This window comes from Pseudomonas sp. H1_G08, assembly GCF_054681355.1.
Window position 1 is genome coordinate 397,358 of record NZ_CP162822.1, and the last position, 54,940, is coordinate 452,297.

The window sequence follows — 54,940 nt, forward strand, 5'->3', positions numbered from 1 at the left end:
TGTAGGTCACGCGCATCGGCTTGCTCAACAACTTCTGGTTGACCAGTGCGCTCTGCACCAGTTTGCAGGTCAGGTCGAAACCGCCGCCGGGGGAGGCGGGGGCGATGCATTCCGGACGTTTCGGCTCGGCCATGAGTTGGCCGGCAAACAGCATCGCGCCAGCGGCGAGAGCAACTTTACGCAGTGATACGTTCATTTGAGTCTCCAGAGGAGTTGTTGTTATGGATGGACCGAATGACCAAAGGGCAACGCGAAAACCTAGCGGCAGGCGCAGTTTTCTCGCGGCGCGCGCGCAACGACTGAAACAACGGAGGGGAAACAGGACTGCGGCGAGAAGCCGACGGTGCAACGGTGGAATCGAGCAAGGCGAGCAGGCATTACAGCCTCGGTGCGCATGGAGGGCATGCTGGGGTACTCCGTTATTGTTCTTATGAGTCGAAAACGCTTCATGGCGTTTTGCGTTGCGCTGTGTGGCGGCAGCGGCGACAGTCGAAACTGTCCGTGGGCCGACTCTAACCGGCTAACCTTTCAACAACCTTTCAATTGTCTTTCACGGTTTTTCGGGCTTCACAGCGGCGGTTGCGGCTGTAAACTCCGCGACAAAGCGTGGCGTCGGCCAACCCTGAACGAGGTAAAAATCCATGCGTGTCCTGCTCGTCGAAGACCATTTGCAACTGGCCGAAAGCGTGGCTCAGGCGCTCAAGAGCACCGGTCTGACGGTGGATGTGTTGCACGATGGCGTAGCTGCCGACCTGGCGTTGGGCAGCGAGGAATACGCCGTAGCGATCCTCGACGTAGGCCTGCCGCGCATGGACGGTTTCGAGGTGCTGGCGCGGCTGCGTGCACGCGGCAAAAACCTGCCGGTGTTGATGCTGACCGCGCGCAGTGACGTCAAGGATCGCGTGCATGGCCTCAATCTCGGTGCTGACGACTACTTGGCCAAGCCGTTCGAACTGACGGAACTGGAAGCGCGGGTCAAAGCCTTGCTGCGCCGCAGTGTGCTGGGCGGCGAGCGTCAGCAGCGCTGTGGCGTGCTGGCTTACGACCTCGATACGCGGCGCTTCACCCTCGGCGACGAACTGCTGACCCTGACCTCGCGCGAGCAAGCCGTTCTCGAAGCGTTGATCGCGCGGCCGGGGCGAGTGATGAGCAAGGAGCAACTGGCCGCGCAGGTGTTCGGCCTCGACGAAGAAGCCAGCCCCGACGCCATCGAAATCTACGTGCACCGCTTGCGCAAGAAACTCGATGGCCAGCCCGTGGCCATCGTCACCTTCCGTGGCCTCGGCTATCTGCTGGAAAGCCGCGATGCATAAGCCCAGCAGCCTGCGCTGGCGGTTGCTGTGGAACCTTGGATGGTTGCTGGTGGTGCTGATGCTCGCCAGCGGCTTGAGCGCTTACTGGAACGGTCGCGAAGCCGCCGACACCGCGTATGACCGCACGCTGCTGGCCTCGGCACGCACCATCGCTGCCGGGTTGTCGCAGCGCGATGGCAGCCTCAGCGCCGATGTGCCTTACGTGGCGCTGGACACCTTCGCCTACGACAGCGCCGGGCGCATCTATTACCAGGTCAACGACATTCACCAGAAGCTGATTTCCGGCTACGAAAATCTTCCCGGGCCACCGCCCGGCACGCCGCGCACCGACAGCTATCCGGCGCTGGCGCGCTTTTACAATGCGAAGTACAACGGCCAGAACGTGCGCGTGGTCAGCCTGCTCAAGGCCGTAAGCGAGCCGAACATGAACGGCATGGCGGAAATCCGCGTGGCTGAAACCGACGAAGCGCGGGTCAGCATGGCGCGCAGTCTGGCGGCCGATACGTTGCTGCGCCTGGGCATGCTGGCCGTGGGTGCATTGCTGCTGGTGTGGTTCGCGGTGAGTGCGGCGTTGCGCCCGCTGGAGCGGTTAAGAACCGCTGTTGAGGAACGCCAGCCCGACGACTTGCGGCCGCTGCCGTTGGTGGAAGTGCAGCATGAACTGGGACCCTTGGTCCGCGCGCTCAATCATTTCACCGAAAGGCTACGCGGCCAGTTCGAGCGGCAGGCGCAGTTCATCGCCGATGCCGCTCACGAGTTGCGCACGCCGTTGGCGGCACTCAAGGCACGCCTGGAATTGGGCCTGCGCTCAAACGAACCGGAAACCTGGCGCACCACCCTTGAGTCATCCGCACAAAGCACCGATCGCCTGACCCATCTGGCCAATCAGCTGTTGTCGCTGGCCCGGGTCGAAAACGGTGCGCGGGCGATTGCCGAGGGCGGCGCGCAGTTGCTCGATCTGAGTCAATTGGCCCGAGAGCTGGGCATGGCCATGGCGCCTTTGGCGCACAAACGGGGTGTGGCTTTGGCGCTGGAGGCGGATGAACCGGTGTGGCTGCGCGGTGAGCCGACGCTGCTCAATGAACTGTTGAGCAATCTGGTCGACAACGCGCTGGCGCATACGCCACCAGGCGGCAATGTGATTTTGCGGGTGACGGCGCCGGCGGTGCTTGAGGTTGAGGACGACGGGCCCGGGATCCCGCTGCATGAGCGCGATCGGGTGTTCGAGCGGTTTTACCGGCGTAATCAGCAGGTCGCCGGTTCAGGTCTGGGCTTGGCGATTGTCGGCGAGATCTGTCGCGCGCATCTGGCGCAGATCACCCTGCATGATGGCGAGCAGGCAGGGTTGAAGGTGCGGGTCAGTTTTATTGCCGGGTAGTACTTTTGTGACCAGGGGTTTTTGTGGCGAGGGGATTTATCCCCGCTCGGCTGCGCAGCAGTCGCGGTTCGGATCGCAGAGTCTAGGGTCGCTTCGCAACCCAACGGGGATAAATCCCCTCACTACAGGTCAGTAGAACATCGACCGCGATTCTTCCAGATCCGCGCAGAACTGCTTGTTCTCCGGGTCAATCCCCAGCTTCCTGAACGCCGGCACGCTAAACGGGTCAATCCGCGCAAACGGATGATCGGTGTCCTTGCGGCAATACAAATTGGCCACTTGCACGACATCGACGTAATCGATGCGCGTCGAGTCGCGGCTGAAGTCTTGATACAGCAACGGCAAATGCACCAGGCGCTCGGGAAACTCCCAGACCCGCAGCAATTTCTCGCCCAGCAATGGGTGAATCTGCTCGATCACATGGGTCAGGCTGACCGCATCGGAGAGCAGTTCATTGTGGTCTTCGGCGTAAGTCAGAATCGGCAACACGCCAATCTGATGCACCAGCCCGCCGAGTGCCGCCTGATCGGGTTTGAGCTGAGTGTGACGACGACACAGGGCATAGCTGACGCCAGCGATTTCCAGACTGCTGCGCCAGACTTCGCGCATCTTCTGTTCGACCACCTCGGAGCGGGCATTGAAGATCTGCTCCATCACCAGACCGATCGCCAGGTTGCTGCTGTAGTTGATGCCCAAACGGGTGATGGCGGTGTGCAGGTCGGTGACTTCCTGCGCGGCGCGCAGCAGCGGACTGTTGACCACTTTGATCAGGCGCGCCGACAGCGCGGTGTCGCGGCCGATGACTTTGCTCAGATCGCTGACGCTGATTTCCGGATCCTCGGCGGCCTTGCGAATCTGCAGGGCCACTTCCGGCAACGTTGGCAGAACCAGGTCATCGTTATCGATGGCCGCAACCAAATCCTGTTGGACCTTTTCCGCCAGTTCGCTCATTTGGACTCTCTAGGGTGTTGCAACAATGCTGCGATCAACGCTGGATTTCGCGGTCGCGATCCAGTTCGTAAGGCAGGTCGAGCACGTGCAACGCGGGGCCTTCGAGGGCGCCCAGACGCAAATCACCGGCTTCGGCAGCTTCGGCCTGCAACACGGCCAGGAGTTCAATGTTTCCCTCGGCATTGGCCGCCAGCACCACTTCGCCGATCGAGCTGTTGTGGCTGGGGGCGAACAACTGAGTGCCGGGCTCCGGCAACTCGGCCGCGTCCAGGCGCAGGCGGTACAGGCGCCGCTTGAGCTTGCCCAGGTACTGCATGCGCGCGACGATTTCCTGGCCGGTGTAGCAGCCTTTCTTGAAACTCACGCCGCCGACCGCCTGCAAATTGAGCATCTGCGGGATAAACAGCTCGCGGGTGGAAGGCATGACCTGGCCGATACCGGCGCGGATCTGGCCCAGCAGCCATTGATTCAGTTCGCCCTCAGCCAGCGTGGCGGACAGTCGGCTTTGAATGTTTGGCGCCTGAGCGGCAGGCACCCAGAGTTCGGCGCGCTCGGGCGAAACGCGAATTGCGATCAGGCCTTCATGGCGCACAACGCTGTCGGTTTCGGCGGGCAGTGCCAGACCGAGACTGGTCAGGGCTGCATCGCCATGTGCCACACCGAAGCGCACCCAGGCGGCGCTTTCATCGGTCAGCTTCGATTTGGAGAACACCGCGTACTTTTTCAGGTCGGCCAGTTGCGGTTCGAGCAGCTCGCTGGCCATCGCCATCACCACGCCGTCACCTTCAAGCAGGATGCGGAAGCTCGACTGCATCCGGCCTTTCTGCGTGCAGCGGGCGCCGAGGCTGGCGCGGGTGTCGCTCAGGTAATTGATGTTGCAGGTCAACTGGCCTTGCAGGAATTTTCCGGCGTCCGCACCGCGAACCGCGAGTACGCCTTCATGAGACAGGGTGCAGAAAAAAGCAGAATCGGCCATGGGTCATCGCAGGGTAAATAGACTGGGGCACATCATAAGGGGGCAGGGTTGAAATGGGTAGTTGATAAAGGATCAGAGGTCCCCGACCAAAGCCGACTGTGCGGCCCGCGCCGGGGCTGTATACTGCCCGGCAAATTCGAGGAGGGCTCCATGGTCGAACAAGTTGAACTGAATCGCCTCTTTTGGCACAGCCGTCGCGGCATGCTTGAGCTTGACGTGCTGCTGGTGCCGTTCGTGCAGGAGGTTTACGCGACGTTGAATCAAGTGGATCGCGATCTGTACGTGCGTTTGCTGACCTGTGAGGATCAGGACATGTTCGGCTGGTTCATGGAGCGCAGCGAGTCGGAAGATCCCGAGCTGCAACGCATGGTCCGGATGATTCTGGATCGTGTCCAGCCCAAGTAATACGTTCGAATGCCGCTGGCATGCCTCACGGCAGTTGCTGGCGGCGTATCTGTTGGCCCAGGCGTTCGCCATGGGCTCGTTGTTTCTTCTGTCGATTCCACTCTGGGCCAGTCTGCTCGGCGCTTGCGTCTGTGCGCTGCATGGTTTTTGGGTGCTGCCACGGCAGATTCTGCTGAACCACCCGAAAGCATTCTGCGGCTTGCGCCGCGATGGCGATGGCTGGCAGGTCTGGAATCAGGCTGATGGCTGGCAAGCGGTGCAACTGCGCCCGGACAGTCTGGCGCTGCCATTGATTGTGGTGTTGCGCTTTCGTTTGCGCGGAGAGTGGCGGGTCAGGTCGATCTGCGTACCACGTGACTCGCAGGCGGCGGATCTGCACCGACGCCTGCGAGTGCGGCTCAAGTTCAGCCGGCGTAGGTGGGCGGCACCAGAATAGTGTCGAGCGCTTCGGGCAGCAGATCCGGGTAGTCGAGGGTGTAATGCAGGCCACGACTTTCCTTGCGCTCCATGGCTGAGCTGATCATCAACTCGGCGACTTGTGCCAGATTGCGCAGCTCGATCAGGTCGCGGCTGACTTTATAGTTGCTGTAGAACTCATCGATCTCATCCAGCAGCAGACGCACCCGATGCTGCGCCCGTTGCAGGCGCTTGTTGGTGCGCACGATGCCGACGTAGTCCCACATGAATCGGCGCAACTCGTCCCAGTTGTGCGCAATGATCACGTCTTCATCCGAGTCGGTGACCTGGCTGGCGTCCCAAGCGGGCAGGGCGTTTGGCGCCCCGACCTCATCAAGTTGCGCGAGAATGTCCGCTGCTGCCGAACGGGCATAAACGAAGCATTCCAGAAGCGAATTGCTGGCCATGCGGTTGGCGCCGTGCAGGCCGGTGAAGCTGGTTTCGCCGATGGCGTAGAGGCCAGGCACGTCGGTGCGACCGTGCTGATCGACCATCACTCCGCCACAGGTGTAGTGCGCGGCGGGGACCACCGGGATCGGTTGTTTGGTGATGTCGATGCCGAAGCCCAGGCAGCGTTCATAAACAGTCGGGAAGTGAGTTTTTACGAACGGTTCAGGCTTGTGGCTGATGTCGAGATATACGCAGTCGACACCCAGACGCTTCATTTCATGGTCGATGGCCCGCGCGACAATGTCACGAGGCGCCAGCTCCGCGCGTTTATCGAAGCGATACATGAAGCGCTCGCCGTTGGGCAGCTTCAAATGCGCGCCTTCGCCACGCAACGCCTCAGTGATCAGGAAACTCTTGGCTTGCGGGTGATACAGGCAGGTCGGGTGGAACTGGTTGAATTCCAGGTTCGCCACCCGGCAACCGGAGCGCCAGGCCATGGCGATGCCGTCACCGCAGGCGCCGTCGGGGTTGCTGGTATAAAGGTAGACCTTGGCCGCGCCGCCCGAAGCCAGAATCACGAAACGTGCGCCGTAGGTGTCGACTTCGCCCGTGGCGCGGTTCAGCACGTAGGCGCCGAGGCAGCGATCGCCTTCCATGCCCAAGCGGCGCTCGGTGATGAGATCAACGGCCACCCGCTGTTCCAGCAGTTCGATGTTCTCGCGCTCTTTGGCCTGGGCCAGCAAGGTTTTGAAGATCGCGGCACCGGTGGCGTCTGCAGCATGGATGATGCGCCGATGACTGTGGCCGCCTTCGCGTGTCAGGTGAAATTCGAAACCACCATCTTCAGTGCCGGACTGTTCGTCGCGGGTGAACGGCACACCCTGGTCAATCAGCCATTGGATGGCTTCGCGGCTGTGCTCGACGGTAAAGCGTACGGCGTCTTCATGGCACAAGCCGCCGCCCGCATTGAGGGTGTCGTCGACGTGGGATTCGACAGTGTCGGTATCGTCGAGCACCGCGGCCACGCCGCCTTGGGCCCAGAAGGTCGAACCGTTGGCGAGATCGCCTTTGCTCAATACGGCAATGCGCAGATGACCGGGCAAGGTCAAAGCGAGAGTCAAACCGGCAGCACCGCTGCCAATCACCAGAACATCGTGTTGGAACTGTTGGCTCATTTCAGGATTCCGCTCAAAGCGACCCGGGTCGGGGTTGGCGCAAGACAGCTGGATCGGCGAGTCAAGACAGCCACACAGCCCACTAGTATATAGAGGGGTTGGGCGGCACAATAGCCAGGCCCAGATGGCATTGTGAGACTACTGCGCGGTAAAAAGCGCTGTGCTTCGTCGGAAGTTTTTTTGCCGGTTTGGGAAAAAGACACCTGTATCGGCGCTGAAACAGACTTTTCCGAGCAGGGTTGCGCAATGTCAGGTGGGTACGGCTATAAATAATTGGAACTTTTGCCAAAGGCCCAAGATCAATAGACGGTGCCAGAAACCAGGGACAGTGTCGGCTTCAGTGCGGAATCTGCGTTTGGATTCCTGCCGGCGAAACCGATAACAAGATTATTCGCGCAGCCGGTTTATCCCGCGCTGCGTTTTTCGTGCGTGCCAAATCAGAGCCCGCAGGAAACTTGCTTGGAGGGGGAGAACTTTTGCGAAAAGCCCGAGTCTATGTTTGCAAGTCTGGTCGTTTAGTAATGCAAGTCTCCTCCGGGCTTATCGAGGAGTGTTCATGCTAACCCAGGAAGAGGATCAGCAGCTGGTCGAACGCGTACAGCGTGGCGACAAGCGAGCTTTCGATCTGCTGGTGCTGAAATATCAGCACAAAATTCTCGGGTTGATCGTGCGTTTTGTGCACGACACCCATGAAGCCCAGGACGTTGCTCAGGAAGCCTTTATCAAGGCGTATCGGGCACTTGGAAATTTCCGCGGTGACAGTGCGTTTTATACGTGGCTGTACCGTATTGCCATTAACACGGCAAAGAACTACCTGGTTTCCCGCGGCCGTCGGCCGCCGGATAGCGATGTAAGTTCGGAGGATGCGGAGTTCTACGATGGCGATCACGGCCTCAAGGATCTCGAATCACCAGAACGTGCATTGCTGCGGGATGAGATCGAAGGCACCGTCCATCGGACCATCCAGCAACTGCCAGAGGATTTGCGTACGGCTTTAACTTTACGTGAATTCGATGGTCTGAGTTACGAGGACATTGCGAGCGTCATGCAGTGTCCGGTGGGTACCGTGCGCTCCCGGATTTTCCGCGCTCGGGAGGCCATCGACAAAGCCCTGCAACCGTTGTTGCAGGAAAACTGAGACAGCGGCGACAGCCAAGAGAGGAACGCCATGAGTCGTGAAGCCCTGCAGGAATCGCTGTCCGCAGTGATGGATAACGAAGCGGACGAACTGGAATTGCGTCGAGTGCTTAGCGCACTGGATGATGTTGATACCCGTGAGACCTGGGCTCGTTACCAGATCGCTCGGGCAGCCATGCACAAGGATCTGCTGCTTCCGCGTCTGGATATCGCTGCGGCAGTGTCCGCTGCGCTGGAAGACGAAACGGCTCCGGCCAAAGTATCCCGCAGCCCATGGCGCAACCTGGGTCGCCTCGCTGTTGCCGCTTCGGTAACCGTGGCCGTTCTGGCCGGTGTTCGCCTGTACAACCAGGACGAAATCGCTGGTGTTGAACTGGCCCAGCAGTCGAATCAGCCTACTCTGGCCACTCCACAGGTCAAAGGTCCGGCAGTTCTGGCTGGTTACAGCGAGAGCTCGGAAGCGACTGGTCCTATGGCTAACGGCGTTCTGCAAGGACAGCCAGGGTGGCATGATCAGCGTCTGCCAGGCTATCTGCGTCAGCACGCTCAGCAGGCTGCACTCAAAGGAACTGAAAGCGCGCTGCCATACGCACGTGCCGCAAGCCTGGAAAACCGTTAAGGAGGATCATGCGCGCCATCCCTCTACTTTCGCTTCTGCTCAGTGGCTGGTTCATCGTTCCAGCCCACGCTGACGAGGCCCAGGACTGGTTGACCCGTCTGGGCCAGGCCGAGCAGCAGCAAAGCTTTCACGGTACTTTCGTTTACGAGCGCAACGGCAGTTTTTCCACGCACAACATCTGGCATCGTGTCCAGAATGGCCAGGTCCGCGAGCGGTTATTGCAGCTCGACGGTTCGGCTCAGGAAGTCGTGCGCATTGATGGACGTACTCAATGCGTCAGCGGCACACTGATTGCGGGATTGGGTGACTCGCCCAACGCTGCCGCCCGTGCGCTGGATCCCAAAAAGCTGAAGAATTGGTATGACCTTGCTGTCATTGGCAAGTCGCGCGTGGCCGGTCGTGATGCAGTGATCGTGTCGCTGACCCCTCGTGATCAGCACCGATACGGTTTCGAGCTGCATCTGGACAAGAAAACCGGCCTGCCGCTCAAGTCGTTGCTGTTGAACGATAAAGGGCAATTGCTCGAGCGCTTTCAGTTCACCAGCCTCGACACCGATGAAGTCCCGTCGGACAAGGATTTGTTGGCAGACGCCGATTGCAAGCCGATCAACATCGCAAGCGACAAGGCTTCTGCGGCGAAGACCGTGCAAAACTGGCGTTCGGACTGGCTGCCGCCCGGCTTCGAGCTGACCAGCAGCAGTTCGCACAAGGATGCGCAGACCAATACCCAGGTCAGCAGCTTGATGTATGACGATGGCCTGGCGCGTTTCTCGGTGTTCCTTGAGCCATTGAACGGTGCCACCGTCACCGACACCCGCACTCAGTTGGGTCCGACCGTCGCGGTATCCCGTCGTTTGACTACACCGCAAGGTGAAATGATGGTGACGGTGGTTGGCGAAATCCCGATTGGCACCGCCGAACGAATCGCTCTATCGATGCGGAACAACGATGGCGCTGCGACCAGCAAGCAGTGAGCTGATTTCAGTCATTTCCACCTCGTCGTCGAGACGTCGAAATGTTTGCTGAGCATTTTCATTTGCAAAACCCCTGAAAATTTTTTATAGGTCAGAGCCTCACGGCTCTGGCCTTGTTTGTTGTTCCCGGAACAAAAATACCGGTCTGTGGTTTCCGGTGTTCCTTTGCTCCATATCGCTTAACCCTGCTCGTCGTAACGGGAGCTGTATGTCGATACCTAGTTTGAAGTCTTATCTTTCCATCTTCGCCACCGTGCTGTTGCTCGGTCAGGCGGTCCCTGCTGCGCAAGCGGCCGATCTGCCTGATTTCACCCAGTTGGTCGAACAAGCGTCGCCAGCGGTAGTGAATATCAGTACCACGCAGAAACTGCCGGACCGTCGCGTGAATCAGCAGATGCCGGATCTGGAAGGTCTGCCACCGATGCTGCGCGAATTCTTCGAGCGTGGCATGCCGCCTCAGCAGCGCTCGCCGCGTGGCGACGGGCGTCAGCGTGAAGCGCAATCGCTGGGTTCGGGGTTCATCATTTCGCCGGATGGCTACATCCTCACCAACAACCACGTGATCGCCGATGCTGACGAAATCCTCGTCCGTCTGGCTGACCGCAGTGAGATGAAAGCCAAGCTGGTCGGCACCGATCCACGTTCCGACGTGGCGTTGCTGAAAATCGAAGGCAAGGATCTGCCGGTGCTCAAGCTCGGCAAATCCCAGGATCTGAAGGCCGGCCAGTGGGTCGTCGCGATCGGTTCGCCATTCGGCTTTGACCACACCGTGACCCAAGGCATCGTCAGCGCTGTCGGCCGCAGCCTGCCGAACGAAAACTATGTGCCGTTCATTCAAACCGACGTGCCGATCAACCCGGGCAACTCCGGTGGCCCGCTGTTCAACCTGAACGGTGAAGTGGTCGGCATCAACTCGCAGATCTACACCCGCTCCGGTGGCTTCATGGGCGTGTCGTTTGCCATTCCGATCGACGTGGCGATGGATGTTTCCAACCAGCTCAAAAGCGGTGGCAAAGTCAGCCGCGGCTGGCTGGGCGTAGTCATCCAGGAAGTGAACAAGGACCTCGCCGAGTCATTTGGTCTGGACAAGCCAGCTGGCGCGCTGGTAGCGCAGATCCAGGATGACGGCCCTGCGGCCAAGGGCGGCCTGCAGGTTGGCGACGTGATCCTGAGCATGAACGGTCAGCCGATCGTCATGTCTGCCGATCTGCCGCATCTGGTCGGCGCACTGAAGGCTGGCGCCAAAGCCAATCTGGAAGTGATTCGTGAAGGCAAGCGCAAGAATGTCGAGTTGACTGTCGGCGCGATTCCGGACGAAGACAAAGAGCTGGACGCGCTGCCGAAATCCGGCGCTGAAAGCAGCAGCAACCGCCTCGGTGTTGCGGTCGGTGAATTGACCGCCGAGCAGAAGAAAACCTACGACCTCAAAGGTGGTGTGGTGATCAAGGAAGTGCAGGACGGTCCTGCGGCCCTGATCGGTCTGCAGCCGGGTGACGTGATCACCCACCTGAACAACCAGGCCATCGGTTCGGCCAAGGAGTTCACCGACATCGCCAAAGCGTTGCCGAAGAACCGTTCGGTGTCGATGCGCGTGCTGCGTCAGGGCCGTGCCAGCTTCATCACCTTCAAACTGGCTGAATAAGCCAGCAACAAGGTAAAAAAGAAACCGCCTCGAAAGAGGCGGTTTTTTTGTATCTGAAGTTTTTGTCTTGTCTGGAACGACTCAGCCCATCATGTCCTTGACCATACGCTCCTGTTCCATCAGCTCACGCTGGCGGGCATCGATGCGCGAGGACAGCGGGAAGTTGTTGCCAGCCTTGCGCTTGGCGAAGTCCAACTGCTGAATGGCCTGGCGGTAATCGCCGACCAGCGCAAAATACTCGGCTCGCGCCTGGTGCAGGCCGATGATGTTGCCCGACAAGCCACGGGTTTCAGCAACCTGATACCAGACGTCCGGATCATCCGGGCGGGACTTGAGCAGGCTGTCCAGCGCCTTCTCGGCATCGGCGGCGCGATTCTGTTTCAGCAGCAGATCGACGCGCACCTGATTCAGCGGATAGTTGCCCGGGAACTGCGTGAGCATGCGGTCGACCCGTGATTGCGCATCGGGCAAGCGATTGTTTGTGATGTCCAGATCGACCTGCGCGAGGTTGTAGATGATCTCGTTCGGCGACTTGGCCAACAATTGCTTGAGGTTCTCGCGGGCTTCGTTGAGCTGGCCACCCTTGATTTGCGCGATGGCGAGGCCGTAACGCGCGACATCGTTTTTCGGGTTCTCATCGAGCAGGGCGCGGAAACGCTTGGCGCCCAGCCCCGGGGTTTCCTCATAGATCAACTGCACCCGCGCGCGGATCAACTGGTAGCGCATGCTGTCTTCGATGCCGCCCGGTTTCGCCTGCTCGGCGCGGTTGCGGGTATCGGCGATACGCGATTCGGTGACCGGGTGAGTCAGGAGGAATTCCGGCGGCTTGGCGTCGAAGCGGTACTGGCGCATCAGGCGTTCGAACATGGTCGGCATCGAGCGCGGATCGTATCCGGCCTTTTCCAGGTTGAGAATGCCGATGCGGTCGGCTTCCTGTTCGTTCTGCCGCGAGAAGCGCCGTTGTTCCTGCAACGCCGCAGCCTGGGTGCCGGCGATGGTGGCGATGCCGGCATCACCGCCGCCCGCCGCCGCAATGACGATACCCGCCAGCAACGCGGCCATCATCGGCACCTGCATTCTTTGTGAAGCTTCCACCCCGCGAGCAAAGTGGCGTTGCGACAAGTGTGCCAATTCGTGAGCGAGCACCGAGGCGTACTCACCCTCGGTCTGGGCGTTGAGGAACAGGCCGCCGTTGACCCCGACCACGCCGCCAGGCGCTGCAAAGGCGTTGAGTTGCGGGCTGTTGATCAGGATGAATTCCAGGCGTCGGTCGGAAACCTGGCTGGTCTCGACCAGCTTGTACACGCTGGATTCGACGTAGTCCTTGAGCTGCGGATCGTTAAGCTGGGAAACCTGACTGCGCAGCATGGCCAGCCAGGCGCGGCCGAGCTGGTATTCCTGTTGCGGCGAGACAATGGCAGAGCTGGCGTCGCCGAGTGACGGCAGATCGTCGGCAAAGCCTGGTGAGGCGAGCAGGCAAGCGAGCGTCAGCAGGGTAGGGCGCAGAAAAGTCATGCACAAAGCCTTGGAGGACAAAGACCTTACTGTAGCCGGACACCGAAGCCGCGACCAGATATTCTAGGCAGCTCGACAACGAACCGGAGTGACGCAATGACTGACGCTGTAGCCCATGACGTGGAACTGGACGCCAGTGGCCTGAACTGTCCGTTGCCGTTGCTCAAGGCAAAAATGGAACTCAACAAACTGCACAGCGGCGCTGTGCTCAAGGTGATCGCTACCGATGCCGGCTCGCAACGCGACTTCCGTACCTTTGCCAAACTGGCCGGTCATGCGCTGTTGCGCGAAGAAGACGAGGCTGGCGTCTACCGTTACTGGTTGAAAAAAGCCTGACGCGAGCGCGTTAACGATCGAAGGGATTATTGATGTTCAAAGTGTTACGCGACTGGATTCAGCGCTACTTCTCCGATGAAGAAGCCGTGGTGCTGGCGGTGCTGCTGGTTCTCGCCTTCACCGCCGTGCTCACCCTCGGCGGCATGCTTGCGCCCGTATTGGCGGGGATGGTGCTGGCGTATCTGATGCAAGGCCTGGTGGTGACGCTCGAGCGACTGCGCGTGCCGGGCGGCGTGGCGGTGGGACTGGTCTTTGCGCTGTTCATGGGCGCGCTGATGCTTTTTATTGTCGTGGTGCTGCCGCTGCTGTGGCATCAGTTGATCACGCTGTTCAACGAGTTGCCGGGCATGCTCGCCAAGTGGCAGTCGCTGTTGCTTCTATTGCCCGAGCGCTATCCGCATCTGGTGTCCGACGAGCAAGTCTTGCAAGCGATCGAAGCGGCGCGGGGCGAGATTGGCAAGTTTGGTCAGTGGGCACTGACTTTCTCGTTGTCGAGTTTGCCGCTGCTGGTGAACATCATGATCTACCTGGTGCTGGTGCCGATTCTGGTGTTTTTCTTCCTCAAGGATCGGGCGATGATTGGCGAGTGGGTGCGTGGCTATCTGCCTCGCGAGCGCGCGCTGATCACCCGCGTCGCGCAGGAAATGAACCGGCAGATCGCCAATTACATACGTGGCAAAGGCATCGAGATCGTGATTTGCGGCGGCGTGACCTACATCGCCTTCATCGCGCTGGGCCTGAACTACGCGGCGCTGCTGGCGTTGCTGGTCGGCTTGTCGGTGGTGGTGCCATATGTCGGTGCGGTAGTGGTGACCGTGCCGGTGCTGCTGATTGCGCTGTTCCAGTGGGGCTGGAGCGATCAGTTCATCTACCTGATGGCGGTCTACGGAATCATTCAGACGCTGGACGGCAACGTGCTGGTGCCGTTGCTGTTTTCGGAAGCAGTGAACCTGCATCCGGTGGCGATCATCTGCGCGGTGTTGTTGTTTGGCGGATTGTGGGGATTCTGGGGTGTGTTCTTTGCGATCCCGCTGGCGACGCTGTTCAAGGCTGTGCTCGATGCGTGGCCGCGCAAGGAGCCGGTGGTGGCGCCGTTGCTTTAAATCGGGGTGAGGCTTTTGGCCTCATCGCTGGCAAGCCAGCTCCCACAGGTTTTGTATGTGCTGAACCCTGTGGGAGCTGGCTTGCCAGCGATGGCGTCGGTGACGACGCAGCAAAAACATCAGGCTTTATTCAGAGCCTCAGCCGCCGCCAGCACGGCATCAACATGCCCCGGCACTTTCACGCCACGCCATTCCTGACGCAGCACACCGTCCTTATCAATCAGGAAAGTGCTGCGATCAACGCCCAGGTATTCCTTGCCATACAGCTTTTTCAGCTTGATCACGTCGAACAGCTGGCAAACCGCCTCGTCCTTATCGCTGATCAGCTCGAAGGGGAATTCCTGTTTGCCTTTGAAGTTTTCGTGCGACTTCAAGCTGTCGCGGGAAATGCCGAAGACTTCGGTGTTGGCAGCCTTGAATGCCGCATATTGATCGCGAAAGCCCTGGCCTTGAGTGGTGCAGCCCGGGGTGCTGTCCTTTGGGTAGAAGTAGATCACCACTTGCTTGCCCTTGAGTTCGGACAGGCTGACGGTCTGCCCGCTGGTCGCAGGCGCGGTGAAATCCGCAACCGGTTGGTCGATGACAACGGCCATGAAAGCTTCCTTACATTGGGTTTTGTGGGCGCCAAGGCTCGATCAGGGCATCCAGGTTCATCGCGTCGGCGAAATCGAGGAACTGATCGCGCAGCCAGCTGATCTGCGTGTTGGCCGGCAGGGTCACGGTGAACGTGGCGTTGAGCATGGTGCCGCCGGTCTGCGGAGCCTGGTAAGTGTCGCAGGTGAGGTTTTCCAGTTCGACGTTATGGTCCATGAAGAACTGGCACAGCTCATTGATGATGTCCGGGCGATACGCCGAGCTGACGTAAGCCACGTAAGGCAGCGCTTGCGGACGATTTTCCAGAGCGGCGCTGCGCACCACGTTGACGGTGAAAGCGTGACGCTTGGCCAGCAATGGCAGGCTGCCTTCGAGGCGCGCGAGGGCGTCCCAGCTACCGGAAACTTCCAGCACCAGAGCGCTGCACTCGCCGTGGCGGGTCAGGCGAGAGGTGACGACGGCGCAGCGGTTTTCATGGCTGGCGCGGCACAGGACGTTGGTCAGCTCCATGGGGTTGGCGCCGAGGGCACTGATGACAAGGAATTGTTCGCGAACTGTGGGGGTGGACATGCAGCATTCCTAAAGCGATGAGCGGTCGGTAGGTTGACGGGCATTGGTGGCCGGGCGTGCCTGTTCTGGCGGTCCGTATAAAGAGCCCCGGCCAGCGTTCGCGGCTCGCTCCACTGTGCGGGAGCGCGTCGATGCGACGCAGGAACGGGGCCTGGGAGGCCGAAAGGGGAGGCTGAAACCCGGCGTACAAGCTGATCTGTACCGATCAAAGTCTGAAGGGTAGCGAAAAGCGGCGCCAAGGGGAATGGCGGCGGCGCAGTACTTCGCTTGTGCAAGCATCTTGGCGCCAGTACCATTACCGCTCTCTTTTTCCGGCAGGAGCGGTTTCATGATTGCGGGCAGTATGGTGGCACTGGTCACTCCCATGGATGCACAAGGGCGTCTTGACTGGGACAGCCTCAGCAAACTCGTGGACTTCCACCTCAAGAACGGCACCCATGCCATCGTCGCCGTCGGTACTACCGGCGAGTCGGCCACCCTTGATGTAGAAGAGCACATCGCCGTCATCAAAGCCGTGGTCAAACAGGTTGCCGGGCGCATTCCGGTCATCGCCGGCACCGGCGCCAATTCGACCCGCGAAGCCGTCGAGCTGACCCGCAACGCCAAGGCCGCCGGCGCCGATGCCTGCCTGCTGGTGGTTCCTTATTACAACAAGCCGACCCAGGAAGGCCTGTACCAGCACTTCAAGCACATCGCTGAAGCGGTCGACATTCCGCAGATTCTCTACAACGTTCCCGGCCGCACCTCCTGCGACATGCAGGCCGAGACGGTGATTCGCCTGTCCACCGTGCCGAACATCATCGGCATCAAGGAAGCCACCGGCGACCTCAAGCGCGCCAAAGCGATCATCGATGGCGTGAGCAAGGATTTCATCGTGCTGTCCGGCGATGATCCGACCGCTGTCGAGCTGATCCTGCTGGGCGGCAAAGGCAACATCTCGGTCACCGCCAACGTCGCCCCGCGCGAAATGGCTGACCTGTGCGAGGCCGCGCTGAAGGGCGACGCCGATACCGCACGCGCAATCAACGAAAAACTGATGCCGCTGCACAAGGACCTGTTCATCGAAGCCAACCCGATTCCGGTGAAGTGGGCTTTGGTCGAAATGGGCCTGATGCACGAAGGCATCCGCCTGCCACTGACCTGGCTGAGCACCCCTTGTCATGAAACGCTGCGCTCGGCCCTGCGCCAGTGCAACGTCCTGGTTTAATTGAGGAAGTACAACGCATGAAGCGAATGGCCGGACTTTCCGCACTTGCCTTGATTATCTCCAGCACCAGTGGCTGCGGATGGGTCTGGGGGCCGGAAGGTTATTTCCGCGACCGTGGAAGCGATTACCTGCAAGCGCAACAGACTGCACCGATGCAATTGCCACCGGATGTGAGCACTGCCAAGCGTCTCGATCCGCTGTTGCCGATCCCGCGCAATGTGGCCGATGACACCGCGACGGGCGAATACGTCGTGCCGCGTCCTCAGCCGCTGTCGGCGGTTGCCGATGCCACGGATTACTCGCTGCAGAAGAGCGGTGATACGCGTTGGGTCGTGGCCCAGCACCCACCGGCCGAAGTCTGGCCAGTGGCGCTGCAGTTCTTCCAGGACAACGGTTTCCGTCTGGATGAACAGCGTCCGCAGACCGGCGAGTTCACCACTACCTGGCAGCACTCCGACGAGCTGTCCGCTTCGATGGCCAAGCGCCTGAGTGCGGCCGGTATCGCCAGCGACAGCGAAACCCGTGTGCGCGTACGTATCGAGCCGGGCGTGCAGCGCAACACCAGTGAAATCTACGTAGTCAGCGCCGAGCGTCCTGCCGGCAGCACGGCCGACGTGGCCTTCACCAACCGTTCGGTCAACACTGGCCTGGACGCTGCGCTGGTCGACGACATGCTCGCGAGCATGAGTCGCACCTCCGAGAAGGGCGGCTCGGTGTCGATGCTGGCCTCGCGTGATTTCGACGCCCCGAGCCGTGTCAGCCTGAACGAAGACGGCAGCGGCAACCCGGTCTTGAACGTCGGTACCGATCTGGACCGCGCCTGGTCGAGCGTCGGCCGTGCGCTGGAACAGGGCGAATGGCGCGTTGAAGACATCAACCGCAGCCTGGGCTTGTACTACATCAACCTGGCCGAAAAAGCCGAGAAGAAAGACGACAAGCCTGGCTTCTTCAGCAGCCTGTTCGGCAGTGCGCCGAGCAAGGAAGAAGTCGAAGCCCGCGCCGAGCGTTATCAGGTTCGCCTGAGCAGGGTGGGCGAGAACATCCAGGTCACCGTCGAAAAGAACATCAACACCGTCGCGCCGGCCGATGTCGCGCGTAAAGTGTTGAGCGTGATTCAGGACAACCTGGGCTGATCCGATATGCGTTTTGCCGTTCTCGGCAGCGGTAGCCAAGGGAACGGCACGCTGATCGCCAGTGCTGATACGTACGTGCTGGTTGATTGTGGTTTTTCCCTGCGGGAAACCGAAAGACGTCTGTTGCGCCTGGGTGTGCACCCGGCGCAACTGAGCGCGATACTCGTGACCCACGAACATGCCGACCACGTGCATGGCGTGGGTTTGCTGTCTCGGCGCTACAATCTGCCGGTCTACCTCAGTCGCGGCACACTGCGCGGGATGCGCAAACCGCTGGAACCGGCAGGCTTTCTGGCCGGCGGCGAGCAACTGCAGATCGGCGCACTGAACGTCGGGGTCATTGCCGTGGCCCATGACGCGCAGGAGCCGACCCAGTACGTCTTCAGCGATCAGGAACAGCGGCGCTTCGGCCTGCTGACCGACCTGGGATCGTTCTGCGAGCGGGTGCTGGATGGCTATCGGGACCTCGATGCATTGATGATCGAGTCCAACCATTGCCGCGACATGCTGGCCCGTGGTCACTACCCGTACTTTCTCAAGCAGCGGGTGGGCGGCGAACGCGGACATCTGAACAACCATCAGGCGGCATTCCTGGTGGCCGAGTTGGGCTGGCAGGGTTTGCAACACCTGGTGCTGGCCCATCTGAGCAGCAAGAACAACCTGCCGCAGCTGGCCCGGCAATGTTTTGTCGACACCCTCGGGTGCGACCCGGACTGGCTGCAACTGGCCGATCAAGATTCAGGGCTCGACTGGCGCCACATCGCCTAGCCCACCTACTTAGCAAGCGGAGCCCATCATGGAAAAACGTGAAGAACTCTACCGCGGCAAAGCCAAATCGGTTTACAAGACCGACGACGCTGACCGCTTGATCCTGCTGTTTCGCAACGACACTTCGGCGTTCGACGGCAAGCGCATCGAACAGCTTGATCGCAAAGGTATGGTGAACAACAAGTTCAACGCCTTCATCATGCAGAAACTCGAAGCGGCCGGCGTGCCGACCCAGTTCGACAAACTGCTGGGCGACAACGAATGCCTGGTGAAGAAGCTCGACATGATCCCGGTGGAATGCGTCGTGCGTAACTACGCCGCCGGCAGCCTGGTCAAGCGTCTGGGCGTCGAAGAGGGCATGAAGCTCAACCCGTACACCTTCGAACTGTTCTTGAAGGACGACGCCAAGGGCGACCCGTTCATCAACGAATCCCACGTTGTGGCATTCGGTTGGGGCACCGCCGAGCAACTGGCGCGCATGAAGGAACTGTCGCTCAAGGTTAACGAAGTCCTGAGCAAACTGTTCGACGACGCCGGCCTGCTGCTGGTCGACTTCAAGCTTGAATTCGGCGTATTCAGCGACGGCTCCATCGTTCTCGGCGACGAGTTCAGCCCGGACGGCTGCCGTCTATGGGACAAGGACACCAAGAAGAAGATGGACAAGGACCGCTTCCGCCAGGGCCTCGGTGATGTCATCGAAGCCTACGAAGAAGTCGCCGCTCGTCTGGGCGTACCGCTTTAATCGACGCAAGCATCTGATAGCACGGAAAAAATTTCGTTTGGGGGGTTCGCAACCGACGAAAGTGTTGTTATGATGCGCGCCGTTGGAGAGATGCCAGAGTGGCCGAATGGGACGGATTCGAAATCCGTTGTACCTTCACCGGTACCTAGGGTTCGAATCCCTATCTCTCCGCCATTATTGAACAAGACGAAGCCCCCGTAATCATTGCTGATTGCGGGGGCTTTTTCGTTTCTGGCGTTTTGTTCGCAATGCTTTTCGGGTACAACCTGCCGACTGCATAAAGGAACAGCTCGATGAGTGAAGTTCAGCCGTTGGCGGGTGATGATGACGTTAGGCCGCAGAGCGTGAGTTTGCTCGAGGCGTTCTGGTTCTGGTTGAAGCTGGGCTTTATCAGTTTCGGCGGGCCGGCCGGGCAGATTTCGATCATGCATCAGGAACTGGTCGAGCGCCGGCGCTGGATTTCCGAGCGGCGTTTTCTGCATGCCTTGAACTATTGCATGTTGCTGCCCGGGCCGGAGGCGCAGCAGCTGGCGACCTACATTGGCTGGCTGATGCATCGAAGCTGGGGCGGGATTGTGGCCGGGGCGTTGTTCGTGTTGCCTTCGCTGTTCATCCTGATTTTCCTGTCGTGGCTCTATATCGCCTTCGGTGAGGTGCCGGTAGTGGCCGGGCTGTTTTACGGGATCAAGCCTGCGGTGACGGCCATCGTCGTGCAGGCGGCCCATCGGATCGGTTCGCGGGCGCTGAAGAACAATTGGCTGTGGGCAATTGCGGCGGGATCGTTTACGGCGATTTTTGCGTTCAATGTGCCGTTTCCGCTGATCGTGCTGGGCGCGGCGGTGATTGGCTATTTCGGCGGTCGAATGGCGCCGGAGAAATTCAGGGCCGGCGGGCATAGTGCGGCAAAGAAGTCTTTCGGTCCGGCGTTGATCGACGACGACACGCCAACACCGGCCCATGCCCGTTTCAGCTGGACGAAACTGGCCATGCTCGCCGTGATTGGCGCCGCGCTGTGGGCATTGCCGATGGGCGTGTTGACCGCGCTATTCGGCTGGCAGGGCACGTTGACGCAAATGAGCTGGTTCTTCACCAAGGCAGCGCTGCTCACCTTTGGCGGAGCTTATGCGGTGTTGCCCTATGTCTATCAAGGTGCGGTCGGTCACTACGGCTGGCTGACCCCGACACAGATGATCGACGGCCTGGCGCTGGGCGAGACCACACCGGGGCCGCTGATCATGGTGGTGGCGTTTGTCGGTTTTGTCGGGGCTTATGTGTCGCAGGTGTTCGGCGCCGATCAGGTGTTCCTCGCCGGAGCGGTCGCCGCCGCGCTGGTGACGTGGTTTACCTTTCTACCCTCATTCCTGTTCATCCTCGCCGGCGGCCCGCTGGTGGAGTCGACGCACGACGAACTCAAATTCACCGCCCCGCTTACCGCGATCACCGCTGCGGTGGTCGGCGTGATTCTCAATCTGGCGTGTTTCTTCGGCTATCACGTGCTCTGGCCGCAGGGTTTCAGCGGCAGCCTGGATTGGCCCTCGGCATTGATCGCCATTGCGGCAGCCGTTGCGCTGTTTCGCTTCAAACGCGGAGTGATTCAGGTGTTGCTGGGCTGTGCTTTGGTTGGGTTGGTGGTGCATTTGCTGCGTTAGTGGTCGCGGCGCCGGAAATCGAATCGCGCGCTGGAGGCCTGAAGAACTCAGTCACCTGGAGATCATTGGCTCGATCATCGTCATGCTCAACAAGGGCGCCGACATGCGCTCCAACATCGCAGCTGAAGCACGGGCGAAGATCGTCTATGAGCGCTTGATGGGGCGCGCGCCTGACATCAGGCGGCGCGCCCCGGTTGATCACTGGGAAATGTTCGTGACTTGCAAAGATTTGCGCTCGATCGCTACGGGCTGCAAATGCCCCAAACGGTCGAGGTGATAGCGCTGCAGATCCCGCGCCAGAATCAGTTGGCCGTGATACAGCGCTGCCGCTTCGTTGCGCACATCCTCGATCGACGGGCTCACCGCCGGATTGGCCTGATAGCGCGCGCTGAAATGCGTCAACACCAGATTGCGCACCCCGGCTGATTCGGCGAAACCGGCGACAGCGGCGGCGCTGCTGTGGCCGTAACTGGCACGAGCGCGGTCGATTGCTGCCTGCACGAATGTCGCTTCATGCACCAGCACATCCGCCGATTGCGCCACTTCGGCCAGCAGTGCCGGACGATCGTTATCGCCGCAGACAATGATGCGTCGATCAGGTCGTGAACTCAGCAGATAGTCGCGAGCGTGCAGCATCCGCCCGTCAACCTCCACGTCCTGACCGTGGGCCAACTGACCCCAGAGCGGGCCGCGTTCGATACCCTCGGCATCCAGGCGCTGCACGTCCAGACGCGGTTCCGGGTCGGACTCGGTGAACACATAACCATGACACGGCACACGGTGCGACAACTCGACGGTCTGCACCTGAACGTTGACGCTGCGCCACTCTGTGAGCGTTTCCACAGCGTGCAGGTTGATCTCGAACGGCAGATACGATTGCGTCACCTCCAGACTCATTTTCAGCCATGGATGCAGCGATGTTGGCAGCACAATGTCCAGTGGCCGCGTGCGTCCGGACATGCCGGTGCTCGCCAGCAGACCCGGCAAGCCCAAGCAGTGATCGGCGTGCACATGAGTGATGAAAATCGCCCGCAATTCACTCAGTGACAGCGGCGTGCGCAGCACCTGATGCTGAGTGCCTTCACCGCAATCGATCAGGTACCAGCCCTTGCCGGCAGACGCGATCAATGCTGTTGCGCTGACGTTGCGCTGGCGGGTCGGCACGCCGGCGGACGTGCCCAGAAACAACAAATCCACGGTGGTTCTCCCTGGCGGATCGGATTTCAGATATTGCGTGCAGTTCTCGGTGAGCTTTCGACAATCAGCGAGGCGATTCGGATCCATCGATGGACTGCGACAATTCATCGGACACCCGCGCTGTCGGCGGCTGGCCTCGGCACTTCGCTCGCTGATGATGGTCACAGCGAAACGGAGTCACTTAGCGGAGGTCAACTTGCCCAGAAAATCCAGGCCGATCGTCGACCGCGCCGATGCGGCGACCCTTTCGCAAGAACGCAAAGATGTGTTTTTCGCGGCGGTGCAGGTCAGCCGCATGGCCATGATTGTCACCGATCCAGCGCAGCCCGACGATCCCATCATTTTTGCCAACAATGCGTTTCTTGAACTCAGCGGCTACGAGCTGGAAGAAGTGCTCGGGCGCAACTGCAGGTTTCTGCAAGGCGAGCAGACTGATCGTGCGGTGTTGCAACGGGTCAAGCAAGCGCTGAAACATCAACACGAAACCTGCGTGGAGGTGCTCAACTATCGCAAGGACGGCTCGTCGTTCTGGAACGAGCTGTTCATCGCGCCGCTATTCAACGAGCGCGGACAACTGGTGTATTTCTTCGCTTCGCAAATGGACGTCAGCCGCCGCCGTGACGCCGAGGACGGTTTGCGTTACAGCGAAAACATGGAAGCACTCGGGCAGTTGACCGGTGGCATTGCCCACGATTTCAACAATCTGTTGCAAGTGATGATCGGCTACATCGAGCTGATCCAGCACACCGCCAAGCGGCCGAGCATCGATCCGCAACGCATCGTGGTCGGCGCCGGCCACGCTCGCGCGGCGGCCGAAAAAGCACGTTTGCTGACCCAGCATCTGCTGGCATTCTCCCGCCGACAACGGCTCGAAGGCCGGGTGATCAATCTCAATGCCTTGCTTGAGCGCTCTACGCTGCCGACGCATGAATCCGCCGATCTGGAACCGCGATTCGAACTGGCCGAGGACTTGTGGAACTGCCGGCTCGACCCGGCGCAGGCCGAGATGGCGCTGAACCATTTGCTCTCCAACGCCTGCGATGCGCTGGTTGACCAGCAGCAACCTGCGATCACCGTGCAGACCCGCAACGTCGATGTACCGGACTCGACGGATCCGCACCAGGGCGGACTGGCGGCGGGGCGTTACGTCTGCATCGCGGTTGCCGATAACGGCGTGGGCATTGCCGCTGACGATCTCGACAAAGTGATGGAGCCGTTTTTCACCACCAAAGAGGAAGGCAACGGTGCCGGCCTCGGTTTGTCGATGGTTTACGGCTTCGTCAAGCAATCCGGCGGTGTGGTCAAAATCGAATCGACGCCGGGACTCGGCACCACGGTGCGCCTGTTCTTCCCGGCGGATGACAGTCAGCTATCGGCATCTGGCTCCGCTGAAACCGCAGAAAATCTCAAGGGCACGGAGCGCATCCTGATCGTCGAGGATCGCGCCGAAGTCGCTGAACTGGCGCGCTTTGTATTGTCCGAACAGGGTTACCACACCGACCTCGCTGCAGATGCGAGCGAGGCACTGGCCGTGCTGCAGAGTAGCGAATACGACCTGGTATTCACCGATTTGGTCATGCCGGGCGAGATGAACGGGCTGGCACTGGCGCGGGAAATCAGCCAGCGCTATCCGGCCATGAAGATCCTGCTGACGACCGGGTACTGCGCGGACGAGTCGACGCCCAATGAGCTGGCTGACAATGAGTTCGAATTGATCGCCAAGCCCTACGCGCCGGTGGACCTTTTGCGCAAGCTGCGCTTGATGCTCGGCTGAAAAAACGAACTGACGGCGCACGTTCGGCGTCCATCCTAAAGACTGCATTGAACAACCAGTGAGGGACCCGATCCCCGAGGAGATATTGGCAGTGAGCGATGACTTGATGATCAATAACGGGCCGATCGACTGAGCGTCAACGAGGACGGTTCATGCAGGAGCAATCTTTGGTGGTGATTAGCGGCGCCAGTGCTGGCGTCGGGCGCGCGGTGGCTCATCGGTTTGCCGCTGGGGGCTACCGCATCGGACTGTTGGCGCGTGATCCGGCGGGCCTGGCCGCCACGCAAGAGGAGCTGCAAGCGTATGGCGTTCAGGTTGAAACAGTCAGCGTCGACGTCGCCGATGCGCTCGCCGTGCAGCAGGCCGCCCAGCAACTGGAAACCGCGCTCGGGCCGCTGGCGGTATGGGTTAACGCGGCGATGGTCACGGTGCTTTCGCCGATAGAACAATTGTCTGCCGCCGAGATCGAGCGGGTTACTCAGGTGACCTATCTCGGCACGGTTCATGGCACGTTGGCAGCGCTGTCGTTGATGCGTCCGCGTAACAAAGGATTGATCATTCAGGTCGGCTCGGCGCTGGCCTATCGGGCCATTCCGTTGCAGGCCGCTTACTGCGGGGCAAAATTTGCCGTGCGCGGTTTTACCGATTCGTTGCGCTGTGAGTTGCTGCATGAGCGCAGCCATATTCGCGTGTGCATGGTGCAATTGCCCGCGATCAATACCCCGCAGTTTGACTGGGCGCGCAACAAATTGCCCAAGCGTCCCCAACCGGTGCCACCGATTCACGACCCCGACGTAGCGGCACGGGCGATTTTCAGTGTGGTAAAGCATCCTCCGCGAGAGTTGTGGCTGGGGTGGTCGACGATCAAAGCTATTATTGGGCAGTCGGTCATGCCCGGTCTGCTCGACCGTTTGATGGCGCGAAGTGCATGGTCCGGTCAGCAGACCAATGAGCCTGAAGACAACGAGCACCCGGACAACCTGTTCGAAGCGCAGCCGGATCGGCATCAGATTCGCGGCCGCTTCGTCGGCCGTTCCAGGGATGCAGCGCTGGCGTTGACGTCTACTCAAGTGATGGCGATATCGGCAGTGATTGCCATATTGGTCGGCGTAGTTCTGTTACAGCTCTGATGCTTTCCCGGTTCGCTCCACTGTCGACGCATCTCTGCGCGCGCTGCTAGAGGCGCCGGGGTGCATGGAAGCAACAAATGCAGCACATGCACCTTTGATGAATGTGGTTTCGCTCAAATCTCCTTGATCGGCGTCTCGCCCTGTACGGCTTTGATCAGGTTGATCACGTGCAGGCAATCAGCCTTGTTCACATACGATTCGCCACTGGCCACCGTCTCGTGGTTGCGCGCACGCAGGCGCCAGCGCCATTGGCCTTTGCCAGTGCTGGGGGTGCCTCGGGTTTGTCGGTAGATTTCGAAATACATACGGTTCGCTCCCTGCGATCGATAGGCGCGCCCACCTGTGTGGCGCATCGACGCAAGCCTAGCGCAGCGGTTTTTTTTGGCTATCGGGGATTTGTTTCCAATCGTTCGCGGATGTTTCTGAAAGACGCTGGCCAGAGCGCCGCGACTGCCCGGCGAATTGGCCGATATGACGCCGTGTCCTGCTTGCACGTGCGTGCCGGCTGCTGCTTAATACGGCACGGCTCATGGCCTCGAAAGACTTTCGATGACCGACAAACTATAAAAAGAGCACTCCTTTGACTGAGCACGGAACGCAACAGGCCGGGCAGGTGACGTTGTCGCTGGTGATCCCCGTTTTCAACGAGGCCGACAGCCTCGACAGCTTTCTTTCGCGCATCGACGACGTCTTTCAGACGCAGGCACTGATCGATCTTGAACTGGTCTTCATCAACGATGGCAGCACCGACACCACCCTTGAGCGCTTGCTTGAACGGCAGCGGCAAGACTCGCGTCTGCGCATCGTCGATCTAAGCCGCAACTTCGGCAAGGAAGCGGCGTTGTCGGCCGGTCTGCAAATGGCCACCGGGCAGATCGTGGTACCGATCGACGCCGATCTGCAGGACCCGCCGGAAGTCATTTTGCAGATGATCGAGCGCTGGCGCGAAGGTTACGAAGTGGTGCTGGGGCATCGTGTCAGCCGCCGCAGCGACACGTGGGCCAAATCGACCTCGGCCCACTGGTTCTATCGCCTGCACAACCGCATCGCCGAACAGCCGTTGCCGGAGAACGTTGGCGACTTCCGCCTGATGGACCGCTGCGTGGTCGATGCCTTGCTGACCCTGCCTGAGTCGCGACGCTTCATGAAAGGTCTGTTCGCCTGGGTCGGTTTCCGCACCACTCATGTCGACTACGAGCGCCCCGAGCGCGTGGCCGGGCAAAGCAAATTCAATGGCTGGCGGCTGTGGAACTTCGCCCTCGAAGGCATCACCAGTTTCAGCACCGAGCCGCTGCGGGTCTGGACTTACCTGGGGGCAACGGTTTCGCTGGTGTCGTTTGCGTTCGCCATGTTCATTGTCCTGCGCACACTGATCCACGGTGTCGACTTGCCTGGTTATGCCTCGCTGATGGTCGCAGTCACGTTCCTTGGCGGTCTGCAATTGATCGGCATTGGCGTACTCGGCGAATACCTTGGCCGCACCTATATCGAATCCAAACGCCGGCCGGTTTTTCTGGTGCGTCGCGTTTACGACCCCAAGGACTGACAGATGGATCTCAAGGAAACCGACATCCTCGGCGACAGCATCGATGAGCATTGGTATTACTGCTGCAAAGCGGCGGCGACCCGGCGATTGCTGGGTAACATGCCGATCCGACGAATACTCGATGTCGGTGCCGGCTCGGGGTTTTTCTCGCATCATCTGCTGACCCACACCGACGCGCATGAGGCGTGGTGCGTCGACATCAGTTACCCCGCCGATTCAAGCGCCACCACCGCGGGCAAACCGGTGCATTACCGCCGCGGCATCGACAGCATCGATGCCGATCTGGTGTTACTGATGGACGTGCTCGAGCATGTCGACGACGACCTCGGCCTGCTCAAAAACTATGTCGATAAAGTGCCTTCGGGCAGTCGTTTTCTGATGACGGTGCCGGCGTTTCAGTTTCTCTGGAGCGGTCATGATGATTTTCTCGAGCACAAGCGCCGCTACACCCTCGCGCAATTCGAAACTCTGGCGGGCGATGCCGGTTTGACCGTGCAGCGCGGCGCCTACTATTTCGGTGCGGTGTTTCCGATCGCCGCAGCGTTGCGCCTGATGCCTCAAGGTTCGCAAACCGCACGGCCGCAGTCGCAACTCAAGCGTCATCACCCGTGGGTCAACAGCGTGCTCAAGACTCTTTGCCGACTCGAGTTGCCGTTGATGGGCAGCAACCGGCTGGCCGGTTTGAGCGTCTTCGTGCTGGCGCAGAAACCGTGATCGATAGTGATCGTTCAGCGATGGTTCGCCGTGGTCTGCGCTTTGCCCTGACCGGGCTGTTCGTCACTGCGCTGCATGCGCTGGTGGCTGTGCTGTTCATCCGCTTCATCGCGCCCGAACCGCCGCTGGCCAATGGTTTCGCCTTTGCCATGGCGACCGTTGTGTCGTATGTGATCAATACCACCTGGAGCTTTTCAGCTCGCCTGCACGGGCGCACGTTACTGCGCTTTGTGTCGGTCTCGGCGGGCGGTTTTCTATTGGCGATGGCGGTTGCCTGGGCGGCGCAAATGGCTGGGTTGCATTATTTGCTCGGAATCGGCGCCGTGGCCCTGACGGTGCCGGCATTTACTTTCGTTTTGCATAATTTCTGGACGTATCGATGAAGCTTTGCTCAACCTCTCGGGCCGCTGCGCTGTTGCCTGTGCTGCTAGGCATTCTGGCGTTTTTTATCGTGGTCGGCCCTCGGGCGTTGAACCCGATGAACATTGCCTGGCTGGGCGACGGCGACCCGGCCACCCACTACCAGGGTTGGGTGTTTTTCCGGCACTCGCCATGGAGCTTTCCGCTGGGGCTCAATCCGTCTTATGGACTTGAATTGAGCAATGGCTTGATCTTTTCCGATTCCAATCCCCTGTTCGCCTTTTTGTTCAAGCCGTTTTCGGCGCTGTTGCCGGAGCCGTTTCAGTATTTCGGACTGTGGTTGCTGACCTGCTTCATTCTGCAGAGCTGGTTTGCCTGGAAACTGCTCGGCCTGGTGAGCCGCGACGCGGTTCTGCGGTTGCTCGGCACCGGGCTGTTTTTATTCGTTCCGGCCATGCTGATCCGCATGAGCGTGCACCTGTCCCTGGGCGGGCATTTCATGTTGCTGGCCGCGCTGTACCTGGCGCTGCGGCCATTCACGCCAAAACGCTCTCTGGCCTGGGGAACGTTGCTGGCGGCGGCCGCGCTGATTCACGCCTATTTGCTGGCGATGATTGCGCTGATCTGGCTCGCCGATCTCGCAGCACACACCCTGCGGCGACATCTGGCGCCGCGCAAAGCTGTGGCCGAACTGATCGGTCTGTTTTTGCTGGTGAGTCTGTGTTGCTGGCAGGCGGGCTACTTCAGCGTCGGCGATGACGGCCTGGCACTGATGGGCTACGGTCTGTTCCGCGCCAATGTGCTGAGCTTTTTCGACCCGGGAACCTGGTCGTTTGCCCTGCGCGACATGCCCGGTGTGTTGGGCGATGGTGACGGTTTTGCTTTCCTTGGTTTGGGTGTGGTGTTCCTGTTCATCTGCGCCTTCGCGGCATGGCTGCAACGCGGCACGGATGTTCACCTCAAGCCACGTCGTTACCCGTTGCTGTTGCTCGCGCTCGCCGGCCTGGCGCTGTTTGCGTTTTCCAACAACATCGGGGTCGGCCCATTCGAGTTGCACATCCCGCTGCCGGATGCGGTGGTGGCGGTGGCGACGATTTTTCGCGGTTCGGGGCGGATGATCTGGCCTGTCATGTACATGGCGATTTTCGCCATTCTGTACGTGGTGATTCGCGGCCATACTTCGCGCACGGCACGGATTCTGCTGAGCATTGCCCTGTTGCTGCAAGTGGCGGATACGCGTTCCGGTTGGGGAGAGTCGCGCAACCTGTTCATGGCCACGCCGGCGCCACAATGGCCGACGCCACTGGTTGATCCGTTCTGGGATCAGGCAGCCCGCCATTATCAGGCGGTGCGCTGGCTGCGCCCGGAGAATTATCCGGAGCAGTGGCGAACGCTGGCCGAGTATGCGGGACGCCATCATCTGCCGACCAATGCGGTCTACCTCGGCCGCATGAGTACCAAGGCCACCGAGGCGGCCCAGGCTGTGGCCGACCAGATCGTCAGCTCTGGTCAATACGCCGCCGATACGTTGTATGTACTCGATAGCCGCACTGTGCTGCCGGCCGCGCTGACTCTCAATCGCGAGACTGACGTACTCGCCAGAATCGACGGTTTGAACGTGCTGGCGCCCGGCTGGAAGCGTTGCGCCGATTGCCCGCCCATCGTGGCCGCGGATCCCCTTACGCTGATTTCGCCAATGAAGTCGAACGAGCGCGTGACCTTCAACGTTACCAGCCTGGCGACGTTTTTCCTCGGCAGCGGATGGTCGAAAAGCGAACCGTGGGGTACGTGGTCCGAGGGCAGTGAATCGCAAATCATTCTGCGGCCCGAGGCCCCGGTGAGATCATTTGTGCTGGAAGCCAACGCTTTGATTGCGCCGTCGCATACCGAACAGGGGCTGGAGATTAGCGTCAACGATGTGCCGGTGCTCTCCACCCGCTTGCTCAAGGCCGAAGCGAACGTTGTCAGCGTTGATCTGCCAGCGGAAGTCCAGCAGCGCATTGAGCGTGAAGGCGTGCTGGTGATTCGTTTCCAGCACGCCGATGCCGTCAGCCCGAGAGCGCTGGGCATGGGACTCGATCCGCGCAAACTGGCCATTGGCATTCTGGCGTTGACGCTTCATTGACCCTTCAGTGACTGTTCGGCGCAGCGGCCCATAGACGCGGTTCTTGGGCCTTTCTACACTGCCGCTATTCCGGGGAGCAGGGGCAAAGGATGAACCGCAATGAACTACGCAAGGCCGACATCAACCTGATGGTGGTGTTCGAGACCCTGATGCTCGAACGCAACGTGACCCGCGCGGCGGAGAAACTGTTCCTCGGCCAGCCGACCATCAGCTCGGCGCTCAACCGTTTGCGCACGATGCTCAACGATCCGCTGTTCATCCGCGTCGGCCATCGCATGGAGCCGACGGCCCGCGCTGAAGATATTTACCGCCATCTCAAACCGGCACTGGATTCACTGTCGGCGGCGCTGAGCCTGACCCGCGATTTCGATCCCGCGACGAGCACCATGACCTTTCGCATCGGCCTCTCCGACGACGTCGAATTCGGCCTGCTGCCGCCGCTGTTGCGCGCGCTGCGCCAAGAGGCGCCGAGTGTGGTGTTCGTGGTGCAGCATGTCGATTACTGGCGCATTCCCGACCTGCTCGCCGCCGGCGATATCACCGTCGGCATCAGCCAGACCCGTGGCCTGCCGGCCAACGCCAAACGCAAACTGCTGCGGCATATCCAGCCAAGCATCCTGCGCGCCGATGCCTCTGATACGCCGCTGACTCTCGATGAATATTGCGCGCGTCCGCATGTGCTGGTGTCGCACACGGCCAATGTCAGTGGCTACGCCGATGAGTGGCTGGCGGAACTGGGGCGCACGCGGCAGGTGGTGTTGTCGGTGCCGCAGTACAGCGCACTGCCGGCGTTGCTGGCCGGCACTGACCTGATTGCCAGCCTGCCGGATTACACCGCAGCGGCGATGGCGGCGTCCGGGGCGCTGTTCCAGGAACCGTTTCCGTTCAAGACGCCGACACTGGACCTGTCGATGGTCTGGCTCAGCCACGTCGACAGCGACCCGGCCGAACGCTGGCTGCGCTCGCGGCTGGAAGCATTCATGAGTGAACGGCCGGGTATTCAGATCTGACAGATGCCACGTATCCCTGTGGGAGCGAGCCTGCTCGCGAAGCGGTTCAGCAGGCGCGGGTGTGCAAACTGAAAGGACGCTTTCGCGAGCAGGCTCGCTCCCACAAATGACGCAGTGTGATTGTGGTATATGTACGCCCCGCATCCGCCGACTGGAGATCCGCAATGCCACACCTGCACATGGAATACACCGCCAACCTGACGCAGTTGAACGCTGACATCGCCCTGATCCGGCTCAACAACACGCTGGTCGGTTCCGGTCAGTTCGGCGCGGAGTTCGATATCAAGAGCCGCGCGATCAAGATCGACAACTTCAAGGTCGGCACGGCGCAGGGCGAGCGTGCCTTCGTCCATGTGAAACTGGCCTTGCTCAGCGGGCGCTCGGCGGAGATCAAGAAGCAGCTCTCGCAAAGTCTGCTGGCAGTGTTGCAGGAACTCTGCGAATGGCCGGCCGGGCTCGAAGTGCAACTGTGCGTGGAACTGCTCGACATCGATCGCGAGTCCTACAGCAAAGCCGCCATCGGCATCTGACGTTCAGGCGTTTTCCAGCTCGCTGCACACCTGAATCACCTGCTCGCGCAGCCAGACGTTGGCGCTGTCCTGATCGGCGCTCTGGCTCCACTGCATGTCGAGGGTGAAACCCGGCAGGCCGTTGGGCGCTTCGCAGTGGTTGAACACTGCGTCGTTGGTCAGCAGACGCTGGATACGCCGGGGCAGGGTGAGGATGAAATCGGTGCCGGTGATCATCTTCAACGCGGCGCTGTAGCTGTTCGATCGGGCCACTATCTGGCGCTTTTGCGCTTGCCGCGCCAGCCAGCCGTCGACCATGTTGGTGCTTGAAGTCCACGGCGTTGGAAACACATGCCGACGTTCGGTGAATGCTTGCAGGCTCAGGCGCGGTTCGAGTGGTGTGGCGCGTTTGTCGAAGACGCAGACCAGGTCATCTTCCAGCAACATCCGGGATTTCAGATCCGCATGCTGGCGGTGAAAGTGCGGGCCGAAACTGATCACCAGATCGAGGCTGCCGTCGCGCAACTCTTCGGCCGGAACGTCGGTTTCAAACTTGTGCATGTTGACCATCACTGGCAAGTCGTCGAAATCGAAGCGCTTCAACAGTCGCGGCAGAATCAATTGCTCGAAGTATTCCGGGGCGCAGATGTTGAAAGTCACCGCCTGCCGGCTCGGGTCGAAGGCCGGGGCACCGGCGTGGCAGAGGTTGATGCTTTCGAGGATTTTCTGCACATGGCCGTACATGCTGCAGGCCTTGTAGGTCGGGCGCATGCCGGTGCGGGTGTTGATGAACAGTTCGTCTTCGAAACTGGTGCGCAGTTTCTTCAGGCAATAACTGACGGTGGACTGGCTGACGAACAGGGTTTCCGAGACATCGGTGACACTGCTCTGCTCGTACACGGCGACGAATACCATCAAGTCCTGCATATCGAGCTTGCGAAGCAAATTACTGTTCAGCATGAGTTCCGTCTCGCTGTGCCCCTTGCGCAGAATTCGCGCAAACGTGTGCGTACGATCCTAACGGAACGATGGTGCCAGGAGAAACCTTTGTAGGACATTTCACGGACACATGTGGGACAGAAACTTTTAGCAACACGACGTTGCCAATCTCGTGCGCAAAAGATGGCCAGAGGCCTCTAGCCCGGGCAGGGCAAGCGACGTGTGTAGTCGCGAGGGTTGAAGCGCACAACCATCAGCAGCATGAGCACCATTACCGCAGTCAGCGCCCACCACGCGCCTTCGAAACTGCCCAGCCGATCGCGAATCATCCCTGCCAACAGCGGCGACAGTCCTGCGATCAGATAACCGATCCCCTGTACAAACGCGGTCAGGCCACCGGCGCGCTGCGGCTCGTCGCAGTGATCCAGCGCGACGATCAGGCTCATCGGAAACAGACCGCCAATCCCCAACCCCAACAGACAAGGCCATAACAGGGCCAGAGTTAGCGGGGCGAGAATCAGCCCGCAGAAACCGCCGATGATCAGCAACAGCAGAACCGCCAATATCCCACGCCTATCACGACTGCGATTGGCGATCGCCGGCACTACCAGCCCGGAAATGACCTCCATCGCTGTAAGAAAACCCAACATCAACCCGGCGTTTTGTTCACTCCAGCCTTTTTCCACGTAGTACGGGGCCAGCCAGGCGAGGACGCAGGTGTAGGACGCCGTACCGAGGCCAAAGAAAATCGCCAGCAACCAGGCGCGACGGCGCGTGATGAAAGACTCCCGCTGGGTCACCCTTGGTAAGGCTTGCGCTGGCTGCAAGCACCAGACCAGCAACGCGACCAATGCCAACGCCGCCCAGATGGCCAGCCCGACGCGCCAACTGCCGGTCTGCACCATCACCAGCGGCGCGAACGATGCGGCAATCGCGGCACCGCCCATGATCGACGTGACGTAGACGCCCATGCACAACGCCACGTTGTCAGCAAAGCGCGTCTTGATCAGCGCCGGCATCAATGCCTGAATCAGCGCTATGCCAATGCCGGCCAGTATCGCGCTGACGATCAGCTCGACTGCGGAATCCATAAACAGCCGTAACAGGCTCGCCAGCCCGATGACAAGCAGCGACAGCAGCACCGTGCGTTGTTCGCCCAGACGCTGGCTGATGCGCAGGCCGAAGAACATCGCCAGCCCCATGGCCATGACCGGCAGCATCGTCAGCAAAGAGGCAAGCGTGAAGCTCAATGGGATATCGCTACGGATCGCCGACAGCAGTGGCCCGATGGCTGCCATTGAGGGGCGCAGATTAAGTGCCACAAGAATGATCGCGAGCATCAGCCAAGCGGCGGGGCGGGAGTGATTCATGAGCGGGCCTTTGAGTGCAGAGGCTGATGATTAGGCGTCGCGACGCGCGCATCGGCAAATCAGAAAATGCCGGGCCAGACTTAAAAACTCGATAACACCCCTGTCCCGATGTGGGAGCGAGCCTGCTCGCGAATGCGTTCCTCCAGACAAACAATTATTTGCTGACACTGCGCTTTCGCGAGCAGGCTCGCTCCCACAGAGGACATTGCTAAGTGCCTGAAACTGAATAAAACCTGAACCATTCTCAAATACTCGCAAACTTTCACGTTCGTACTCCGAGGCAACTAATCGTTAGCATCTTTTTCACGAAAAATTGATTCGCTGCCGCCTAAAGTTTGGCATGCCTCGGTGAATGAAATTTTCACAATCGACGAGGCTCTTCTTTCAGGAACAGTCACTCATCATGTTGAAGTTAAAAGCCGTGCGCCCGGAATGGGTGACGTTGTTTGCCAGCGCCTTTTTGTTGCTCGGTTTCAATCTGGTGCTTTGGCAACACCTGTTCGAGATCACCGCCGCCGATGGCAAGGGCATCGCCATGCGCGTGGCGTTCGGCGTGATGATCCTTGCCGCGTTCAATATCGTGCTGACGATATTCGCGTTCCGGCCACTGCTTAAACCACTTTTGACTCTTTTGTTTTTAGTCAGCGCCGGCGTGGCTTATTTCATGAGCCAATATGGCGTCATGATTGATGCGGGCATGTTGCGCAACTTTGCCGAGACCAACGCGACGGAAGTGCGTGATCTGCTCTCGTTGAAGTTGTTCGCTTATATTCTCTTGCTGGGTGTTTTGCCGTGTTTGTTGTTGTGGAAAGTACCGGTCAATTATCGGCGCTGGCATCGCGAGTTGTTCAGCAAAGTTATCGTCAGTGTTGCCTCGGCGGCGGTAATCGGTGTTGTGGCATTGGCCAACTATCAAGGTTTGTCGTCGCTGTTTCGCAATCACCACGAAATTCGCCTGATGCTGGTGCCGAGCAATTACATCGGCGCATCCATTGGTTATCTGCAAGAGCAAGTTGTCTCGGCGCAGCAGCCGTTCATCAAGATCGGCGAAGATGCCCAGCGCAACCCCGACTTGCAGCTACAGCCACGCAAATCCCTCACCGTGCTGGTGGTAGGGGAAAGTGCGCGGGCGCAGAACTTCGGCATTCTCGGTTACGACCGAGACACCACCCCGCAACTGGACAAAGAGGCCGGGCTGATCGCTTTCACTGACGTGCATTCCTGCGGCACGGAAACCGCCGTTTCGGTACCGTGCATGTTCTCCAACATGGGTCGCAAGGATTACAACGCCAGCAAGGCCAGGAATGAAGAGGGCTTGCTCGATGTGCTCAAGCGTGCCGGCATCGATGTGATCTGGCGCGATAACCAGTCCGGCTGCAAAGGCACATGCGACCGCGTCACGGTGCAGGATGTCAGCAAGTTGCAAGACCCTGCGCTGTGCGCCAACAGCGAATGTCGCGATGAAATCCTCCTGCAAGGGCTGCAAAGTTTTATCGATCACTTGGACAAGGACACCGTCCTAGTTCTGCACCAGATGGGCAGTCACGGCCCGGACTACTTCAAGCGGTATCCCAAGGAGTACGAACACTTCACTCCGGTCTGTGAAAGTAACGCGCTGAACAATTGCAGTCGCGAAAGTATCGTCAACGGTTACGACAACACCTTGGTCTACACCGACCATGTGCTGGCGAGCCTGATCGATGTGCTGCGCAGCAATCAGGACAAAGTCGACACCGCCATGCTCTATCTGTCGGACCACGGCGAATCGCTGGGCGAGTACAACCTGTTTCTGCACGGCACGCCTTATATGCTGGCGCCCGAGCAACAGAAGCATGTAGCGATGCTGGCGTGGTTCTCTGACAGCTATCAGAAGGCCTATTCGGTCGACACCCATTGCCTGCAACTGAGCCGGGACAAGCCGCTGAGCCAGGACAATCTGTTCCACTCGATGCTCGGCCTGCTGGAAGTGCGCAGCAGCGTCTATCAACCTGCCTTGGACATTTTTGCCGGCTGTCGTGGCGCGGTGATCGACGGCGTGTTGGCAAAGCAGTGAAGCGTTTCCTGCCCGTCGCGCCAATGCGACGGGCCTTTCTGTTTCTGCTGTCAGACTATTCTTGCTGACAGGCAAGACATTTCCTTACAGCTCTTGCCCTTCAAAGGCGCGTAAATCGTCGGTGGCGATATATACTGCGCGCCATTCTTCAAGGGAGAGCCGTGTGGCTATCGATATTCACTGGATTCGCGACAACGAAAGCCTCGCGCAGTTTTGCGTCGAGTGGCAGCAGCTGCCGTTCGTTGCCCTCGACACCGAATTCATGCGGGTCGACACCTTCTATCCGATTGCCGGCCTGTTGCAGATTGGCGACGGCAAACGCGCCTACCTGATCGATCCGCTGACCATCAACGCCTGGCAACCTCTGGCAGCGTTGCTGGAAAACCCGGCGGTGCTGAAAGTCCTGCACGCCTGCAGCGAAGACCTCGAAGTACTGTTGCGCCTGACCGGCAGCCTGCCGGCGCCGTTGTTCGACACGCAACTGGCCGCCGCTTACCTGAACCTCGGCTTTTCGATGGGCTACTCGCGTCTGGTGCAGGAGGTGCTCGGCATCGACCTGCCCAAGGGCGAGACCCGTTCCGACTGGTTGCAGCGTCCGCTGTCCGAAACCCAGATCAGCTATGCCGCCGAAGATGCCGTGCATCTGGCCGAGGTGTTCGTCGAGTTGCGGCCCATGCTGTCCGCCGACAAGTTCGCCTGGGTGCTGGAGGATGGCGCCGAACTGGTCGCCAACCTGCGCCGCGAAACTGATCCTTACGAGGTGTATCGCGAGGCGAAACTGGCGTGGAAGTTGTCCCGTGCACAACTCGCCGTGCTGCGTGAGCTGTGCGCCTGGCGCGAAACAGAAGCCCGCGCCCGCGACCTGCCGCGCAACCGCATCGTCCGTGAACACTCGCTGTGGCCCTTGGCCCGCACCCAGCCGGATAACCTCGCGGCGCTGGGCAAGATTGAAGACATGCACCCGCGTACCGTACGTCAGGACGGTCAGTTTCTGCTTGATCTGATCAAGCGCTCTGGCAGTGTGGGGCCAGATCAATGGCCGCCGGCAGTGCCGGAGCCGTTGCCGATCGAAGCCGCTGCGCTGATCAAGCAACTGCGCGCGCTGGGTCAGGCCGAGGCCGAACGCCTGGGTATTGCCCCGGAACTGATGCTGCGCAAGAAAACCCTCGAAGCCCTGGTCAAAAGCGGCTTCCCCGAGGGGCCTTACCAATTGCCCGATTCGCTGCGTGGCTGGCGCCGCGAATTGCTCGGCCAGAAGCTGCTCGACAGCCTGGCCACCGCCGGAGAACAGCCTTGAAACGTATTTGCTCCATCTACCAAAGCTCCAAGCGCAGCGGCATGTATCTCTACGTGCTCAAGAGCGATGCGCTCGAGCGCGTGCCGGAAGCGCTGATGACGGCTTTTGGCAAAGCGAAGCACTCCTTCGATCTGGTGCTGTCGCCCGAGCGCAAACTGGCCAGCGAAGACATCACCGTGGTCCTGGAAAACCTCGACAAGCAGGGCTATCACCTGCAGATGCCACCGGCCGAGGACGAGTACATCGAGCACCTGCCCGAAGAGTTGCTGCGACGCAACGACCCGGTCTGACCCGCGAGGCCCTGTTCTGGGCCTCGGTTAACCCTGGAACTGTTTTTACCGCGATGGCCGGCCCGACCCCGGCGGCTGTCTGCACGGTTTGCGAAAGGTTTGAAGATGCGCGTTCTGATTGCCGAACACGACTACGCGATATACGCCCGCCTGCTGCGTCAGGCGCTGCCCGAGCTTGAAATCCTGACCAGCGGCGACTCCGCCGAACTGGCGCGTCAGGCCGCCGATTGCCCGGTGTGGCTGGGCCAGCCGGATCTGCTGGCGACCTTGCTGCGCCAGGGCCATCAACCGCAATGGCTGCAATCGACCTGGGCCGGCATCACGCCGCTGCTCGCCGACGGCTTGCGCCGCGACTATCGCCTGACCCGCGCCGTGGGAATCTTCGGTCAGGTCATGGCCGAATATGTTTTGACCTACATCCTCGGCCACGAGCGCGAAGTGCTGGCGCGGCTGGTCAGCCAGGTCGAGCGCAAGTGGGACAACCGCAGCGGCCAGAGTCTGGTAGGGCGCAAGGTGCTGATCGTCGGCACCGGTGACATCGGCCAGAGCGTTGCGCAGTTTCTGCGGCCGTTCGGCGTCGAGCTGTACGGTATCGCCAGCAGTGCCCGCGAACAGGCGCCATTTGTCGAAGTCGGCGCGCTGGCCGATCTTCCGCGATTGGTGGGCGAAGTGGATTACGTGGTCAATCTGCTGCCGAACACCGAACACACCCACGATATCTACGACGCGGCGCTGTTCAAGCAATTCAAGCCGACCGGATTGTTCATCAACGCCGGGCGTGGCGTCGCAGTGGTCGATGCCGATCTGGTAGAAGCCTTGAAGGAAGGGCATCTGGCCGGCGCGGTGATCGACGTTTGCCGTCAGGAGCCATTGCCGCAACGTCACCCGTTCTGGACCGCGTGGGGCTTGTTGCTGACCGGGCACAGTTCGGCACCGACCTCGCCGGCGCTGATGGTGGATTTGTTTGTGCAGAACCTGAAAGCGTATGAGGCAGGTGAGACGTTACGTGGGGAAGTGGATTTCACCCGCGGTTACTGACTCTCCACCGATTTCACTGTGGGAGCGAGCCTGCTCGCGAAGAGGGCGTGTCAGTCGACAACAGCGTCTCTGACACAGCGCTTTCGCGAGCAGGCTCGCTCCCACATTGGTTTCAAAGTGTAGCCACCAGTTTGCTCAGCGGGCGGCGCTGGGGCAGACAAGCGGATTTACCGGCAGTCGCCAGCGCTTGGCCCCCACGCCCGCTGGCACTAGACTGGCGGCCTTTTCACCACCTTGATGTTGATGCTTGAGCCATGGCCGCCATAGTCGAACCGTTCTGGAAACGCAAAACCCTCGATCAGCTCGATCACGAGGAGTGGGAATCGCTGTGCGACGGCTGCGGCCTGTGCTGCCTGCAAAAGCTCGAGGACGAAGAAGACAACAGCGTCTATTACACGCGCATCGCCTGCAAACTGCTGGATCTGAAAACCTGCCAGTGCAGCGATTATCCGAACCGGATCAAGTTTGTCCCTGACTGCATCCAGCTCACGCCGGGTCAGGCGGAAGAATTCAAATGGCTGCCGCCGACCTGCGGTTATCGTCTGGTCAGCGAGGGCAAGGATCTGCCGTTATGGCACCACCTGGTGTGTGGCGACCGCGATGCGGTGCACCATGAGCGGATTTCCCAGTCCGGGCGCATGCTCGCCGAAGGCAGCGTGCCGGAGGATGACTGGGAAGATCATCTGATTTTTCGCGCGGGTTGATGAGGTGGTGAGTTGTTGAACCCGTAAAAATCAAAAGATCGCAGCCTGCGGCAGCTCCTACAATGGAAAACGTGATTCCGTGTAGGAGCTGCCGCAGGCTGCGATCTTTTGCTTTAAAGCCTCAGACGCCGGCCTTCGGCGAGGTCAGCGAATCATTGCCGGTCACAGTGGCCGTTTCAGTAGCCACTTCGGCATTAGTCTTCAACTTGCTCAGTTCTTCCCCGGCGCGTTCGATCTTCGCCCGCACGTTGCTCATGTCCTGACGGCCTTTTTCCAACAGGCTTTTCGCCGAGCAGTGTCCGGTGATGCCACGGGCTACGGCCATGCCGCCGAGCGCCACTTGCAGCAGGCCGAATACGCCGCCACGGCGCAGGCCCTTGCCGACCATCAGCACGCCGCCGGTCAACGAGCCGACGCGCTCCCAGCCATGCACATTCTTGTGCGAAGGCGACTGGAACGGGGTGGATTCGATGCGTTCTACGCGTTTGAGCTCGCTCATGGTCTATCTCCAGGCAGGGTGCGATTGATAGATAAGCTGACTGCCAGGGCGGTCAGCTTGTTCCATCGAATGTACGACGCTTCAGCGGAATTTCGGCCCGGAGCGGGTGTTCAGGCCCTTGGCCATGCGGTCGTAGAGCACGACGTTGACCGTGGCGGCGAGATTCATGCAGCCGGTGGTCGGGATGTACACGACGTCTTCGCACCAGTCGCGAATCTCCTTATCCAGCGAACCGTCTTCCGGGCCGAAGATGTACAGGGCGCGGTCGGGGTGGGTGTATTCCGGCAGCGGCCGTGCGCCTTCGACCAGTTCTACCGCGACGGGCACGCAGTTGAGCGGAAGGATTTTTTTCAGGTCGTCGATGCCGATCAACGGGATGTCGTAGTGCACGCGCTTGGTGTCGGTGACGAAATCGGCCGCGCGTTCATAACGCTTGCCGGTGTAGAACACCGACGCCACGCCGTAACAGCCTGCGGCGCGCATCACCGAGCCGACGTTCTCCGGTGATTTGGGGTTATACAAACCAATGCAGCTGTACCGTTTGTCTGCCACGAGCGGGGTGCCTTCGGGAAAAAGAGGGCGATTATACGGGGATTGGGGGAGGGCGGGCAGATTCGAGATTTGTGGTGTCTGGCCGGCCGCCTTCGCGAGCAGGCTCGCTCCCACAGGGGAACGCATTCCAACTGTGGGAGCGAGCCTGCTCGCGAAAGGGCCAGCTCAGGCGATGAAGATCTTCAATCTTCTTTTTTCATCAAGCCAGCCAGGGCCGCAAACGGGTTATGCGTGGCCTTGGCGATCTTCGGTGTGCTCAGCGAGCCGTCGCCGAAATACTGCTGATCGGTGTAACGCGAGTGCTCGTTGTCGTGGCAATACAGGCACAACAGCTCCCAGTTCGAGCCGTCCTGCGGGTTGTTGTCGTGGTTGTGGTCACGGTGATGCACAGTCAGTTCGCTCAGGCGCTTGCCGGAAAACTCGCGGGCGCAGCGGCCGCAGACGTGCGGGTACATTTTCAGGGCCTTGTCGCGGTAGCCCATTTCCTTGTCGCGCTGGTTGTCGGCGAGGATGCGGTCCAGCTTCGACGTGTTGGTGGGGGTGGACGAACTCATGGGTTCACCTTTGCAGAAAGACTGATGACGGTTATGTGCAGAGTTTAGCTCAGCCCTTGAGCTTCTCGGCAATCCAGATCGTGTGACGGGTGCCCTTGTTGCCGTGGGCGAAGACCTGGACTTCTTCGGCCTTGAAACCGGCCTTCTTCAATTTGTCGGAAAACTGTCGGTCGGCGCTGGCCGACCATACCGCGAGCACACCTTTGGGGCGCAGCGCCTTGGCGCAGGCATTCAGACCTGCGGCGGAATACAGCCAGCTGTTGGCCTTTTGAGTCAGGCCTTCGGGGCCGTTGTCAACGTCAAGCATGATCGCATCGAAACCGTTCGGCTCGCTTTGCAGCACATTGGCCACATCTTCCTGACGGATCACCGTGCGCGGGTCGAGCAATGGCCGACCGGATTTCTCCCCGAGCGGGCCGCGATTCCACTCGACCACGCCGGGCACCAGCTCAGCGACCACCACCTCGGCGGTCTTGCCCAGATGCTTGAGTGCCGAGGCGAGGGTGAAACCCATGCCCAGGCCACCGATCAACACCCGCGAATTCGACCGGCCGGCGACCTTGCGGCAGGGGATCTCTGCCAGTGCGTCCTCGGAACCGTGCATGCGCGTGTTCATCAACTGTCCGCCGTCGCCGCCCTGGATCTTGATGACGAAATCCTCGCCATACTCGAACAGGCACAGGGCACCGCCGTTTTCAGGGATCGGGGTGGTGTCGAGCAGAACGAAACGTTTCATGGAAATCTCTAAAGGGGGGAAGGCAAGCAGGCGCGTTGGGAGTAGCCTGAGCACAGACTAAAGGCCAAACGGAGCCCTTGATGAAGCGCACCATTCTAACGGTCATTACCCTGGCCGCGCTCGCGATTACTGCAGTGCAGGCCCAGCAGAGCGTTCCGGTCAGCCCGACGCCGCAGCCCGGCTCGCCCGGCACCGCGACGCCGACACCGTATCCGCAGATCACCCCGATCACCCTGCCCAAGTCGGGCGCCGGTAGCGGCAGCCCGCCACTGGTGCCGATTGAAATGCCCAGCCCGCCGAGCAAGGATCAACCTGTGCCGGGCATCGAGCCGAACGGCAACAAGGTCAAATCCCCGGGCGGCTAAACCTGTTGCGCGGCGAGTTGGCCGTCGGCCATGCGCAGGCGTTTGGACAGCGAGACGGCGAGGGCGCGGATGATTTTTGCGGCGATTTTCGGTGCGTCGTTGAGCATTTTTTCCAGCGAATCCTTGCCCAGGTTGAGCAACTGACAGTTGCTCGCCGCGATACACGTGGCCGAACGACGTTCGCCATCAAGCACGGCCATTTCACCGAAGGCCCGGCCGCTGCGCAGGGTGGCCATGGTGATGACCTGGCCGTCAGCGCCGGTTTTCTGCACGGCGACCTGGCCGGTGTGGATGATGCACATGAAACTGCCGGCATCGCCCTCGCGAAAAATCGCCTCGCCTTCAGCCACGGTGCTGATGCTGAAATAGCCGGAAGCGGCCGCGAAGTCGGCCAGCTGCAATTGATCGAACAGGCCACAGTCCATCAGCCAGTCGCGGATTTCGTTGTTCAGAAAGGTCGGTTCAGACATGTCGATGCGGTCTTTTTGTTATCACATTTCAAGGCTATACACGGATCCCGTAGGAATGGGCTTTTGTGGCGAGGGGATTTATCCCCGCTCGGCTGCGCAGCAGTCGCAAATCCTGCCAACTCGGTGCTTCAGGAATACTGAGTTTGCAGGGTTTGGGGCCGCTTCGCAGCCCAACGGGGATAAATCCCCTCGCCACAAGGGTCTGCTGTAAGACCCAAGCCACCCACAGAGTTCCTCAGGCAATCTGCAAAACCTTGAACACAAATGCATATTCGAGCGCTACGTCACGTAATCCCTGATAGCGCCCGCTCATACCGCCATGCCCGGCGCCCAGTTCGGTCTTGAGCAGCAGCACATTGTCGTCGGTCTTGGTTGCGCGCAATTTTGCTACCCACTTGGCCGCTTCCCAGTACTGCACGCGGCTGTCGTTGTAGCCGGCGATCACCAGCAGTGGCGGATAAGCCTGCGCGGTGACGTTTTCGTACGGTGCGTAAGCCTTGATCCGATCATAGACGTCCGGTTCTTGCGGGTTGCCCCATTCGTCGTATTCGGTGACGGTCAGCGGCAGATCGGGGTCGAGCATGGTGTTGAGCACGTCGACGAACGGCACTTCGGCAATCGCCACGCCGAACAGGTCCGGGCGCTGATTGAGTACCGCGCCGATCAGCAGGCCACCGGCGCTGCCGCCGCTGATCGCCAGTTTTTCCGCCGTGGTGATGCCGTTGAGGATCAGAAACTCAGCGCAAGCGATGAAGTCGCTGAAGGTGTTGTGTTTGTGTTCCTGCTTGCCGGCGCGATACCAGGCTTCGCCCAGCTCGCCGCCGCCGCGTACGTGGGCAATGGCGAAGGCCATGCCGCGATCGAGCAGGCTCAGGCGGGCGTGAGAAAACCACGGATCGAGGCTGGAGCCGTAAGCGCCATAACCATACAGATACAGCGGCACCGGTTTACCGACCATTTCGCGCTTCATCACCAGACTGATCGGCACCTGCGTGCCGTCCGGGGCGGTGGCCCACAGGCGTTGGCTGACATAGGCGTCGGCATCAAATTGGCCGAGTACCGGGGTTTCCTTGAGCACCGTTTGCTCGCCGCTGGCAAGAATCAACTGGCGCACCTGGGCCGGGCGATTCAATGCTTCGTAGCGCAAGCGAATGCGGTCGCTCTCGAATTCCAAGCTGTTTTGCACGTGGAGGCTGTAGGCCGCATCGGGCAATTGCACGCGATACGGCGCCGAGCCCTGCGGGTGAACCTCGATGATCGGCAGGCCACCTTCGCGCAGACTCAAAGTCATCGCCTCGGTGTTGAGGCTGACACCGTCGAGCATCACTTCTTCGTTGTGCGGGATCAGGTTCTGCCAGTCGGCCTCGCTCGGCGGCACGCCAGTGTCCGGGGCCTGATACAGGGCGAAGTTGATGCCGTCGCGGTTGGTACGGATAAACCAGGTCCAGACGCCATCGAGCAGGCCGTGGTCGACGTCGTATTCGTGATCTTCGACCCGTGGCGCCAGGCAGCTGAACGGCAGGTGCGGTTGGTTGGCGTCCAGCGCCCAGACTTCACTGGTGGTCTTGCTGCCCAGCGACAGCAGCAATTGCTGTTCGGAGCTGGCGCGGTAGCAATGCAGGAAGAACCGACCGTCCGGCTCGTGGAAGACTTCTTCAGCGGCGGTGCCATCGAGACGATAGCGGAACAGTTTATGCGGGCGATGGGTGTCGTCGAGCACACCGAAAAACAGGGTCAGGCTGTCGTTGGCCCAGGTCATGCTGCCGTCGCAGTCCTCGAATTCCAGTTCGCTGACCCTGTCGTTGGACAGCTCTTTGACGAACAGCGTGTAGACCTCGTCGCCCGAAGCATCGACGCTGTAGGCCAGGCGCTGGTGATCGGGGCTGATGCTGAAAGCACCGAGCGAGAAGAAACCGCCGTTGGCCAGCGCATTCGGGTCGAGCAGCAATTGTTCGCGGCTTTCATCGAGGGTCAGGCTGTCGTAGGCGGGACGCGGGCAGCGATAGTGCCGGGCGTATTCATCACCAGCGGTGGTGCGCGTGTAATACAGATACGGGCCCCAGGGCGAGGGCAGGGACAGGTCGGTTTCCAGAATCCTGCCCTTGATCTCATTGAACAGGTTTTCGCGCAGCTCGGCCTGATCGGCGGTTTGCGCTTCCTGATAAGCGTTTTCAGCCTTGAGATAGTCGAGCACCGCGTCGGTGTCGCGCTCCTGCAGCCAGGCATACGGGTCGGCGCCGGGCGCCCGCTGGGCAATCGGGGCAGTCATGACATTGGCGGATTGGGGCATGGAAGGCTCTCGGACAATATTCGGAATTGGGTTGTTCGCAGTCTTGAAAGCGCCGCAGCCCTTGTGGGAGCGAGCCTGCTCGCGAAAGCGGTGTGTCAGGCAACGCTGTTGCAACTGACAGTCCGTATTCGCGAGCAGGCTCGCTCCCACAGGGGCGGCTGCTGGCCGTCTGGTATTGGGACAAGCCGCATGGGCGAAAAGTCGTTACTATAAGCGCCTATTTGCCTGCCTTGCCATGGACACCATGACCGAGAACGACTATCTGATCGCCTGGGGCCTTTACGCCTTTGCCGCCGTGGGCTGCCTGCTGGTATGGATGCGCCTGACCACCTGGATGTGGCGCTGGCTGCGCGAGCCGCTGCGTGTGCTGATGGCGGTGTTGCTGTTCAGCCCGACCATCGTCGATCCGGTGAAAGCCAAAGTTGCACCGGCCATCGCCATCACCGCCCTGGACATGCTGTTCAAGGTCGGCAACAACGCCTGGCGCGCGGTTTCCGATCTGTTCATGTACGGCATGATCGCCTTCGGGGTGTATCTGGTTTTCGTCTTGATCCGCCTGCCGATCGAGCGTGCCTCGGCAGCACGGCGTGAACGCGCCGAGGCCGCCAAGGCTGCGGCCCGTGCCGAAGAGCGCGACGATGATCAACCGTTCGGCGGCGCCGGTGACGACCGCTACGGTCGCCCGCCGGTGCCGAACAATCCGCAGCGCATGCGGGTCGAGCCGCGTCTGTAACCCGAGAGTCCGCACATGTGTGAATTACTGGGCATGAGTGCCAACGTGCCGACCGACATCGTGTTCAGCTTCACCGGCCTGATGCAGCGTGGCGGACGCACCGGCCCGCACCGCGACGGCTGGGGCATTGCCTTCTACGAAGGGCGGGGCCTGCGTCTGTTTCAGGACCCGGCAGCGAGCAGCGAGTCGGAAGTGGCCAACCTGGTGCAGCGGTATCCGATCAAGAGCGAAGTGGTCATCGGCCATATTCGCCAGGCCAACGTCGGCAAGGTCTGCCTGTCCAACACCCACCCGTTCGTCCGCGAACTGTGGGGGCGCAACTGGTGTTTCGCGCACAACGGCCAGCTCGCCGACTTCACTGCGATCAAGAGTTTCTACCGACCGGTCGGCGATACCGACAGCGAAGCGGCGTTCTGCGATTTGCTCAACCGGGTACGCGCAGCCTTCCCCGAGCCGGTCGATATCGAAACGCTGCTGCCGGATCTGGTCGCAGCGTGCGCCGAATATCGCAGCAAAGGCGTGTTCAATTGCCTGCTCAGCGACGGTGACTGGCTGTTCTGTTACTGCTCGACCAAACTCGCCCAGATCACCCGCCGCGCACCGTTCGGCCCGGCGCGGCTCAAGGATGTCGATGTGATCGTCGACTTCCAGGCCGAAACCACGCCCAACGACGTGGTCACGGTGATTGCCACCGAGCCTTTGACCGAAAACGAAACCTGGACCCGTTACGAACCGGGCCAATGGAGCCTGTGGCGACGCGGCGAATGCGTCAGCCAGGGCAAGACCGAATAAGGATTTGCATCCATGTTGCTCAGTTATCTACGGCTGGTGTTGTTTGCGGCGGGCCTGTTGATCGGTGTCCAGGTGCCGGGGTTCATCAACGATTACGCCCAGCGTGTCGAAGCGCACCTGATCGAAGCGCAGACCGGTCTGCGTGGTTTCCAGGGCACGGCGGATCAGTTTTTCAAAGGCGATATGCAGGCGCTGGTCGCGCATTACCGTGCCAGCGAAGACCCGATTTTTCGCAGCGATGCCGACAGCCTGAACACTTTGCTCACCCGCCAGGTCGCGCTGGACAAGCAATTCCAGGCGATGCAAGGGCCGTGGTATGTGCGCTTCCTGCAAGTGGTCCTGGCCGCCGATCCGGATATTCGCAAGGAAACCTGGAACGGCTACAGCTACCAGATCCTGCTGACGCCAGAGGCAATGATCTGGGGCATGAGCGGCGCATTGCTGCTGTCGTTCGGCATCGAATGCCTGTTCCGCCTGATCGACTGGGTCGTCCTCGGCGGCCGCCGCCTGCGCCAGAGCCGGCCGATCGAAGATCGCGATGTGCGCGGTTTGTAAGACTTGCACAATCCCCTCTGGCAAGAGAGGCCTTATGGCATGGGGGATTCTGTGGTGAGTGGGCTCTGGGGTGAATGAGCTCTGGGGTGAATGGGTTCTTTGGTGAATGGGCTCTGGGATGAGTGGTTTCTGTGGCGAATGAGTTCCGTGGCGAGGGGATTTATCCCCGTTGGGCTGCGCAGCAGCCCCAAAACCTGCAAATGCGGTACCTCTGAAAGACCGCGTTGGCCCCAATCACGACTGCTGCGCAGCCGAGCGGGGATAAATCCCCTCGCCACTAATCATCCAGTGAGGGTGATGCAGTCCTTGCCGACCTTGTGCGCATACCCCGCTAGCACCTGCTGACACAACGTCACAATCTCCTCGACCCACTCAACCCCGACCCGCCACGACACCACCACCGGCAGATTCGCTGGTCGCTGCTCGATGTCGAGCAAGATCAATTCGCCGCGCGCCAGCTCTTCGGCCACCAGCACCGGCGGCAGCGCGCCGATACCGAAGCCATCGCGCAACAACCGGGTGATCGCCGACACCGAGTTCACGCAATTCAAGCGTGGCGCCATGACGCCGCTGGCCTGCATCAGCGCGACGATATCCTGATGCGGTCGTGAGTTTTTCGAATAGGTGATGATCCGCTCCTGCGCCAGTTCGGCAAGGTCGGCGTAGTCGCGGTTGTAGATCGAATTGCTGGCGACGATCCAGCCCAGCGGATGGCTGGCCAACTCTAGGCTGCGCACGCTTTCGTGGCGGATCAGATCGGTTTGCAACACCAGATCGAGAAAGCCCTTTTGCAGCTGATCGCAGAGGTTCAGCGCGGTATCCGCGACCAATTCGATTTCCACCCGTGGGTACAGATCGGTCATCTGCGCCACCAGCGGGCTCAGCCAGGTATGGATCACTGTGTCCATCACGCCGATACGCACCCGGCCGACCTTGCTCGAACGGGTCTCGATCGACTGCTTCAGCGCCGCCATGGTGTCGAGCATCTGCTCGGCATAGTCGAGCACTTTCAGGCCTTCCGGGGTCAGGCTGACGCCGCGTGAGTCGCGCAAAAACAGCTTTACGCCCAGCTCGCCTTCGAGCACCGCAATGCGGCTGGAAATCGATGCCTGGGTGGTGAACAGCTTGTCAGCGGTCAGGCGAAAACTCTTCAGGCGCGCGACCCAGACAAAGGTCTCGAGAAACTTCAGATTCATGGACAAGGCTCGAGTGACAAATTTTTCTTATGCCGAAGGCGGGTTTTTATTCGTTGGACGGCGCAGGGCAGGGCGACGAAAAATCGGCGCATCCGGTTCCCACGATAGGCGTCGTCGGAGCTTCGAACAAGACCAATAAAAGCCCTGCGGAGATTTGCCATGAGTGCTCCCGATACCCTCCCTTTATCCAAGCCTGCGGCTCGCCCCGGACCGTTCGACTGGTACCGCAACATCAACCAGCAGGAGCGTCGCACGTTCTGGAGCTGCAAGATCGGCTACGGTCTGGACGGTATGGACACACAGATGCTCAGCTTCGTCGTGCCGACGCTGATCGCGATGTGGGGCATCACCACGGGCGAAGCGGGACTGATTCACACCAGCACCCTGATCGCCTCGGCCATCGGCGGTTGGGTCGCCGGGATTCTCTCCGACCGCATCGGCCGTGTGCGCACCCTGCAACTGACGGTGCTGTGGTTCGCCTTCTTCACCTTCCTCTGCGGCTTCGCGCAAAACTACGAACAATTGTTGATCGCCCGCACCCTGATGGGCTTCGGTTTCGGCGGTGAATGGACCGCTGGCGCAGTGTTGATCGGTGAAGTGATCCGCGCCAAGGATCGCGGCAAAGCGGTGGGCATGGTGCAATCCGGCTGGGCGCTGGGTTGGGGCCTGACGGCGATTCTGTACGCGCTGCTGTTTTCGGTGTTGCCTGCGGAAGATGCCTGGCGCGCGCTGTTCATCCTTGGCATCGTGCCGGCGATATTCGTGATTTTTGTCCGTCGCCTGGTGAAAGATCCGGAGATATATCGCGAAGCCAAAGCCGCGCAAACTCCGGAAAACCCGGCGAAGTTCTACGAGATCTTCGCACCGGGCATGCTCTTCACCACGTTTCGCGCTTCCTTGCTGACCACCGGTGCGCTGGGCGGCTACTACGCGATCACCTCCTGGCTGCCGACTTTCCTCAAGAACGAGCGCGGTTTGAGCGTGCTTGGCACCGGTGGTTATCTGGCGATGGTGATCGTCGGTTCTTACGTCGGCTATGTGATCAGCGCTTATCTGACCGACCTGCTGGGGCGGAAAAAGAACTTCATTTTGTTTGCCGTCGGCTCGTTCACCATCGTTCTGCTCTACACGCAGATGCCGGTCAGCAATGGCGTGATGCTGTGGCTGGGCTTTCCGCTGGGCTTCTTCGCCTCGGGGATTTTCAGCGGCATGGGCGCGTTTCTCACCGAATTGTTCCCTACGCGGATTCGCGGCTCGGGCCAGGGTTTCTGCTACAACATCGGCCGCGCACTGGCGGCGTTGTTCCCGCTGTTGATCGGCCTGCTCAGCCAGAAAGTGCCATTGAGCATGGGCATCGGCGCCTTCGCGGCTGTGTCATATGGCGTGGTGATTCTGGCGGCGCTGAGCCTGCCGGAAACCCGTGGCAAGCAACTCGACGCGCAGTAACTGATACCCTGCGCAGAAGTCTCCTACAGATAAAAAGACCAGCAGCTACAGGAGTGTTCACCGTGAGCCGCCTGCTATTGAATTGCGACATTGGCGAGAGCTTCGGCAGCTGGACCATGGGTCTGGACGCCGAAGTCATGCCCTTCATCGATTGCGCCAACGTTGCCTGTGGTTTCCATGCTGGCGACCCGAGCATCATGCGCAAAACCGTGGCGCTGGCGCTCAAGCACGGCGTGCAGATTGGCGCGCACCCGGCCTATCAGGATCTGGTCGGATTCGGCCGACGTTCCATGGCCTATTCCGCGCAAGAGCTGCAAGACATCCTGCATTACCAGATCGGTGCCCTCGACGGCATCTGCAAGGCGCAGGGCGGGCGCGTGAGATACGTCAAACCCCACGGCGCGATGTACAACGACATGATGGCCAACCCTGCGCAGTTGCGCGCGGTGGTGCAGGCCGTGGCCGCTTATGATCGCAATCTGCCGCTGATGTTGATGGCGACCCGAGACAACGCTGCGGGGCAGCAAATTGGCGATGAATACGGCGTAACGCTGTGGTTTGAAGCATTCGCCGACCGTGCCTACGACAGCGCCGGCCGGCTGGTCTCCCGGCAATTGCCGGGCGCCGTGCATCACGATGCCGAAAAAATCGTCGAGCAAGCGCTGACCATCGCCAATGGCGGCGCGCTCACCGCCAGCGATGGCAGCGCTTTGAACCTGCGCGCCAATACCTTGTGCGTCCACGGCGACAACGCCAGTTCCGTGGCCGCCGTGCAGCGCATTCGCCAGGCCTTGCAGCAGTCGAGTGCGTCATGAACCCACGGATTGAAGTGGTGGCGCTCGACTGCCTGATGCTGCGTCTGTTCGATGAAATCGCCGAAGCCAACATGCCGTGGCTGCTCGCCGCCAGCGAGCGTTTGCGCACGGTGTTTGGCGCCCGGCTGATCGATCTGGTGCCGTCCTACACGACGTTGATGGTGCATTACGACCTGACGCTGTTGAGTCCTGCTCAGGCGCGTGACTTGATCGCCGAAGCGCTGGTCGATCTGTCGCCGAATGCGCGCCGTGCCGGGCAGCGCCACGTCTTGCCGGTCTGGTACGACTTGAGTGTCGGCCCGGAACTGAGCCTGTTGGCCGAACGCAGCGGCTTCGCGGTGGAGGAGGTGATTCGTCGCCACAGCGCACGGGAATATCAAGTGTTCGCCCTTGGCTTTGCGCCGGGTTTTGCCTTCATGGGCCTGGTCGAAGAGATGCTCGCCGCGCCGCGCTTGAGCACGCCGCGCAAGAAAGTCGCCGCCGGCAGCGTCGGTATCGCCGAGCGGCAGACCGCTGCCTATCCGGTGGTCTCGCCCGGTGGCTGGAACCTGATCGGGCGCACCCCGGCGCAACTGTTTGATCGCCATCGCGACGGCTACAGCCTGATGCAACCGGGCGACACGGTGCGCTTCGAAGCCGTCGATCACGCCGAATTCATACGCTTGGGCGGCGATGACACCCCACTGGAGGCGTGGGCATGAGTCGATTGACGATCGAAGCCAGCACACCTCTGTGCCTGTTGCAGGATGCCGGGCGGTTTGGCGTGCGGCATCTGGGCGTGACCCAGGGCGGCGCGGCGGATTGGTGTTCGATGAGCTGGGCCAATTGGCTGCTCGGCAATGAGCTGGATGCAGCAGTGGTTGAAATCACCCTCGGCGGGTTTGCTGTTGTGGCTGAAGAGGATTGCCTGCTGGCGCTGGCGGGAGCGGATCTCGGCGCGCAGATCGACGGCCAGCCGCTGGCGCCGTGGCGCAGTTTCAAATTGGCGAAAGGCCAGACATTGCGATTTACCCAGCCGTTGCTTGGCGCTAGAGCTTATCTGGCGGCCCTCGGTGGGTTTACTGCGCCTAAGGTGCTGGGCAGCAGTGCCACGGTGGTGCGCGAAGAATTGGGCGGGCTTGATGGCATCGGCCTTCCGCTCGCCATAGGGGCGGTGCTCGGTTACAGCGGCGAAGCGTTGGCAGTACGGGAAATGCCTTCGGCGCTGCGGCCGGATTTCAAAACGCACGCGCCTTTGGACTTGGTGCTCGGCGCACAGATCGGCCAGTTCAGCGGGCAGAGCCTGTTCGATGTCTTCAACAGCGCCTGGACCATCGACAGTCGCGCCGACCGCATGGGCATCCGCCTGCTCGGCTCGGCGTTGCAATATCAGGGCGCGCCGATGATCTCCGAGGGGATTCCGTTGGGCGCGGTGCAGGTGCCGCCCGATGGCCAACCGATCGTGTTGCTCAATGATCGCCAGACCATTGGCGGCTATCCGCGCCTGGGCGCGTTGACGCCGCTGGCGTTGGCGCGATTGGCGCAATGCCTGCCGGGAGCGAAGGTGAAATTGAGGCCGGTAGTGCAGGACGTCGCGCACCGCGAGCATGTCGAGTATTTGCAGCGCTTTAAAGATCGCTAAAAGCTTCGCGAGCAGGCTCGCTCCCACAGGTAAAAGCATTCCAATGTGGGAGCGAGCCTGCTCGCGAAGGCGTTCGTCGAGTTAACGATTATTTGGAAAGAAACCGCATCCCTTCTTCAAGCCCGCGCAGCGTCAGCGGATACATCTGATCCTCGATCAGATCGCGGACGATGTTGGTCGACGAGGTATAGCCCCAGGTATCTTTCGGATACGGGTTGATCCAGATGAGCTTCTTGTATTTCTCCATGAAGCGCTGCATCCACACGTAACCCGGCTCTTCGTTCCAGTGCTCGACGCTGCCACCGGCCTGGGTGATTTCGTAAGGCGCCATGGCGGCGTCACCGATGAAGATCACTTTGTAGTCGGCGCCGTATTTATGCAGCAGATCCTGGGTCGAGGTGCGTTCGGAAGTGCGGCGCATGTTGTTCTTCCACACTGATTCATAAATGAAGTTGTGGAAGTAGAAATACTCAAGATGCTTGAACTCGGTCTTGCAGGCCGAGAACAATTCCTCGCAGATCTTTACGTGCGCGTCCATCGAGCCGCCGATGTCGAACAACAGCAGCAGCTTCACCGTGTTGCGCCGTTCCGGGCGCATCTGGATGTTCAGCAGGCCGGCATCCTTGGCGGTGTGGTCGATGGTGCCGTCGATGTCGAGTTCTTCCGCCGCACCCTGACGGGCGAACTTGCGCAGACGACGCAGGGCGACCTTGATGTTGCGCGTGCCCAGTTCCACCGAATCGTCGAGGTTCTTGTACTCGCGCTGATCCCAGACCTTGACCGCTTTGCCCTGACGCTTGCCGGCATCGCCAACGCGGATGCCTTCCGGGTTGAAACCGCCGGAACCGAACGGGCTGGTGCCGCCGGTGCCGATCCATTTGTTGCCGCCGGCGTGACGTTCCTTCTGTTCTTCCAGACGCTTCTTGAATTCCTCGATGAGCTTGTCCAGCCCGCCAAGGGACTGGATCTGCGCGCGTTCTTCGTCGCTCAGCGAACGCTCGAATTCCTTGCGCAGCCAGTCTTCGGGAATCAGCGCCTGCAAGTGATCGTCGAGTTTCTCCAGGCCATTGAAGTAGGCACCGAACGCGCGGTCGAACTTGTCGAAATGGCGCTCGTCCTTCACCAGAATCGCCCGCGACAAGTAGTAGAACTCGTCCATGTCGGCGAAGGTCACGCGCTGTTTCAGCGCGTTGATCAGGTCGAGCAGCTCGCGTACCGACACCGGCACCTTGGCTGCACGCATTTCGTTGAACAGGTTGAGCAACATGGCAGCAGCCTCTTAGCGGGTGCCGCGCCGGCTCATGAACGCCAGGCGCTCAAGCAGTTGCACGTCCTGTTCGTTTTTCACCAGTGCGCCTGCCAGCGGCGGAATGGCTTTGGTCGGATCGCGCTCGCGCAGCACCGCTTCGCCGATGTTGTCGGCCATCAGCAGTTTCAGCCAGTCGACCAGCTCGGACGTCGAAGGCTTTTTCTTCAGGCCCGGTACCTTGCGCACGTCGAAGAACACGTCGAGCGCTTCGCTGACCAGGTCCTTTTTGATGTCCGGGTAGTGCACGTCGACGATTTTCTGCAGGGTAGTGCGGTCGGGGAAAGCGATGTAGTGGAAGAAGCAGCGGCGCAGGAAGGCGTCCGGCAGCTCTTTCTCGTTGTTGGAAGTAATGATGATGATCGGGCGCTTCTTGGCCTTGATGGTCTCGTCGATTTCGTAAACGTAGAACTCCATCTTGTCGAGTTCTTGCAACAGGTCGTTGGGGAACTCGATGTCGGCCTTGTCGATTTCGTCGATCAGCAGAATCACCCGCTCCTCGGACTCAAAGGCTTCCCAGAGCTTGCCCTTCTTCAGGTAATTGCGCACGTCATGGACTTTTTCATTGCCCAGCTGCGAGTCGCGCAAACGGCTGACCGCGTCGTACTCGTACAGACCCTGATGGGCCTTGGTGGTGGACTTGATGTGCCAGGTGATCAGCTTGGCCCCGAACGACTCGGCCAGTTGCTCGGCGAGCATGGTCTTGCCGGTGCCCGGCTCACCCTTGACCAGCAGCGGCCGTTCCAGGGTGATGGCGGCGTTGACCGCCAGCTTCAGGTCATCGGTGGCGACGTAGGCCTGGGTGCCTTCGAACTTCATCTGCAAATCCTCGAACGGTAACGCTGACCTTGCGGGCAGGGCGGGGCGAATAATCGGATGCCCGACTATAACGCGCACGCCGGTCGACTGTGAACGCAGACGGCTTATTCAGTCTCTGAATGGAGCGTCACATGTTGACTCAGTCTCGGCGGATGGCCAGTATTTCGGTATCGCCGATTTGGCGATAGCCTTTCTTACTCGGTTAGTAAAAAGGGCAGAAAATCGATGTTACCCATGAAACGGCCGCGTCTGCGATCTGCGCACGTCCTGTCGGATTTCAGGTTGGCGCTGACATTTATCAATGGTCAGGAACTGACAGTTGATTTGGGGATGGATATTCATACTTATCCAGGTCTGCGGCCACTGCTTGATCGCGAAGTCTTTGCGACTGCCGTAGTCGGGGACGAGGGTTGGATCGTTGAATGGGTTGAACCCGACGTACAGATCGGTGCAGACACCTTGTATATGGATGCGCTAGCGCAAAATGCCCAGGATGAGAACACGCGCATTTTTATCGATTGGCGCGCCCGTACCGGACTTTCTCTCAATGATGCGGCCGAAGCGCTCGGTGTGAGCGCTCGCAGCATCAGCCGTTACAGCAATGGGCGTGAAGCAGTGCCACGTTCTTTGGCGTTGGCCTGTCTGGGCTGGGATTCGCTGCAACAGCGTTCATCGATAGCGGCCGAAGACACAGGTCGATATGTCGTCAACCGCAAAAATTAACCCTCATCCGGCTTCGGCCGCTCATATCGCGCATTGAATGCCTGGATGAAGCCATTGCGCAAAATCTGCAAAAACGCTTCGAAGGCGTTGACGTTCTGCTGGTGAACATTGCCGCTGAGTTCGACGCGAGTGGCGAACTGGTTTTTGTTCTGGTTTTTCAGCACGGTCTCGGTGCCGCCGACCAGCGCTTCCCAGATTGAGCGGAACAGGCCTTTGTTCTTGTTCTCGACGTCCTGCTGCCAGTTGAAAACGTCGACGTCGCGCAGCAGGGGTTTGATGTAGCCGGTGAGTCGGGCTTTCTCCGCTTTCGCTTCGATAACCACGTCGCCGTGGCCGGCGTTGAAGTCGAACTTGCCGTAGGCGGCGGCGAAGTCGTTCA

Annotated in this window: 58 protein-coding genes, 1 tRNA gene and 1 pseudogene (2 of these 60 cut by a window edge); 39 read left to right on the forward strand and 21 right to left on the reverse strand. The window is 60.2% G+C overall.

Annotated elements, in window-relative coordinates; translation table 11 throughout:
* Positions 1-196 carry the 5' end (the start) of a Bug family tripartite tricarboxylate transporter substrate binding protein gene (locus AB4N85_RS01830; RefSeq protein WP_024011991.1) on the reverse strand. It extends 782 nt beyond the left edge of the window, so 196 of the gene's 978 nt are visible here — the first part of the coding sequence; its start codon is at positions 194-196; its stop codon lies beyond the left edge, outside the window.
* Between the two features lie 445 nt (positions 197-641).
* Here AB4N85_RS01830 and AB4N85_RS01835 point away from each other — a divergent pair, with 445 nt between their 5' ends.
* On the forward strand, positions 642-1,313 hold the full coding sequence (locus AB4N85_RS01835; RefSeq protein WP_024011992.1) for a response regulator: 672 nt from the start codon (positions 642-644) through the stop codon (positions 1,311-1,313).
* Positions 1,306-2,691 carry a sensor histidine kinase gene (locus AB4N85_RS01840; protein WP_039760888.1) on the forward strand — a complete coding sequence of 462 codons (1,386 nt, stop codon included), beginning with the start codon at positions 1,306-1,308 and terminating at the stop codon, positions 2,689-2,691. The genes AB4N85_RS01835 and AB4N85_RS01840 overlap by 8 nt, the downstream gene beginning before the upstream one ends.
* A gap of 129 nt (positions 2,692-2,820) precedes the next feature.
* On the opposite strand, the gene AB4N85_RS01845 is transcribed toward AB4N85_RS01840, so the two are convergent.
* Together AB4N85_RS01845 and ygfZ are read right to left on the reverse strand one after the other, a co-directional pair.
* Positions 2,821-3,642: an HDOD domain-containing protein gene (locus AB4N85_RS01845; protein WP_016770675.1), complete on the reverse strand. Its 822-nt coding sequence runs from the start codon at positions 3,640-3,642 to the stop codon at positions 2,821-2,823.
* 34 nt (positions 3,643-3,676) lie between these two features.
* Positions 3,677-4,618 (reverse strand): CAF17-like 4Fe-4S cluster assembly/insertion protein YgfZ, encoded by a 942-nt coding sequence (gene ygfZ / locus AB4N85_RS01850; protein WP_252868943.1) that lies wholly within the window; start codon positions 4,616-4,618, stop codon positions 3,677-3,679.
* Between the two features lie 150 nt (positions 4,619-4,768).
* Here ygfZ and AB4N85_RS01855 point away from each other — a divergent pair, with 150 nt between their 5' ends.
* On the forward strand, positions 4,769-5,023 hold the full coding sequence (locus AB4N85_RS01855) for an FAD assembly factor SdhE (RefSeq protein ID WP_007911418.1): 255 nt from the start codon (positions 4,769-4,771) through the stop codon (positions 5,021-5,023).
* Positions 5,007-5,459 (forward strand): protein YgfX, encoded by a 453-nt coding sequence (locus tag AB4N85_RS01860; RefSeq protein WP_095180600.1) that lies wholly within the window; start codon positions 5,007-5,009, stop codon positions 5,457-5,459. The genes AB4N85_RS01855 and AB4N85_RS01860 overlap by 17 nt, the downstream gene beginning before the upstream one ends.
* On the opposite strand, the gene nadB is transcribed toward AB4N85_RS01860, so the two are convergent.
* Positions 5,428-7,044 carry an L-aspartate oxidase gene (gene nadB, locus AB4N85_RS01865; protein ID WP_460066727.1) on the reverse strand — a complete coding sequence of 539 codons (1,617 nt, stop codon included), beginning with the start codon at positions 7,042-7,044 and terminating at the stop codon, positions 5,428-5,430. The genes AB4N85_RS01860 and nadB overlap by 32 nt on opposite strands.
* Positions 7,045-7,600: 556 nt before the next feature.
* On the opposite strand from nadB, the gene rpoE reads away from it, so the two are divergent.
* The 4 genes from rpoE to AB4N85_RS01885 all read left to right on the forward strand — a co-directional run bounded on the left by rpoE (position 7,601) and on the right by AB4N85_RS01885 (position 11,416).
* Positions 7,601-8,182 carry an RNA polymerase sigma factor RpoE gene (gene rpoE, locus AB4N85_RS01870; RefSeq protein WP_003172477.1) on the forward strand — a complete coding sequence of 194 codons (582 nt, stop codon included), beginning with the start codon at positions 7,601-7,603 and terminating at the stop codon, positions 8,180-8,182.
* Positions 8,183-8,212: 30 nt separating this feature from the next.
* The gene (locus AB4N85_RS01875; protein ID WP_008077804.1) at positions 8,213-8,800 is read left to right on the forward strand and encodes a sigma-E factor negative regulatory protein; all 588 of its coding nucleotides are present in this window, start codon (positions 8,213-8,215) and stop codon (positions 8,798-8,800) included.
* An 8-nt stretch (positions 8,801-8,808) separates the two neighbouring features.
* Complete coding sequence (locus AB4N85_RS01880) at positions 8,809-9,774, forward strand: MucB/RseB C-terminal domain-containing protein (protein WP_095180602.1); 966 nt, start codon at positions 8,809-8,811, stop codon at positions 9,772-9,774.
* Positions 9,775-9,982: 208 nt separating this feature from the next.
* The gene (locus AB4N85_RS01885) at positions 9,983-11,416 is read left to right on the forward strand and encodes a DegQ family serine endoprotease (RefSeq protein ID WP_039760902.1); all 1,434 of its coding nucleotides are present in this window, start codon (positions 9,983-9,985) and stop codon (positions 11,414-11,416) included.
* 81 nt (positions 11,417-11,497) lie between these two features.
* On the opposite strand, the gene AB4N85_RS01890 is transcribed toward AB4N85_RS01885, so the two are convergent.
* Positions 11,498-12,931, reverse strand: coding sequence for a M48 family metalloprotease (locus tag AB4N85_RS01890; RefSeq protein WP_024011999.1), 1,434 nt, complete (start codon positions 12,929-12,931; stop codon positions 11,498-11,500).
* A 96-nt stretch (positions 12,932-13,027) separates the two neighbouring features.
* Here AB4N85_RS01890 and AB4N85_RS01895 point away from each other — a divergent pair, with 96 nt between their 5' ends.
* The gene (locus AB4N85_RS01895) at positions 13,028-13,267 is read left to right on the forward strand and encodes a sulfurtransferase TusA family protein (RefSeq protein ID WP_041478863.1); all 240 of its coding nucleotides are present in this window, start codon (positions 13,028-13,030) and stop codon (positions 13,265-13,267) included.
* 32 nt (positions 13,268-13,299) lie between these two features.
* Complete coding sequence (locus AB4N85_RS01900; protein ID WP_041478862.1) at positions 13,300-14,370, forward strand: AI-2E family transporter; 1,071 nt, start codon at positions 13,300-13,302, stop codon at positions 14,368-14,370.
* Between the two features lie 119 nt (positions 14,371-14,489).
* Here AB4N85_RS01900 and AB4N85_RS01905 read toward each other — a convergent pair whose 3' ends face one another.
* Together AB4N85_RS01905 and AB4N85_RS01910 are read right to left on the reverse strand one after the other, a co-directional pair.
* Entirely contained in the window at positions 14,490-14,963 is a 474-nt protein-coding gene (locus tag AB4N85_RS01905; RefSeq protein WP_041478861.1) for a peroxiredoxin, read from the reverse strand.
* Positions 14,964-14,973: 10 nt separating this feature from the next.
* The gene (locus AB4N85_RS01910; RefSeq protein ID WP_024012001.1) at positions 14,974-15,534 is read right to left on the reverse strand and encodes a glycine cleavage system transcriptional repressor; all 561 of its coding nucleotides are present in this window, start codon (positions 15,532-15,534) and stop codon (positions 14,974-14,976) included.
* A 328-nt stretch (positions 15,535-15,862) separates the two neighbouring features.
* On the opposite strand from AB4N85_RS01910, the gene dapA reads away from it, so the two are divergent.
* The 7 genes and pseudogenes from dapA to AB4N85_RS01945 form a co-directional block, all read left to right on the forward strand.
* Positions 15,863-16,741 (forward strand): 4-hydroxy-tetrahydrodipicolinate synthase, encoded by an 879-nt coding sequence (gene dapA / locus AB4N85_RS01915; protein WP_016771265.1) that lies wholly within the window; start codon positions 15,863-15,865, stop codon positions 16,739-16,741.
* A 17-nt stretch (positions 16,742-16,758) separates the two neighbouring features.
* A complete protein-coding gene (gene bamC / locus AB4N85_RS01920; RefSeq protein ID WP_460066735.1) occupies positions 16,759-17,874 on the forward strand; it encodes an outer membrane protein assembly factor BamC in 1,116 nt (371 codons plus the stop codon).
* A 6-nt stretch (positions 17,875-17,880) separates the two neighbouring features.
* Positions 17,881-18,642: an MBL fold metallo-hydrolase gene (locus AB4N85_RS01925; RefSeq protein WP_024012002.1), complete on the forward strand. Its 762-nt coding sequence runs from the start codon at positions 17,881-17,883 to the stop codon at positions 18,640-18,642.
* Between the two features lie 28 nt (positions 18,643-18,670).
* Positions 18,671-19,384, forward strand: coding sequence for a phosphoribosylaminoimidazolesuccinocarboxamide synthase (gene purC / locus AB4N85_RS01930; RefSeq protein WP_016771262.1), 714 nt, complete (start codon positions 18,671-18,673; stop codon positions 19,382-19,384).
* Positions 19,385-19,468: 84 nt separating this feature from the next.
* Positions 19,469-19,558: transfer RNA gene (locus AB4N85_RS01935), tRNA-Ser, on the forward strand.
* A 119-nt stretch (positions 19,559-19,677) separates the two neighbouring features.
* On the forward strand, positions 19,678-21,033 hold the full coding sequence (gene chrA, locus AB4N85_RS01940) for a chromate efflux transporter (RefSeq protein ID WP_460066741.1): 1,356 nt from the start codon (positions 19,678-19,680) through the stop codon (positions 21,031-21,033).
* A gap of 40 nt (positions 21,034-21,073) precedes the next feature.
* A pseudogene (locus tag AB4N85_RS01945) lies at positions 21,074-21,208 on the forward strand (manganese catalase family protein); the annotation flags it as partial.
* 23 nt (positions 21,209-21,231) lie between these two features.
* Here the strand turns inward: AB4N85_RS01945 and AB4N85_RS01950 are convergent.
* Positions 21,232-22,230 (reverse strand): ribonuclease Z, encoded by a 999-nt coding sequence (locus AB4N85_RS01950; RefSeq protein ID WP_460066744.1) that lies wholly within the window; start codon positions 22,228-22,230, stop codon positions 21,232-21,234.
* 196 nt (positions 22,231-22,426) lie between these two features.
* Between AB4N85_RS01950 and AB4N85_RS01955 the strand changes: the two genes are divergently transcribed.
* Together AB4N85_RS01955 and AB4N85_RS01960 are read left to right on the forward strand one after the other, a co-directional pair.
* The gene (locus tag AB4N85_RS01955; protein WP_315434943.1) at positions 22,427-24,004 is read left to right on the forward strand and encodes a histidine kinase famiy protein; all 1,578 of its coding nucleotides are present in this window, start codon (positions 22,427-22,429) and stop codon (positions 24,002-24,004) included.
* Positions 24,005-24,156: 152 nt separating this feature from the next.
* Entirely contained in the window at positions 24,157-25,134 is a 978-nt protein-coding gene (locus AB4N85_RS01960) for an SDR family oxidoreductase (RefSeq protein ID WP_460066746.1), read from the forward strand.
* Positions 25,135-25,247: 113 nt separating this feature from the next.
* Here the strand turns inward: AB4N85_RS01960 and AB4N85_RS01965 are convergent, their stop codons facing one another.
* Entirely contained in the window at positions 25,248-25,439 is a 192-nt protein-coding gene (locus AB4N85_RS01965) for a YegP family protein (protein ID WP_016771242.1), read from the reverse strand.
* Positions 25,440-25,714: 275 nt separating this feature from the next.
* Between AB4N85_RS01965 and AB4N85_RS01970 the strand changes: the two genes are divergently transcribed.
* The 6 genes from AB4N85_RS01970 (at position 25,715) to AB4N85_RS01995 (ending at position 31,419) form a co-directional block, all read left to right on the forward strand.
* Positions 25,715-26,680, forward strand: a complete 966-nt coding sequence (locus AB4N85_RS01970; RefSeq protein ID WP_150636528.1) for a glycosyltransferase family 2 protein — start codon at positions 25,715-25,717, stop codon at positions 26,678-26,680.
* A gap of 3 nt (positions 26,681-26,683) precedes the next feature.
* A complete protein-coding gene (locus AB4N85_RS01975; RefSeq protein ID WP_315434945.1) occupies positions 26,684-27,394 on the forward strand; it encodes a class I SAM-dependent methyltransferase in 711 nt (236 codons plus the stop codon).
* Positions 27,395-27,414: 20 nt separating this feature from the next.
* On the forward strand, positions 27,415-27,777 hold the full coding sequence (locus AB4N85_RS01980; protein ID WP_076566420.1) for a GtrA family protein: 363 nt from the start codon (positions 27,415-27,417) through the stop codon (positions 27,775-27,777).
* Complete coding sequence (locus tag AB4N85_RS01985; protein WP_460066751.1) at positions 27,774-29,879, forward strand: DUF6311 domain-containing protein; 2,106 nt, start codon at positions 27,774-27,776, stop codon at positions 29,877-29,879. The genes AB4N85_RS01980 and AB4N85_RS01985 overlap by 4 nt, the downstream gene beginning before the upstream one ends.
* Before the next feature lie 89 nt (positions 29,880-29,968).
* Entirely contained in the window at positions 29,969-30,889 is a 921-nt protein-coding gene (locus AB4N85_RS01990; RefSeq protein WP_095180648.1) for a LysR substrate-binding domain-containing protein, read from the forward strand.
* 164 nt (positions 30,890-31,053) lie between these two features.
* Complete coding sequence (locus AB4N85_RS01995) at positions 31,054-31,419, forward strand: 5-carboxymethyl-2-hydroxymuconate Delta-isomerase (RefSeq protein ID WP_041478855.1); 366 nt, start codon at positions 31,054-31,056, stop codon at positions 31,417-31,419.
* 3 nt (positions 31,420-31,422) lie between these two features.
* On the opposite strand, the gene AB4N85_RS02000 is transcribed toward AB4N85_RS01995, so the two are convergent.
* A complete protein-coding gene (locus tag AB4N85_RS02000; RefSeq protein WP_252887457.1) occupies positions 31,423-32,358 on the reverse strand; it encodes a LysR family transcriptional regulator in 936 nt (311 codons plus the stop codon).
* Positions 32,359-32,534: 176 nt separating this feature from the next.
* Positions 32,535-33,707: a cyanate transporter gene (locus tag AB4N85_RS02005; protein WP_460066757.1), complete on the reverse strand. Its 1,173-nt coding sequence runs from the start codon at positions 33,705-33,707 to the stop codon at positions 32,535-32,537.
* Positions 33,708-34,110: 403 nt separating this feature from the next.
* Here AB4N85_RS02005 and AB4N85_RS02010 point away from each other — a divergent pair, with 403 nt between their 5' ends.
* The 5 genes from AB4N85_RS02010 (at position 34,111) to AB4N85_RS02030 (ending at position 39,089) form a co-directional block, all read left to right on the forward strand.
* The gene (locus tag AB4N85_RS02010) at positions 34,111-35,760 is read left to right on the forward strand and encodes a phosphoethanolamine transferase (protein ID WP_460066760.1); all 1,650 of its coding nucleotides are present in this window, start codon (positions 34,111-34,113) and stop codon (positions 35,758-35,760) included.
* Between the two features lie 163 nt (positions 35,761-35,923).
* Positions 35,924-37,057, forward strand: a complete 1,134-nt coding sequence (rnd, locus tag AB4N85_RS02015) for a ribonuclease D (protein ID WP_460066762.1) — start codon at positions 35,924-35,926, stop codon at positions 37,055-37,057.
* Positions 37,054-37,347: a YcgL domain-containing protein gene (locus tag AB4N85_RS02020; RefSeq protein ID WP_041478850.1), complete on the forward strand. Its 294-nt coding sequence runs from the start codon at positions 37,054-37,056 to the stop codon at positions 37,345-37,347. The genes rnd and AB4N85_RS02020 overlap by 4 nt, the downstream gene beginning before the upstream one ends.
* Positions 37,348-37,452: 105 nt before the next feature.
* Positions 37,453-38,385, forward strand: coding sequence for a D-2-hydroxyacid dehydrogenase (locus tag AB4N85_RS02025; RefSeq protein ID WP_353188738.1), 933 nt, complete (start codon positions 37,453-37,455; stop codon positions 38,383-38,385).
* Positions 38,386-38,639: 254 nt separating this feature from the next.
* Positions 38,640-39,089 carry a YcgN family cysteine cluster protein gene (locus tag AB4N85_RS02030; protein ID WP_016771232.1) on the forward strand — a complete coding sequence of 150 codons (450 nt, stop codon included), beginning with the start codon at positions 38,640-38,642 and terminating at the stop codon, positions 39,087-39,089.
* A 121-nt stretch (positions 39,090-39,210) separates the two neighbouring features.
* On the opposite strand, the gene AB4N85_RS02035 is transcribed toward AB4N85_RS02030, so the two are convergent.
* From AB4N85_RS02035 to AB4N85_RS02050, 4 genes are all read right to left on the reverse strand, one after another.
* Positions 39,211-39,588 carry a YgaP family membrane protein gene (locus tag AB4N85_RS02035; RefSeq protein ID WP_252877654.1) on the reverse strand — a complete coding sequence of 126 codons (378 nt, stop codon included), beginning with the start codon at positions 39,586-39,588 and terminating at the stop codon, positions 39,211-39,213.
* Between the two features lie 81 nt (positions 39,589-39,669).
* Positions 39,670-40,140, reverse strand: coding sequence for an RNA methyltransferase (locus tag AB4N85_RS02040; RefSeq protein ID WP_007911337.1), 471 nt, complete (start codon positions 40,138-40,140; stop codon positions 39,670-39,672).
* A gap of 182 nt (positions 40,141-40,322) precedes the next feature.
* Complete coding sequence (locus AB4N85_RS02045; RefSeq protein WP_003222612.1) at positions 40,323-40,694, reverse strand: YajD family HNH nuclease; 372 nt, start codon at positions 40,692-40,694, stop codon at positions 40,323-40,325.
* A 49-nt stretch (positions 40,695-40,743) separates the two neighbouring features.
* Positions 40,744-41,430 (reverse strand): spermidine synthase, encoded by a 687-nt coding sequence (locus AB4N85_RS02050; RefSeq protein ID WP_460066767.1) that lies wholly within the window; start codon positions 41,428-41,430, stop codon positions 40,744-40,746.
* An 80-nt stretch (positions 41,431-41,510) separates the two neighbouring features.
* Here AB4N85_RS02050 and AB4N85_RS02055 point away from each other — a divergent pair, with 80 nt between their 5' ends.
* Positions 41,511-41,795: a hypothetical protein gene (locus AB4N85_RS02055; RefSeq protein ID WP_016771228.1), complete on the forward strand. Its 285-nt coding sequence runs from the start codon at positions 41,511-41,513 to the stop codon at positions 41,793-41,795.
* Here the strand turns inward: AB4N85_RS02055 and AB4N85_RS02060 are convergent.
* Together AB4N85_RS02060 and AB4N85_RS02065 are read right to left on the reverse strand one after the other, a co-directional pair.
* Positions 41,792-42,265: a cyclic nucleotide-binding domain-containing protein gene (locus tag AB4N85_RS02060; RefSeq protein ID WP_016771227.1), complete on the reverse strand. Its 474-nt coding sequence runs from the start codon at positions 42,263-42,265 to the stop codon at positions 41,792-41,794. The genes AB4N85_RS02055 and AB4N85_RS02060 overlap by 4 nt on opposite strands.
* Before the next feature lie 235 nt (positions 42,266-42,500).
* Complete coding sequence (locus AB4N85_RS02065; protein ID WP_460066771.1) at positions 42,501-44,555, reverse strand: S9 family peptidase; 2,055 nt, start codon at positions 44,553-44,555, stop codon at positions 42,501-42,503.
* A 235-nt stretch (positions 44,556-44,790) separates the two neighbouring features.
* Between AB4N85_RS02065 and AB4N85_RS02070 the strand changes: the two genes are divergently transcribed.
* From AB4N85_RS02070 to AB4N85_RS02080, 3 genes are read left to right on the forward strand one after another with little or no spacing between them, the layout of a single operon-like run.
* Positions 44,791-45,288, forward strand: coding sequence for a hypothetical protein (locus tag AB4N85_RS02070; protein WP_041478845.1), 498 nt, complete (start codon positions 44,791-44,793; stop codon positions 45,286-45,288).
* Positions 45,289-45,303: 15 nt separating this feature from the next.
* Entirely contained in the window at positions 45,304-46,080 is a 777-nt protein-coding gene (locus AB4N85_RS02075; RefSeq protein WP_252887460.1) for a class II glutamine amidotransferase, read from the forward strand.
* A 12-nt stretch (positions 46,081-46,092) separates the two neighbouring features.
* Positions 46,093-46,635: a DUF2937 family protein gene (locus AB4N85_RS02080; RefSeq protein ID WP_016771223.1), complete on the forward strand. Its 543-nt coding sequence runs from the start codon at positions 46,093-46,095 to the stop codon at positions 46,633-46,635.
* Positions 46,636-46,916: 281 nt separating this feature from the next.
* On the opposite strand, the gene AB4N85_RS02085 is transcribed toward AB4N85_RS02080, so the two are convergent.
* Positions 46,917-47,831 carry a LysR family transcriptional regulator gene (locus tag AB4N85_RS02085; RefSeq protein WP_197892165.1) on the reverse strand — a complete coding sequence of 305 codons (915 nt, stop codon included), beginning with the start codon at positions 47,829-47,831 and terminating at the stop codon, positions 46,917-46,919.
* Positions 47,832-47,990: 159 nt separating this feature from the next.
* Here AB4N85_RS02085 and AB4N85_RS02090 point away from each other — a divergent pair, with 159 nt between their 5' ends.
* The 4 genes from AB4N85_RS02090 to AB4N85_RS02105 all read left to right on the forward strand — a co-directional run bounded on the left by AB4N85_RS02090 (position 47,991) and on the right by AB4N85_RS02105 (position 51,713).
* Positions 47,991-49,277: an MFS transporter gene (locus AB4N85_RS02090; protein ID WP_016771221.1), complete on the forward strand. Its 1,287-nt coding sequence runs from the start codon at positions 47,991-47,993 to the stop codon at positions 49,275-49,277.
* A 62-nt stretch (positions 49,278-49,339) separates the two neighbouring features.
* The gene (locus tag AB4N85_RS02095; protein WP_460066776.1) at positions 49,340-50,092 is read left to right on the forward strand and encodes a 5-oxoprolinase subunit PxpA; all 753 of its coding nucleotides are present in this window, start codon (positions 49,340-49,342) and stop codon (positions 50,090-50,092) included.
* Complete coding sequence (gene pxpB, locus AB4N85_RS02100) at positions 50,089-50,793, forward strand: 5-oxoprolinase subunit PxpB (RefSeq protein WP_460066778.1); 705 nt, start codon at positions 50,089-50,091, stop codon at positions 50,791-50,793. Before AB4N85_RS02095 ends, pxpB begins: the two co-directional genes overlap by 4 nt.
* On the forward strand, positions 50,790-51,713 hold the full coding sequence (locus AB4N85_RS02105) for a 5-oxoprolinase subunit C family protein (protein ID WP_460066780.1): 924 nt from the start codon (positions 50,790-50,792) through the stop codon (positions 51,711-51,713). The genes pxpB and AB4N85_RS02105 overlap by 4 nt, the downstream gene beginning before the upstream one ends.
* 88 nt (positions 51,714-51,801) lie before the next feature.
* Here AB4N85_RS02105 and AB4N85_RS02110 read toward each other — a convergent pair whose 3' ends face one another.
* Both AB4N85_RS02110 and AB4N85_RS02115 read right to left on the reverse strand, forming a co-directional pair.
* The gene (locus AB4N85_RS02110) at positions 51,802-52,980 is read right to left on the reverse strand and encodes a vWA domain-containing protein (RefSeq protein WP_016771218.1); all 1,179 of its coding nucleotides are present in this window, start codon (positions 52,978-52,980) and stop codon (positions 51,802-51,804) included.
* Positions 52,981-52,992: 12 nt separating this feature from the next.
* Entirely contained in the window at positions 52,993-53,838 is an 846-nt protein-coding gene (locus tag AB4N85_RS02115) for an AAA family ATPase (RefSeq protein WP_007911294.1), read from the reverse strand.
* A 225-nt stretch (positions 53,839-54,063) separates the two neighbouring features.
* Between AB4N85_RS02115 and AB4N85_RS02120 the strand changes: the two genes are divergently transcribed.
* On the forward strand, positions 54,064-54,561 hold the full coding sequence (locus AB4N85_RS02120) for a helix-turn-helix domain-containing protein (protein ID WP_056783602.1): 498 nt from the start codon (positions 54,064-54,066) through the stop codon (positions 54,559-54,561).
* On the opposite strand, the gene AB4N85_RS02125 is transcribed toward AB4N85_RS02120, so the two are convergent.
* Positions 54,558-54,940: the final stretch of a DUF748 domain-containing protein gene (locus AB4N85_RS02125; RefSeq protein ID WP_056783605.1), read on the reverse strand. 694 nt of this gene lie beyond the right edge of the window; only the last 383 of its 1,077 coding nucleotides appear in the window; its start codon lies beyond the right edge, outside the window; the stop codon is at positions 54,558-54,560. The two genes, AB4N85_RS02120 and AB4N85_RS02125, sit on opposite strands and share 4 nt — an antisense overlap.

Bases quoted from the DNA above. Each gene is read 5' to 3' on its own strand.
- AB4N85_RS02075 (WP_252887460.1), top strand. From the start codon at position 45,304: ATGTGTGAATTACTGGGCATGAGTGCCAACGTGCCGACCGACATCGTG.
- AB4N85_RS01925 (WP_024012002.1), top strand. From the start codon at position 17,881: ATGCGTTTTGCCGTTCTCGGCAGCGGTAGCCAAGGGAACGGCACGCTG.
- AB4N85_RS02110 (WP_016771218.1), bottom strand. From the start codon at position 52,980: ATGTTGCTCAACCTGTTCAACGAAATGCGTGCAGCCAAGGTGCCGGTG.
- AB4N85_RS01990 (WP_095180648.1), top strand. From the start codon at position 29,969: ATGAACCGCAATGAACTACGCAAGGCCGACATCAACCTGATGGTGGTG.
- AB4N85_RS02010 (WP_460066760.1), top strand. From the start codon at position 34,111: ATGTTGAAGTTAAAAGCCGTGCGCCCGGAATGGGTGACGTTGTTTGCC.
- AB4N85_RS02115 (WP_007911294.1), bottom strand. From the start codon at position 53,838: ATGAAGTTCGAAGGCACCCAGGCCTACGTCGCCACCGATGACCTGAAG.
- pxpB (WP_460066778.1), top strand. From the start codon at position 50,089: ATGAACCCACGGATTGAAGTGGTGGCGCTCGACTGCCTGATGCTGCGT.
- AB4N85_RS01890 (WP_024011999.1), bottom strand. From the start codon at position 12,931: ATGACTTTTCTGCGCCCTACCCTGCTGACGCTCGCTTGCCTGCTCGCC.
- AB4N85_RS02090 (WP_016771221.1), top strand. From the start codon at position 47,991: ATGAGTGCTCCCGATACCCTCCCTTTATCCAAGCCTGCGGCTCGCCCC.
- AB4N85_RS01835 (WP_024011992.1), top strand. From the start codon at position 642: ATGCGTGTCCTGCTCGTCGAAGACCATTTGCAACTGGCCGAAAGCGTG.
- AB4N85_RS02060 (WP_016771227.1), bottom strand. From the start codon at position 42,265: ATGTCTGAACCGACCTTTCTGAACAACGAAATCCGCGACTGGCTGATG.
- AB4N85_RS01910 (WP_024012001.1), bottom strand. From the start codon at position 15,534: ATGTCCACCCCCACAGTTCGCGAACAATTCCTTGTCATCAGTGCCCTC.
- AB4N85_RS02065 (WP_460066771.1), bottom strand. From the start codon at position 44,555: ATGCCCCAATCCGCCAATGTCATGACTGCCCCGATTGCCCAGCGGGCG.
- dapA (WP_016771265.1), top strand. From the start codon at position 15,863: ATGATTGCGGGCAGTATGGTGGCACTGGTCACTCCCATGGATGCACAA.
- nadB (WP_460066727.1), bottom strand. From the start codon at position 7,044: ATGAGCCAACAGTTCCAACACGATGTTCTGGTGATTGGCAGCGGTGCT.
- AB4N85_RS02045 (WP_003222612.1), bottom strand. From the start codon at position 40,694: ATGAGTTCGTCCACCCCCACCAACACGTCGAAGCTGGACCGCATCCTC.
- AB4N85_RS01965 (WP_016771242.1), bottom strand. From the start codon at position 25,439: ATGTATTTCGAAATCTACCGACAAACCCGAGGCACCCCCAGCACTGGC.
- AB4N85_RS02055 (WP_016771228.1), top strand. From the start codon at position 41,511: ATGAAGCGCACCATTCTAACGGTCATTACCCTGGCCGCGCTCGCGATT.
- AB4N85_RS02030 (WP_016771232.1), top strand. From the start codon at position 38,640: ATGGCCGCCATAGTCGAACCGTTCTGGAAACGCAAAACCCTCGATCAG.
- AB4N85_RS02120 (WP_056783602.1), top strand. From the start codon at position 54,064: ATGTTACCCATGAAACGGCCGCGTCTGCGATCTGCGCACGTCCTGTCG.
- AB4N85_RS01985 (WP_460066751.1), top strand. From the start codon at position 27,774: ATGAAGCTTTGCTCAACCTCTCGGGCCGCTGCGCTGTTGCCTGTGCTG.
- AB4N85_RS02105 (WP_460066780.1), top strand. From the start codon at position 50,790: ATGAGTCGATTGACGATCGAAGCCAGCACACCTCTGTGCCTGTTGCAG.
- AB4N85_RS02070 (WP_041478845.1), top strand. From the start codon at position 44,791: ATGGACACCATGACCGAGAACGACTATCTGATCGCCTGGGGCCTTTAC.
- AB4N85_RS02050 (WP_460066767.1), bottom strand. From the start codon at position 41,430: ATGAAACGTTTCGTTCTGCTCGACACCACCCCGATCCCTGAAAACGGC.
- AB4N85_RS01895 (WP_041478863.1), top strand. From the start codon at position 13,028: ATGACTGACGCTGTAGCCCATGACGTGGAACTGGACGCCAGTGGCCTG.
- AB4N85_RS01960 (WP_460066746.1), top strand. From the start codon at position 24,157: ATGCAGGAGCAATCTTTGGTGGTGATTAGCGGCGCCAGTGCTGGCGTC.
- AB4N85_RS02025 (WP_353188738.1), top strand. From the start codon at position 37,453: ATGCGCGTTCTGATTGCCGAACACGACTACGCGATATACGCCCGCCTG.
- AB4N85_RS01880 (WP_095180602.1), top strand. From the start codon at position 8,809: ATGCGCGCCATCCCTCTACTTTCGCTTCTGCTCAGTGGCTGGTTCATC.
- AB4N85_RS01845 (WP_016770675.1), bottom strand. From the start codon at position 3,642: ATGAGCGAACTGGCGGAAAAGGTCCAACAGGATTTGGTTGCGGCCATC.
- AB4N85_RS02085 (WP_197892165.1), bottom strand. From the start codon at position 47,831: ATGAATCTGAAGTTTCTCGAGACCTTTGTCTGGGTCGCGCGCCTGAAG.
- AB4N85_RS02000 (WP_252887457.1), bottom strand. From the start codon at position 32,358: ATGCTGAACAGTAATTTGCTTCGCAAGCTCGATATGCAGGACTTGATG.
- ygfZ (WP_252868943.1), bottom strand. From the start codon at position 4,618: ATGGCCGATTCTGCTTTTTTCTGCACCCTGTCTCATGAAGGCGTACTC.
- AB4N85_RS02035 (WP_252877654.1), bottom strand. From the start codon at position 39,588: ATGAGCGAGCTCAAACGCGTAGAACGCATCGAATCCACCCCGTTCCAG.
- AB4N85_RS01980 (WP_076566420.1), top strand. From the start codon at position 27,415: ATGGTTCGCCGTGGTCTGCGCTTTGCCCTGACCGGGCTGTTCGTCACT.
- bamC (WP_460066735.1), top strand. From the start codon at position 16,759: ATGAAGCGAATGGCCGGACTTTCCGCACTTGCCTTGATTATCTCCAGC.
- AB4N85_RS01900 (WP_041478862.1), top strand. From the start codon at position 13,300: ATGTTCAAAGTGTTACGCGACTGGATTCAGCGCTACTTCTCCGATGAA.
- AB4N85_RS01995 (WP_041478855.1), top strand. From the start codon at position 31,054: ATGCCACACCTGCACATGGAATACACCGCCAACCTGACGCAGTTGAAC.
- AB4N85_RS01875 (WP_008077804.1), top strand. From the start codon at position 8,213: ATGAGTCGTGAAGCCCTGCAGGAATCGCTGTCCGCAGTGATGGATAAC.
- AB4N85_RS01840 (WP_039760888.1), top strand. From the start codon at position 1,306: ATGCATAAGCCCAGCAGCCTGCGCTGGCGGTTGCTGTGGAACCTTGGA.
- AB4N85_RS01855 (WP_007911418.1), top strand. From the start codon at position 4,769: ATGGTCGAACAAGTTGAACTGAATCGCCTCTTTTGGCACAGCCGTCGC.
- AB4N85_RS02080 (WP_016771223.1), top strand. From the start codon at position 46,093: ATGTTGCTCAGTTATCTACGGCTGGTGTTGTTTGCGGCGGGCCTGTTG.
- AB4N85_RS02005 (WP_460066757.1), bottom strand. From the start codon at position 33,707: ATGAATCACTCCCGCCCCGCCGCTTGGCTGATGCTCGCGATCATTCTT.
- rpoE (WP_003172477.1), top strand. From the start codon at position 7,601: ATGCTAACCCAGGAAGAGGATCAGCAGCTGGTCGAACGCGTACAGCGT.
- AB4N85_RS01885 (WP_039760902.1), top strand. From the start codon at position 9,983: ATGTCGATACCTAGTTTGAAGTCTTATCTTTCCATCTTCGCCACCGTG.
- AB4N85_RS01905 (WP_041478861.1), bottom strand. From the start codon at position 14,963: ATGGCCGTTGTCATCGACCAACCGGTTGCGGATTTCACCGCGCCTGCG.
- chrA (WP_460066741.1), top strand. From the start codon at position 19,678: ATGAGTGAAGTTCAGCCGTTGGCGGGTGATGATGACGTTAGGCCGCAG.
- AB4N85_RS01975 (WP_315434945.1), top strand. From the start codon at position 26,684: ATGGATCTCAAGGAAACCGACATCCTCGGCGACAGCATCGATGAGCAT.
- purC (WP_016771262.1), top strand. From the start codon at position 18,671: ATGGAAAAACGTGAAGAACTCTACCGCGGCAAAGCCAAATCGGTTTAC.